Here is a 42,167-nt window from a genome sequence, read left to right as displayed (position 1 = left end):
CACCGTGCTGCGCACCGAGACCCACCAGGGTGAGGGCTTCAATGAGCTGCGCTTTGAAGACCAGGCTGGCAAGGAAGAGATCTACATCCACGGTCAGAAAGACCTGAACGTACTCATCGAGAATGATGCCGCCTGGCACATCAAGCACGACCAGCATACCGATATCGACAATGAGCGGGTGACCCGCATCAAGGCCAATGACCACCTGACGGTGGAGGGCGAGAAGCGTGACCAGATAAAAGCCGACTACTCGCTGACGGTGGATGCCAGCCTGCATCAGAAGCTGGGGCAGTCTTTGCTGGTGGAGGCGGGGAGCGAGGTGCATCACAAGGCGGGCATGAAGATAGTGATGGAGGCAGGGGCCGAGCTCACCCTCAAGGTCGGCGGCAGCTTTGTGAAGCTCGATGCCGGCGGCGTTACCCTCAGTGGCGGCTCCATCAAGATGAATTCAGGCGGCAGTCCGGGTTCAGGTTCCGGCTGGGGTGGCCAGATGCCGATCCAACCGGAGGCGGTTGAGGTGGTGGCACCACCACCTCCCATGGACCCCGCACGTCAGATCGCGACGCTGAAATCGGCAGAGCCGGTCTGTGAGATTTGTGAACAGCTGGCCAAGGGGGAGAGCCAGTAATGGTTTTGCCCGAGTTTGATTTGGCCAAAGGAGAGCACCTTTATCTTCTGCTCGATGGCGGGCAGATCCCCGAGCTTGAACGGCAGTTGTTTGAGGTAACCGATAGCCCTGCCTATCAACCTATATATCTCTATGCACCTTGGGATGCCCTGCGAGAAGCCTCTCCCTGCTTGGTTGAGGCGTCACCAGCCCTGCTCGATTGGTATGCCCACGGAGAAGAGGGGTGGGGATATCTCCTTTCCTCTCGGCTTCCGTTATTACCACTCGCGGAGCGGCTACGCCAATTGATCGAGGTTGAAAGCCCTTACGGTAGTTGCATGTTGCTCAAGATGGCCCAGCCCGATGGCATGTACCGCCTGCTGCAAGATGATGAGCCTTGGCTTTGGCAGGCTATTGGGCAGGTATGGATCCCTGTGCACAGGTTGCTGCGCCCAAACTCCCCTGCCGAATGGTGGAACAAAAAGGTTTCCACGTCGGAACTGCCAGTTGGCAAGTTGCTACGTCTGAGTGATGTCCAGTGGACACGTCTTGGAGAGGTAACCTGGTTGAACACCCTAAATGATATCTGGCGCCATATGGGGAAATGGTTCCCAGAACGTCTGGGTGAACAGCTTGATGCTCGTCAGTGGGTAGCAGAGTGGGCTGAATGGGGTTATGGCAAAGGGTTCGAAAGCCCAAGGGACCTGTTGTTTTTCTTCAATGTACTGGGTTACCTCGGCACTGCCTGGAAGGAGAGTGACGCTTATCCCGCCATCACAGCACTGCTCATGTGTACTTCTTCACTCACCCCCTCACAGAGAATTGAGCAAGCCGCCGAGCTCGCCGCGACACAACATAGAATGGGAACTGAGATATGAGTGCTAATCAAGACGCTGCAGCAGCAAGCAGTGCCAATGCTCAGGGGAGCACTAAAGCTTGCCCATTGAAGAAGAACAAGATTCAACTATTACCGGTTCGTTATGCGTTGGTTGAACAGAAAACGGTCCATCCAGCCATAGCCAGCAACCATGCTGCCAACATCAAGTACCGCCCCGTCGGGATCCGATTGATTGACGAGACGAGCTATCTCTATCTGATCCACAGCAAGCGCCCCGATATCATCCATGCCTATCAATTGGCGGAGAACGGGGGCGTTGCCAAGCTGGAGCAGAAAGGGCTGGCATCCGCCTCAGGCAAGGAGGCGTTTGTTTATCAGGAATCGGACTCTACCATAGTGGTCAGTCGTTCCGGTTCTGTGCAGGTGCTTTACAGTCGCACCAAGATCTCGCCCAAGCTGCAAGGCCAGCTGCTGCGCTCCCCCAAGCTGCGTCAAAAGATGATGCAAACCTGCCGGTTGGGCGGTTTTGATTGTCAAAATGGGTCTCGACATCTGCTGCCACCTGAGCAGCTTGAGAAGCATCTGGCAGAGACGCACCCGCAGCAAAGCACTCATGCCAAAACCGATCAGTGGTGTTGGTTGACCCAAATGCCAAAAACGCAAAGTGCTAGCGTATTGACCAGCAAAATACTGCCTGCTTACCAGGGGGAGGCTGCCATCCTGCTGTTGGAGGATCCGATTGGTCTGATGACAGAGTTGGCCAGCGCCTATCAGGCGATGGTGGAGCAAGAAGAGCAGTGGATGGCCGAAGGCTATAACCGGGCTGATTACTTTGCTGCCGCTCAGTTGCTCCAACTGATTGAGATGAGCGATGACCTCTTGTTGATGCAGTCGACGAACAATCAAAAGTTGGCCGAGTATAGCAAGGCTCATCCCAATGCGTTGGAGAACCGCTATCGCGACTATTGGAAGGCAAAGCAGGACTATGAAGCCGCATTGGAGAAGATGAATCGCCCCAGTGCCTCGCCGTTTGGCGATAAAAAGACGTTCGAAACCTATCGTTCCGAGTTGGCCAAGAATGACGTGATGGCAAAGGAAGCAGGCGTCTCCAGCCAAGAGTTAAAGGCGATGTTTGACCGCGCCGGTGAGCAGAAGAAAGACCTGCTCTACGGCGAAAGCTGGATGGGCATGCGGATAGCACGGGGGATCCTGGAGCGTATCGATGAGGAGGCCATGCGCGCCTGGTACGGGCCGGCTCAGGCCAAGATCACCCATTGGCGGGAAACCTGCTTCCAGCTCGAAACCGACAGGGTTGCCATGTTGCCAGCGGCCTACACGGCCATTCCCGTCTATGACAAAGAGGTGCAGGAGCAGTTCAAACGTCGGCTGGATCTGGAGTATCACTGGTTGCTGGGCTTGGGGGACGATCCGGAACACAGGCAGAAAGTCAGTGCATTTTTCGCCACCTTGGGTGAGCAGAACACCCATCTCTGGGTATCCAACGCCGACAATATCACCACTGTTGAAGACTATGACGGGCTTGCAGGGGACATCAATAACGCGCTGGGGGTCAAGGACAGTACCAGTGCGCTGATCGATGGCCTAGCTGGCCTCAAGGAGTTTCAGGCGCAGATGGCAGGGGTGCATCTCAAGCTCATCGACAGCCTCCCTACACAGTTGCAAGGCTCCATGAGCAGGCTGGCGTCGGAACTTGGCCGTTTGGCTATCCCCGAGCTGCAAATAATGGCTGAACGGATACATGCGGCCCAAGGTCAGGCAGATAGCCTGCTGCGCCATGCCAGACCCGGCACCATTGCCATGCTGTTGGGTCAGGCGAAGAATGCGGCCGTCACCCTGGATATTGGCACTCAGAGTGATGCTGGTTACACGCAGTGGCAGCAAAAAACCTTGGGCACGTTGGAGACGCTGCGCAAACGGGCTGAGTTTGCCACCAGCGAATACAACAAGGCGCGCAAGAGTACTTCCACCGACAGCAAGATTAGGGCTCGCGCCAATGCCGAATGGGCCGCGGTGCAGCGTGAAAGTGCGGCGCTGCGTGAGCAGGTGTTTGCACACAGCCAGCCGGTGGCTCGCCCCGGCGAGCCTCACCCCGTATCCCATATCGTGATCAAGGCCAGCGGCGCGACCCTGACGGAGATAGAAGAGCACTTGCGTTTGAGTCGCGCCGCCTTGCGTAATCAGGTGCTGTTTGGCAATGCAGCCAGACCCGCCTTGGGCGGGGCAACCCTCAGCGGCAGCCTGGGTCTGGTGGTGCTGGTGGCCAACTGGTTCAACTTCGCCAAGACGGTGGGGGATCTGGCCCATAAGAGTGAAAACACAGGAGCACAGAACTTTGACTTATGGTCTGCCACGTTGGGGTTGATGGGGGCTGCATTGGCGCTTGGTGTCGAGGTGGTGCGCACTTCCGCCTATTGCCGCTGGCTCAAGGAGGGGGCTGAGAGCAGCCTAAAGGCGACCGGCCGGGTGGTGACGCTAGGGACCACTCTGGTCGCTGTTTTGGGTACAGGGTCAGCATTGTTTGATGGTTATAAGCAAGCCTCTCAGATAGGTCGTCATTGGCGCCGGGGGGAGTGGGAGCCCATGGTTGCTTCGGCCATCACCTTGAGTGGTGATGGCCTGCAAGCCTATGCCAGCGGAAAAGTAATGTTGGCTGGGACCCGGCTCGGCATGGCTGCCATCGCCGGGGAGATCAGTTGGCAGCGGGCCGCCGCCGTTACGCTGCGCTTCGCGGTTCGATTGAACCCTTATATGTGGCTGGCCAGCGCCCTGATCTTCGGTGGCGAGTTGGCCTATAACTTCCTTACCTCGACCCCGCTGATGCGCTGGGTCAGCGAGTCTCGCTGGGGCAAGCGCGGCATGCTGCCATTTCTGCACGCCAATCAGGAGTGGGAGTACGATATGCAACTGCGCAAGTGGCAGGAGGTGATGCAGACCCCGCGCCTGAGGATTAAGTACAACACCGAGACCAAGACGCAGCAGAGGCTGATGGTGGGCACCATCGTCGATGTGCCGGTACAGCAACGGGTGTTGACCCAGCTGCGCATTCTGCTGCCCATGACAGCCCCCGAGCAGGTTAAACTCGCCGTCCTGGTAAAGAGCGAGGGCAAGCTGGTCGATTTCACCGACCACTTTCGCCAGACCGCACCTGTGGCACAGGAGGGGTTGTATACCCGCCTCGACTTCGACTGGCCCCAGGATGAAGTCAGTAGACGGCGCATGGCGTGGCTGCATCTGGTGATCTCGGTCACCACGGCGGAAGGTAACCAGTTGTTTGAGGAGCAGGGGGGGCTGCGCTTTTCCCTTAATCTGCAGCAGTTGCAGGGGCAGGAAGAGGCCAAGCTGGCCGGTGATGAGCCGGGTTGGAGCCAGGTGGAGGCACTCGACGAGGATGACAACTTCCCCCTGACCCGTGGCAAGATAGTGGCCCAGTTGCAACCCCTGCTGAACCGATAACGAGGACCTATGAAACATTCCCCATTGCCGTTTTTTGCCGGCCAGCACAGGCAGGAGCGCCTCGGCGCCCGTACCGTATTCAGCCCCTTGCCGGTGATGACCAATGTGCCGCCAGTGCGCCGCGCCGATTGGTTGACCCAAAAGCATCCCCACTATATCGAGCTGGGAGGGGCGGGTGGTTCCCTCTTTCAAACTCAAATACTCTATTCGGTCTGGGTGCTTGGCCTACTCATCTTTGCTGGAATGTTTTGGGGGCCTCCTGGAAATGGGATGAGCAACGGGCAAGGCTGGGCTGGTGTCTGGACTGGATTGTATGAGGAGGTCTGGATCGGGGCGAACCAATGGGCGATGGAGTTTAGCTGGGAGAATCTGCTTGGCACCATTTTATTACTTGGAACGATGCCTGGTTTAGCTTTGTTTTTGACAGTCAAGATACTGAGAGAGCACCAACAGCAACTTCGCCGAGTATTGCCATTTCGCTTTCACCGCCAGCGTCGCGAGGTGATGCTGTCGCGCTGGGACAAGCGCACCAAGCGCACCGAAGTCCGGATATTCCCTTGGGAAGAGATGTGCGCCATGGTGGGAGAGGGCTCTGCGGTCTCTGTCAGCGGTGTGATGACCATGGCAAGCCTGTTTTTCGGTATCAACTCGGACGAGCGACCCGGCCACTTCTGGTCCGGCATGAACGTCGGTACCCTCAGCAAGGAGGTGGGTGCCAGCGAGTGGGAGATGATCCGCCGCTATATGGAAGAGGGGCCCGAGGCCATCGATGAGCCGGCCCCGGTCACCTTTGACGGCATGATCGAGGAGTTCTGTCGGGAACGCAAGATACCCCGCAGCGCCTTCTCGCCCCTGCGTCGCCTATGGTGGGAACTGAACGGTACCCGCTTTGGTATATTGCGCATCAATATTCAGAGCTGCTTGCAGCAGCGCTTTGCTGAGCGCTACTTCGCTGCCCATCCCGAGCTGGCAGCCTGGAGTGAGCCATTGCCACCCGAGCAGTGGGCCAAACCGAGCGAGCGGTTGACCCGTTGCAACCAGCTGCTGGTGGAGCAATATGCCCAGGGCCGGAACATCTTCACCGTGGGTGACGTGCGTGAGTTGCTGGGGGAGGAGATAACCCCGCAGGCCGCTCAGGCGTTGACACCCTAATGGATACCATCGTTGGTGGGATGTGACTGCCACCCACCTGACAGCATCGATATAGAGCACGGATGAAACACTCAACATTGCCATTTTTTGCCGGCCAGCACAGGCAGGAGCGCCTTGGCGCCCGTACCGTATTCAGCCCCTTGCCGGTGATGACCAATGTGCCGCCGGTGCGCCGCGCCGATTGGTTGACCAAAAAGCACTCCCACTATATCGAGCTGGGAGGGGCTGGCGGTTCACTCTTTCAAACTCAGTTGATGTATTCGGTCTGGGTGGTGGGGCTAATTATTTTTGCTATGGCTTTTTGGGGTCCCCCTGGAACTGGTTTGAGCGATAGTCAGGGCTGGGCGGGGGTCTGGGCTGGATTATATAAGGAAGTCTGGGTGGGGCCAGACCAATGGGTGGTGGAGTTTCGCTGGGTAAACTTACTGATGGCGATTGGCGGATTGGGTTTTGGGCCCGGTTTTGCCTTGCTTTTTACAGGAAAGTTGATATGGGAGCATCAGCATCAGCAGCAGCTGCGCCGAGTGTTGCCATTTCGCTTTCACCGCCAGCGTCGCGAGGTGATGCTGTCGCGCTGGGACAAGCGCACCAAGCGCACCGAAGTACGGATTTTCCCTTGGGAAGAGATGTGCGCCATGGTGGGAGAGGGCTCAGCGGTGTCGGTCAGCGGTGTCATGACCATGGCGAGCCTGTTTTTCGGTATCAACTCGGACGAGCGGCCCGGCCACTTCTGGTCCGGCATGAACGTCGGCACCCTGAGCAAAGAGGTGGGGGCCGGCGAGTGGGAGATGATCCGCCGTTATATGGAAGAGGGGCCCGAAGCCATCGACGAGCCGGCCCCGGTCACCTTTGACGGCATGATTGAGGAGTTTTGCCGGGAGCAGAAGATACCCCGCAGCGCCTTCTCCCCCCTGCGCAGGCTTTGGTGGGAACTGAACGGCACCCGTTTTGGTATACTGCGCATCAATATCCAGAGCCGCTTGCAGCAGCGCTTTGCCGAACGCTACTTCGCCTCCCATCCCGAGCTGGCGGTCTGGAGTGAGCCATTGCCGCCCGAGCAGTGGGCCAAACCGAGCGAGCGGTTGACCCGTTGCAACCAGCTGCTGGCGGAACAATATGCCCAGGGCCGGAACATCTTCACCGTGGGTGACGTGCGTGAGTTGCTGGGGGAGGAGATAACCCCACAGGCCATTCAGGCGTTGACCCCTTCAACCCATGAGGCGGTTTGCTCTGCCTAAGTAGGCTCTATCTGCTTCGCAAGGCGAGATGGAAAGATGCCCAAAGTTGCAATTATCACTACCAGCTCGCTTGTTCTAGTAGAGAACGACTCAAGGTTATAGACCGGGCCATGACCAGCATAGATGGTGCAGTAGATCCTGAAGCAGATTAGTTATGGGATGAGGATAACTTGGCAGGATATTTGATATCCCATGATGTTTCAGTTTTTACTATTTAGACTCTTAGAGTTGCAATATATATTGTTATCAATTTAAGGATTTTATTTTCTCTTACTCCAAGCATCACATCAAGGAGATGTCATTGTTAAGCTATTTTATACCCATCTTAATAAGCATTATCAAGGCCATGACATTGCTTTGTTGGTGGTCAGATAACTCTTTGCGTCAGAAGGAAAGGGATGACGCAATTGCTCGATTGAGGGTGAGGAGTAAAACTGCTGATGAGTTATCTGATGTGGATCTGGTTTGGCTGAGAAAGATATACAAACGACGATTTACCGATAGAACTATTTATCAACATGAAGGTCTTTATAACGTGCGTCAATTGGCGCCAGGATGGCGGCAACGTTGGCAGGATACCTGTGTAGGTGACGTGAGAGTGGAGTCTATTTATTGGCCGCCAGCCACTTACAGCGAGGATTCATCCCGTAGTGTTATTATCCGGGGTCTTATCTATAAAGATGCGCTCTACGCCGTCAGTGTAGATGGTGCTTTCCTTGTTTCTGAAGTTCGTAAGTCAGAGGAACTGTCCAAACAGTGGGCGCCCAGAGAATGTGATGTTGTCTATCTTGAAGCCTTACATATCATCATTCCTATATTTTCAATATTTACTTTTATTTTCTCTTTCGAAAATAGCATCCCCACTTTGTTGATATTAACCATCCTAATACTCGGTATATTGGGCAGTTATTCATGGATAGTCTTAACATTGCACCGTTTGTTTGTGCTTGATGGACAGTGCTTGCTCCTGCCAGCTAATAGTGTGTTTGGCGAAATGAAAGTCATCAATGGATACATGGTCAGTGATCCCGCAAAGAAGTTGCAGCCAGGGGAGTGTTATAGACTCCATTGCCAGCGCACTCACCGTGAATTATTTTTCTCCCCAGAGCGAATAAATAATAAAGAATATGTAGATGGTACCCAATCCCTCCTTTTTGGCTCTCGTCAATTTAACTGTGCTCTGGCATTGTTTTTTTTGATTTTGCATATTGTTTTACTTCATAACCTATACCAGTCACCTGCTTACCAAATCCATACTGGAATTACAGAATATAATAGGGAAATAGCAGTCGATAGAAATAACTTTTCCACATTATACGATTTGTCATCACAAGACTTTATTCATGTAAGTGGTGTTTTAGCCATTGCAAATGGGACCGATGATACAGTTTGTCTTCGTGATAAGAGTTCGATCGACATCGAAGGTATAAAAAATTCTGCTCAGCATATCATAGGTATGGATTACAGTGCCGAGTCTGATGTTGAGGGAGCTTTATCAGAGCGTTATCCTGAACTTTATAAATACCTTGTAAATATGAAACTCGATAAGCAGGTGAATTGTCCGATCACCGTTCGCGTAACCGGGAAAATTAACTATTATTTTGACACATCTCCAGCATTCATTCTTGAATACATTTCAAAATATGTGGTTGATGATCCTGAGACTTTAGGGAGAAGGATTTATGAGAATTTTTATGGTCCAGCAGAGTTGGTTGCGTCACCATCTGCTAAAAGACAAGAAGTAAAAAGAATAATCAGTCCGATAATCAATCATGATGTCATTGTTAGTGGTATTTTACACTATGTTTATGGCGATGAAATTTCAGAAAGATATTCGCTTTCTGGTTTGGTTGTGAGTATAGAAAAAAATCCAGATGGAAGTGTTATTGTTTTTTTGAATGATGATTTCAATCCAACTCAGATAGAGGAAGTTGAGAGTGTTTACTATAAGATATTGATCAATATCATCTTGATTTTCACCTATTTCATAACGTTTCTGGGGTTCCTGATTGGATGGTTCAGGGCGTCGGGAGAATCTCCAAGCATGCCGGCTTCCAGCTCCACATAATTGCTGATTAGCCAAATTGAGCCGGCAAAATATAGCATTATGAGTGCCAAGTCCAAGCTGATAGAGATGTGGTGTCGCTATGAAATCGACAGCCCCTGTCTCTAAAGTTCCCCTCTTTATCATCAAGTTCAGCATGACGTTGATTCAAGGTTGGCGCGGGATCAGCCCAATCAGATGCTGCAGGCTTTTTTGACGGGGATGGCGGCGGGTGGCGAGGCTGATGCGGGTGGTGAGCGGCTCGGCGGCGATGGGGTGATAGCTGACGCCGTGGGGGTGCAGCTCACTGACCGAGCGCGGGATGATGGCGACCCCGAAACCGGCCTGCACCATGCCGACGGTGGAGATCACCTGCGGGCTCTGGCTGCCTAGGCGGGGGCTGAAGCCGGCCCGCTGGCAGCGCTGGGTGATGGCGTCGTGCAGTCCGGGCCCGATCTCGCGCGGGAACAGGATGAAGGGGTCCTGCACCAGCGCCTCGATGGGGATGGCGCCACTGCCGGCCAGCGGATGGTGCGGGGGGAGGGCGATCAGCATCTCCTCCTCGTCGATCAGGTGGTGGGCCAGCGCCGAGCTGCTGCTGCAGGGCAGGCGCAGGATGGCGGCATCCAGCTCCTCGCTCACCAGATCACGCACCAGATTGGGCATGCTGTTCTCGATGGGGTGCAGGCTGACCTCCGGCCAGGCCTGGCGAAAGTCGTGGATGAGTTGCAGCACGCTCGGGTGCAGCACGGTGGAGCCGGCAAAGCCGAGGCGCAGCGAACCCAGCTGGCCGCGAGCGATGCGCCTGGCCTTCTGCATGGCTTGCTCGGTCTGCGCCAGTATCCCCTTGGCATCCTGATAGAGGCTCAGCCCCGCCTCGGTCAGCTCCACACTGCGGGTCAGCCGGTGAAACAGCGGCGTGCCCACCTCCTGTTCGAATTTGCGGATCTGCTGGCTGAGCGGCGGCTGGGCCATGCCCAGCGCCTCGGCGGCGCGGGTAAAGCTCTGTTTGTCTGCCACGGCCACCAGGTAGCGCAGGTAACGGAATTCCATATCTGGTACGTCTCGAAGCTGATGGGTTTGGATATTGGTATCAAACTGTGATCTTGGTCACTATTGAATCCTGATTTGCCAACCTAACAGGATTGGAGGTGAAATCCAAATGGAAACCAATTCATCATGTGACTGCGCCATCGAGATCAGCCAGCAGTTTGCTCGCTGGCAGGCTCGCCAGGGGGGCGGCGAGGTCTACCAGAGCTCCCTGATGAGCGCCCTGCTGGCGGGAGTTTACGAGGGGGAGACCACCATGGCCGACCTGCTGCGCCACGGTGACTTCGGTCTCGGGACCTTCAACCGGCTCGACGGCGAGCTGATTGCCTTCGAGCGCCAGATCCACCAGCTCAAGGCTGACGGCTCGGCCCGCCCGGCCCGCGCCGAGCAGAAGACCCCGTTTGCGGTGATGACCCACTTTCGCCCCTGCCTGCAGCGCCGCTTCGATCATCCCCTGAGTCGCGAGGAGATCCACCTGTGGGTGGATCGGTTGGTGGGTACCGACAACGTCTTCGTCGCCTTTCGGCTCGACGGCCTGTTCGAGCAGGCGCAGGTGCGCACCGTTCCCTGCCAGCATCCCCCCTACAAGCCCATGCTGGAGGCCATCGAGGCTCAGCCGCTGTTCTCGTTCAGCCAGCGGCGCGGCACCCTGGTGGGCTTTCGTTGCCCGCCCTTCGTGCAGGGGATCAATGTGGCCGGCTATCACGAGCACTTCATCACCGTGGATCGCCGGGGCGGCGGCCACATCCTCGACTACGCCATGGGCCACGGCCAGCTGCAGCTGTCGGTGGTGCAACACCTCAACATCGAGCTGCCTCGCAATCCGGCCTTTCAACAGGCCGACCTCAATCCCGCCGATCTGGACCGCGCCATCCGCGCCGCCGAAGGCTGAGCCCTTCGCTTAACAAGGAGTGACATCATGGAAAATCAACACTGGGCCTGTGGGGCCGAACTGGTGGTGCGCCATCTGGAGGCGCAGGGGGTCAAGCAGGTATTCGGCATTCCCGGGGCCAAGATCGACAGGGTATTCGATGCGCTGGAGGACTCCCCCATCGAGACCATAGTGGTGCGTCACGAAGCGAATGCCGCCTTCATGGCCGCCGCGGTCGGCCGGCTGACCGGTAAGGCGGGGGTGGCGCTGGTGACCTCGGGGCCGGGTTGCGCCAACCTCATCACGGGGCTTGCCACCGCCACCTCGGAAGGGGATGCCATGGTGGCGCTGGGCGGTGCCGTGCGGCGGGCCGACGGCCTCAAGCTGACCCACCAGAGCCTGGATACCGTCAGCCTGTGCCGGCCGGTCACCAAGTTCAGCGCTCAGGTGGGCACCGGCTCCGCCCTCTCCGAAGTGATGGCCAACGCCTTTCGCAGCGCCGAGCTGGGGCGGCCCGGAGCGGCCTTCGTCAGCCTGCCGATGGACATCATCAACGAGCCGACCGACGGCGCCATCCTGGTGCCGAGCGCCATCCCTGAGCCGGGAGCAGCCGACGAGAGCGGCATCGATCGGGCGCTGAGTCTGCTGGCGCGGGCTCGCAAGCCGGTGGTATTGCTCGGCCTGCTGGCCAGCCGGCCGGAGAACTCCCTCGCGGTGCGCGCCTTCCTCGACAAGAGCCGGTTGCCGGTGACCGGCACCTATCAGGCGGCCGGGGTGGTGGATACCCACCATTTCGATGACTTCGCCGGACGGGTGGGGCTGTTCAACAACCAGCCGGGGGACAAGCTGCTGCAGGATGCGGATCTGGTGATCTGCATCGGCTACAGCCCCATCGAATACGATCCCGTGTTGTGGAACGGCACCGGTGAGCGCCAGCTGCTGCACATCGATGCGCTGCCGGCGGAGATCGACAGCAGCTACTGCCCGGCGGTGGAGCTGGTGGGCTCCATCAGCGCCAACCTGGCGCGGCTGACCCGGATGCTGCACCAGCCGCTGGCGCGGGATCCGGCCATTACTGCCCTGCTCGGCGAGATCCGCGCCCAGCGCCATCAGCTCGCCGAACATGCCGGCCGGCTGGGGGGGACCCCCATCCATCCGCTGCGCATCGTCAAGGAGCTGCAGGACATCATCGGGCAGGACATGACCCTGTGCGTGGACATGGGCAGCTTCCACATCTGGATTGCCCGCTACCTCTACAGCTTCCGGGCCCGCCAGGTGCTCATCTCCAACGGTCAGCAGACCATGGGGGTGGCGCTGCCCTGGGCCATCGGGGCAGCCATGGTGCGCCCGGGAGAGAAGATCATCTCGGTGTCTGGCGACGGCAGCTTCATGCAGTCGAGCATGGAGCTGGAGACCGCGGTGCGGCTCAAGTCCAACATAGTGCACATCATCTGGGTCGATAACGGCTACAACATGGTGGCGATGCAGGAGGAGAAAAAGTACAGCCGCAGCTCAGGGGTGAGTTTCGGCCCCATCAACTTCAAGGCCTATGCCGAGTCGTTCGGGGCGGCCGGCTTTGCCGTCACCTGCGCCGAGGATCTGCGGGCGACCCTGCGCGCCGCCATGGCGGTGAGCGGGCCGGCGGTGGTGGCCATCCCGGTGGATTACAGCGACAACCACCTGCTGATGGAGCAGCTCAGGCCCGAAATGCTCAGTTGAGCCGGAGCTTAACCGGCAGACTGCTTGCAGTTCGCCTCAAAGCAGAGCGCCCCTTGCCAATTGGCAAGGGGCGCTCTGTCATTGCGAGAGGGCTATTTACTCAGGGCATGGGTGAGGAGGGGGGCAGCACCATGGGGCCGGCCACCGCACCGGCAGCCTCGTCACCGCGCAGCACCCGCACCAGCTCGAGGGCGAACTCGATGGCGGTGCCCGGCCCCTGGCTGGTGATGAGGTGATGAGCCTCATCGGTCACCACCCGCGCGTGACTGAGCTGCGCCGCGGGCAGGCGGGCCTGAAAGCCGGGATGGCAGGTGGCGCGGGCTTCCCCCAGCAGATCGTGGTGCAGCAGCACCACGGCGGGGGCGGCGCAGATGGCTGCCCGCCAGCGCTGCGCTGCTGCCTGCGCCTTGAGCAGGGTGATGGCGCGCGGCGTATCGCGGATAACCTCGCTGCCGGGTAGGCCACCCGGCACCACTATGGCCTCGAACTCCTGATCCGCCAGCTCGTCGAGGTGGCAATCCGCCACCAGCTGTACCCCGCGGGAGGCCCTGATCTGGCGCTGCCCGGCGGGGCAGCAGGAGGCCAGCACCACCTCGATGGCCCCGCGCACCAGGGTATCGACGATGGCGACCGTCTCGATCTCTTCCGACCCGGGGGCCACCAGTACCAGTACGCTCATCCGTTGCTCCTTGCGTTGGCGAGCCCGATGGGCTCACTGCTTCTCTTTGATGGCCTGATAGAGACCCTGATTGACCGGCACCGCGATGCCGTGGCAGGCGGCCCGGGCCAGCAGGAAGCCGGTGATGGCCTCAATCTCGGTCTCGCGCCCCTGCTCCATGTCCTGATACATGGAAGAGTAATTGTCGGCGGTGAGCTCCACCACCGTCATGACCCGGCGCAGCAGCTCGTCGCTGCCGGTGGGCTGGCCTTCGGCCTGCATCACGTCCGCCACTTCCACGCAGATCTGCTGCAGGGCATCGGCAAAGCGCGGGCCGGCCAGCTCGCCATTCTTGAGTTTGTAGAGCGCGGTGAGCGGGTTGATGGCGCAGTTGACCGCCAGCTTCTGCCACTGGCGCGCCTGGATCTGCTCATCCCAGCCGGCCTGGCCGAGGGCGGCCGCCAGCTCGTCCGCGAGAGCGGCATGGGCTCTGGCCGCCTCGTTGACCGGGCCTAGCCAGGTTTCGCCCTTGCCGGTGTGGCGGAACACGAAGTGGCCGCTCTGCATGGCGCCGTGGCTGGTGACGCCGGCGATGACCGGATTGTGGGGGAACAGCGCGACCACCTGTTCGGCGATCCCCATGCCGTTGTGCAGCAGCACGATGGGCACGTCGGTTGCCAGCTGGCCCACCAGCGGGGTCAGCGCCTCGATGACCTGGCCGGCCTTGGTCATCACCAGCAACCGCTGGATCTGACCCGGCTGGTCGACGAAGCCGCGCTCGATGTTGATGAGCTGGGTGTTGCCCTCCAGCGAGGTGAAGTCGATGCCGGGGTGCAGGGTGGCGCGGTGGCGCTCGCGCAGCAAGACGCGGGTGGACTGGCCGCTTTGAGTCAACAGGGAGGCAAACACACCGCCCAGGGCGCCGCAGCCCAGCAGGGTCCATTGGGGGGAGGGGGTGTGTCGACTGTGTGTCAGGTTGTAATCGCGTGATCCGCTTGGCATGGAGAGACTCAATCAAGGTAGGGGCTGCATTCCAGTCAACCACCTGCCGGGGATAAGTGAAGATGTCGCCTGGCGGACACCTGGAACGGGTTCATGATCTTGCTGCTAGGTCGTGATCAAGGCTTATACGAGGCTTGCGCATGTGAAGCCGGAAGCCCATGTATTCAGATACAAGCGGGCTCCTGCGCAGCGATTTACCTTGCGGACGACCTCTCGCGACAGATACTGAACAGGTTCTAACGGGTCTCGCCATTCCTGTGCGCAGGGGATTCTAGCAGAGCAGTCCCATCGAAATCAGCAAATTTGCCGTAATTCTGGTAGATTTGCCCCCTTATAGCGCAACATGAGGAGCCCACTATGCCGTCATTCGATATTGTCTCTGAAGTCAAAATGAACGAGGTGTTGAACGCCGTCGACAACGCCAATCGTGAACTGGCGACCCGTTTCGATTTTCGTGGTGTTGAAGCCAGCTTCGAGTTGAACAAGGAAGAGGTCAAACTGGAGGCCGATGCCGATTTCCAGCTCAAGCAGATGGTCGAGATCCTGCGCGGTGCCCTGCTCAAGCGCAACATCGAGAACAGCTCCATGGACGTGGGTGACAGCGTTCACTCCGGCAAGCGCTTCCACCTGACCGTGAAGTTCAAGCAGGGGATCGACAAGGAAGTTGCCAAGAAGCTGGTGAAGCTGATCAAGGATTCCAAGATCAAGGTGCAGGCCGCCATTCAGGGCGACGAGGTGCGGGTCACCGGCAAGAAACGCGATGACCTGCAGGAGACCATGGCCCTGGTGCGTGGCGCCGAGCTGGGCCAGCCGATGCAGTTCCAGAATTTCCGCGACTGATGGATGGCCGGGGAGGGCGCGGCTCTCCCTTATTAGCCGCCATCGAGCCATAAAAAAACCGGAGCAGCTGCTCCGGTTTTTTGTATCCCTGATACCCGTTCGATTAGAACTTGTAGGTAACGGAGAAGTAGTGGCCGAAACCTGTGGATTTGAAACCATCAGAGTTTTGAACACCGTAGACATCGTTGAAATATTTCAGACCGTAGCCGACGGCGTAGCGATCAGAGTGCCAGTACAGGCCGTGGAAAGTAGCTGTTCCATCAGTGGAACGGCCCGCCACGTCATAGGTATCCATACCAAATGCATAGTCCAGGTAACCCTGATAGGAAACGAAGCTGCCGTTGCTGAAGGTGTAGAAAGGCTTGAACCAGTTCATGGAGAACTGATAACCATTCCATTTACCTTCTTCTTCTAGGAAGAACTTACTCTCGGTTGCGTGACGAGCATAAAGGTTCATACCCACCTTGCCAAACCAAGGAACCATGACATCAGCACCCAGACCGATCTGGTTTTCCATCATGTTGTCGTCGATGTTGTTCAGAGAGGCGATGTAAACCTCTTGCACCGGACCGAAGGAGAGATCTTTACCAGTCAGCGCATCCAGAGACATACGCGGCGCAAACTTCATGAATATGTTCTGACCGCGGTGTTTGTCGCTATGGCGGTTGTCGAAGATATCGAAGACGTCGACGTAACCGTACAGGTCAAACAGGCCAGAACGACCACCGAACTCCATCTCAAAGTAGGTATCGTTGTAGTCGTGATCTCCATGCGGAAGTTGACCGATGGTGTGCATGACGTTGAACTGCATCCACTTGTAGTCGTTCTTGTGGATGTCACCGCTGTAGTCAGCAGCGAAAGCCGGGGTAGCGGCGGCAGCCAGCAGACCGGCACCGATCAGAGTCTTGGTAAATTTGGCCATTTTATTGGTCTCTTGTGCGTTAGTTGAGGTTTTCCGTAGCCTGCCCACAAGGAGCGGAAGGGATTCTAGCCAAATAAATTCACCGGATAAACCAGCACCAGGGAACTTTATTCGGAAGTGTGAATCTAATCACCCCCAACTTTACGCAAACGCTTGCTATTTGTCCGATTGCGGTAACAAGGCACATCCTCGTTTGGCAACCAACACGATCAGGATCAGCACCGGAATGCCGAGCAGGCTGGTACTGATGAAGAAGCTGCTGTAGCCGAACTGCTCGACGAAGCGGCCGGAAAAGCCCGCCAGCAGCTTGGGCAGCAGCAGCATCACCGAGCTGAACAGGGCGTACTGGGTGGCGGAGAAGGCCACGTTGGTCAGGCTCGACAGATAGGTGACGAAGGCGGCCGTGGCGATGCCTGCGCTGAGGTTGTCCAGCGAGATGATCAGGGTCAGCAGCTCGAGGTTGTGGCCCACTTCATTGAGCAGGGCAAACAGCAGGTTGGTGCTGGCGGTGAGCAGGGCGCCGAGGAACAGGATGCGCAGGGTGCCAAAACGCATCACCAGCACGCCGCCGAGGGCAGCCCCCACCAGCGTCATGATAACCCCATACACCTTGGTGATGGTGGCCACCTCGGTCTTGCTGAACTGCATGTCCACATAGAAGCTGTTGGACATCACCCCCATCACCACGTCCGAGATGCGATAGCAGGCGATGAGCCCGAGGATCAGCAGGGCGGAGCCGCCGTAACGGCGAAAGAAATCGGCGAACGGACACCAGATGGCCTCGTAGCTCCAGGCACCGAGACCGGCCAACCCAGCCGGCCAGCCGCGGGCGAGCAGCAGGGTCTTGCGGGCCGCCTGTTGTTCATTCTGGGCGGCAAGATCAATGACGGGTTCGTGGCAGAACAGGGTGGTGATGACGCCGAGGGACATCAGCCCCGCCATCAGCAGGTAGGTGAGCTGCCAGCCGCGATAGTCGTAGCCGTCGTTGCTGCCGAGCCAGGCGGCCAGTGCCAGTGCGCCGGCACCGGCCATGATCATCGCCAACCGGTAACCAGTCATGTAGGAGGCCGCCATGGCCGCCTGCAGCCGCTCGGGGGCCGACTCGATGCGATAGGCATCGATGACGATGTCCTGGGTGGCGGAGGCGAAGGCCACCAACAGGGCAAACAGGGCCAGCTGGGCGAGCTGGGTCTTGGGATCGCAGAAGGCCATGCCCACCAGCGAGGCGGCGATCAGCAACTGGGAGAAGAGCATCCAGCTGCGGCGCCGGCCCAGCCAGCGGGAGAGCAGCGGCAGCGGCAGCCGATCCACCAGCGGTGACCACAGCCACTTGAAACCATAGGCCAGCGCCACCCAGCTCATGTAGCCGATGTCGGTCAGGCTGACATCCGCTTCGCGCAGCCAGAACGAGAGGGTGCCGAACACCAGCAGCAGCGGCAAGCCGGAAGAGAACCCCATGGCAAACAGGATGAGAACCCGAGTCTCAAGGTAGACGGCGAGCGACGCGCGCCAGCTCGGTGTACTGACAGTGTTCAAATACCTGACTCCTCTGGGAAAATTGCGCCATTTTGTCAGGTTCGGGTTGGATAGCCAAGGCAAGCCGGGCAGGGGAGGTCACTATATTCAGGGGCGCAGGCCGATGCAGTGGCGCGGCAGCGGCCCGTCCGTGGTCAGGAAATTGGCGCACTCCATCAGCTGCAGGCGCAACCAGACGTCGGCGATGATCTGCTGTTCATCCCATTGATGCAGGCTGTGCAGCAGGTGCCAGAATACCCCCTCCTGCTCGGAGGCCGGGGTCTTGTCGGCGGGGACATGGGGCAGATCCTGCCAGTGGGACAACAGCTGCCAGCTCAGATCTTCCAGCTGCTGATAAGGGATTTCTCGTGCCAGAAAGTGACGAACCGTCTGGGCCAGGGGGATGGCGTGCTGGGCGATGTAGTCGTTGCAAGTCACCGGAACCTCCTTCTCCTCTCGTGGGCCTGGCCCCGCATATCGGGGCAAGGCCAGAGTATAGAAAGGGGCGCCGGCGACCCGGACCGCGGGGATGACGGATTGTGATCCGCTCCGCGTTATTTGTCCGCCAGCAGGACCACCTTCTTCAGGATGATGGGGCTGGTGGGCACGTCGTTGGCACGCAGGATGGGGCTGTAACCGGTCTGCACCTGGGCCAGCTTGTCCAGTACCTCCATGCCCTGCACCACCTGGCCGAACACGGTGTAACCGGCGCCGGCATTGGCGTTGAGGTTGTTGTTGTCGACCAGGTTGAAGTAGAACTGGCGGGTGGCGCTGTCGACCGCCTGGGTGCGGGCCATGGCGATGCTGCCGCGCTTGTTGGGCAGGCCGCCCTTGGACTCGTTGACCACAGGGTCAAAGGTGGGCAGTTGCTGGAACTGCTGATTGTAGCCGCCCCCCTGCACCACGAAGTCCTGGATCACCCGGTGGAAGATGCTGCCGTCATAGCTGCCATCGGCCACGTAGCGCAGGAAGTTCTTCACCGTCTGCGGCGCCTGCTTGGAGGCCAGCTCCACCACTATGTTGCCGTGGTTGGTCTCCATCCTGACCTTGGGGCCGGCGAACGCCAGCGGGGCGATCAGCATGGCCAGTAACCAGAGTTTTTTCATCTATTCGCTCCTTGTTCAGCTCGGCTGACCCTTGAGATAACCGCGCAGGGCTGTGTCAGCCATGATCTGCTGCAGTACGCTGCCTAGCTGCTGGTTCAGGGTGGACTCCAGTTCGGCCATGCTCGGCTCGCCCGGGCCTTCCTTGCTGGAGGACATGTTGAACTGCTTGGTCAGCTTGCTGCCCTGGAAGTCGGCGATCACCTGCAGGCTGACGCGGGACTTGGTGACATAGGTGAAGGTCTTCTCTTCTACCGTGACCGCGGCAGTGGAGATGGCCAGAGTCAGGTTGGTGGTGCCGCTGTTGCCTACTTCCAGGCCCTGGCTGCGCAGCCCTTCGGCGAGCTTCTCCGCCAGCAGGCTGTTGAGGGGCTGGCTGCTGTTGACCAGTACCGCAGCCTTCTCTTTTTTCTTGATGGAGAAGACGTAGGCGGCTTCACGCTTGTCCACCCCTTCCAGGGTGATGCGGTTGCCCGAGTAGTACTGCTGGTTGGAAGGGATCACCTGTGGATTGAGCAGGGCGCTCTCCGGCCAGTGAGTCGCACAACCACCCAGCATCAGGGCGGCCAGCAGCAAGAGTGACTTTTTCATCATGGGTTTCCTTTCGCGTTTGATGGCGTTTAACGTTTGATGGCTTTCAAAATAACGAATTTGCTGTTCGACGCAACGACTTGTGCGTTGGCGAACAGGCGCTTGAGCTTGTTGTGATAGTCCAGATGGCGGTTGCCCACTATCCAGAGTTCCCCCCCTTTGGGCAACACCCGGTGGGCGTCGCTGAACATCTGCCAGGCGATGTGGTCTGTGATGGCCTGCAACTGGTGGAACGGCGGGTTGCAGAGGATCCGATCCGCCGAACCGGCAGGCACGCCGTCGAGACAGTTGTTGACCATAAAGTGGGCGCGGGGCAGGGCCGCCGGCAGATTGTGCTCGACGTTGAGCCGGGCCGAGGCGACCGCCATGCGGGACTCGTCGACGAAGGTGACCTCCACCTCGCTGTCACGCGCCAGCAGGGAGAGCCCCAGCACGCCGTTGCCGCAGCCCAGATCGATCACCTTGCGGGCGCTGTGGATGGGCAGATTGTCCAGCATGAAGCGGGCGCCGATATCCAGGCTGGTGCGCGAGAACACGTTGGCATGGTTGTGGATGAGCATGTCGGTGCCCTCCAGTGGCCAGACCGTGGGGAAGGGGTTGGCCAGCGCGGGACGCTCGGCGGGCGCAGCGGCCGGAGTGCAGTGAATGAGGCGCGCCTTCTTCCAGGCGAGTGACGTGCGGGTCGGCCCTAGGTATTTCTCAAACAGCGCCAGGGTGGAAGTGTGGATGTCCTTGGCCTTGCCGGCGGCGATGACGCGGGTGGCAGGGGTAACGACCCCGCGCAGGGCCAGCAGTTGCTGCTCCAGCAACGCCTGATACTTGGAGACCTTGATCACCACCAGTGCGGGGGCATCGGGCAGGGGAGCCAGCGCATCCTGCAGGCGGATGGCCGCGGGATCCAGGCCGTTTTCTGCCAGGTTGGCCAGGGTAGCCCGCTCGCTGATGTGGGAGTCGGTGACGCAGACAGGGGCATGAGGGTGCAGACAGGCGGCCAGCGCGCCGAAGCCGTCGTTCATGATGATGACGGGGCCATCCTGCTCGAGGGGCTCCTCGGCCAGGGTGTTGATCAGATACTCGTCGGCGGCATCCCAGGCCTGCAAGGGATCCTGCTGCTGACGTGGATAGCGATACAGGGTCAGGCGACAGTGGGCCGTGTCGAGAAGGGTTTGCATAGGCGAATTGTCCAGCTGAGTCATGTAACGGGCCCCGGTGGGGCGCAAAGTGGCGCTATTCTAGCGGGGGCGGAGAATTTCACCAGCCCGGTAGGGCTGCAAGCGGGATTTTCCCGCACCGCCCGATTTCGTCATCCGGCCAACCCTGGCTACAATGGCCGGACATCCATTTTGGGAGTTTTGCTCGTGACCATGCAACAACAGATCGAGGCCAAGCTGGCCGCCGCCTTGTCCCCCAGCCACCTGGAAGTGATCAACGAGAGCTACATGCACAGGGTGGCGCCGGGCTCGGAGAGCCACTTCAAGGTGGTGGTGGTGAGCCAGGCGTTTGAAGGACAGCGCCTGCTGGGGCGCCATCGTCAGGTCAATGCGGTGCTGGCCGACGAGCTGGCGGGGGCCATTCATGCATTGGCGCTGCATACCTATACCGAGCAGGAGTGGCAACGACGGGAGCAGGCACCGAGCACCCCCAGCTGCGTCAGCAAAAACGGACTCTCTTAAGACTATTGACGAATTGATTACTCAATCTTCGACCAGTTAACAATTTCAAAACCTGTTTCGGCGACGTTTCGTACTCATGAGGGGAACGTCGCCCTCCCACCGCGCCATCAAGATTTCTAATCCTTTTTCGAACATAAAAATTATTACCCATTTTGGGGTAATGGTGGCTAACTCGAGGCCGCGCCTGAGGTTTCACGAGAAAAAGCGACGCGATTAAATTGCGATGATTTTGTGATAGAGCGGGGATTTTCCCCATTTTGCATGGCAGGAAACTTGCCATAGGTGGTAAACTCAGGCGCTTTTGAATGACTCTGTATGTTGCTGATTTGTTTATTTCTTCGACATCTTGCCGCAACATCAACGGGCTCATTCAACAACTCGTCGTGATGTATTTCTCGGCGCTAACCAACCTGTCTTCCCTTAACGGTAGTGCAAGTGAGTATGATTACAATTAAAAGAGGACTGGACATCCCCGTGCTGGGTGCTCCGGAGCAAGTAATCTACGATGGCCCGGCCATCACCCGTGTTGCTACACTCGGCGAAGAGTTCGTGGGGATGCGTCCTACTATGTTTGTCAAAGTAGGTGATCGCGTCATTAAAGGTCAGGAGCTCTTCGAAGATAAGAAGAATCCCGGCGTTAAATTCACGGCCCCCGCCACCGGTGTGGTTTCAGAGATCAACCGTGGTGCCAAGCGCATTCTGCAATCCGTTGTCATCGATATCGATGGGTCCGACGAGCAGGTGACCTTCGAGCACTTTGCGTCTGCCGAGCTGCCTAAGCTCGAACGCAGCAAGGTGCAAGAGATCCTGGTCGCGTCCGGCCAATGGACTGCGTTGCGTACCCGCCCGTTCAGCAAGGTGCCAGCCGTGGGTTCCACCCCGCGTGCCATCTTCGTCACCGCCATGGACACCAACCCGCTGGCCGCCGACGCGGAGCTGATCATCAAGGAACAGTCCCAGGCGTTCCTCGACGGTCTGGCCGTGCTGACCCGCCTGACCGATGGTTCCGTCTATGTCTGCAAGGGCGAAGGCAGCCTGCCGCACGCTTCCCTGGCGCAAGTCAAGGAAGAGGTGTTCGTCGGTCCGCACCCTGCCGGCCTGCCCGGTACCCACATCCACTTCCTGGACCCTGTCGGTGCCAAGAAAGTGCAGTGGCACATCAACTATCAGGACGTGATCGCCTACGGCAAGCTGTTCACCACCGGTCAGATCCATACTGACAAGGTGATCGCCCTGGCCGGCCCGAACGTGATCAAGCCGCGTCTGCTGCGTACTCGCATGGGAGCCTGCATCAGCCAGCTCACCAACAACGAGCTGCGTGCGGACGAGAATCGTGTCATCTCCGGTTCCCTGCTGAGCGGTGCCAAGGCTGAAGGGGTCCATGACTACCTGGGTCGCTACCACAATCAGGTCAGCGTACTGGGTGAAGGTCGCGAGAAAGAGTTCCTGGGTTGGGTCAATCCCAGCGCCAGCAAGTTCTCCATCACCCGTACCACCCTCTCTCACCTGGTGAAGGGCAAGCTCATCAACTTCACTACCACCACCAACGGTAGTGACCGCTCCATGGTGCCTATCGGCAACTATGAGCGCGTGATGCCGCTCGACATCCTGCCGACCCTGCTGCTGCGGGATCTGGTCTCCGGCGATACCGACAATGCGCAAGCGCTCGGCTGCCTGGAGCTGGATGAGGAAGATCTGGCGCTCTGTACCTTCGTCTGCCCCGGCAAGACCGAGTACGGCCCGATCTTGCGTGAGTGCCTGACCAAGATTGAACTGGAAGGTTAAGCGATGAGTTTCAAGCAACTTCTTGAAAATATGGAACATCACTTCGAGCCGGGTGGTAAGTACGCCAAGTACTATGCCCTGTTCGAAGCGGCGTACACCCTGTTTTATACCCCGGGTTCCGTGACCCGCAATGCCGCCCACGTCCGTGATGCGATCGATCTGAAGCGGATGATGATCATGGTGTGGCTGGCCGTGTTCCCGGCCATGTTCTGGGGCATGTACAACGTCGGCAACCAGTCTATCGCCGCCATCGCCCATCTGGGCACGGCCGCCGGTGCCGGCAGCTGGCAATATGCCCTGGCTACCCTGCTGGGTGCCTCCCTGGATCCGGCGGTGGCCGGCGTCGGCAGCAAGATGCTGATCGGTGCGGCCCACTTCTTCCCGATCTACATCACCGTCTTCATCGTCGGTGGTTTCTGGGAAGTGCTGTTCGCCATGGTGCGCAAGCACGAGATCAACGAAGGCTTCTTCGTGACCTCCATCCTGTTCGCGCTGATCGTGCCGCCCGAGCTGCCCCTGTGGCAAGCTGCCCTGGGTATCACCTTCGGTGTGGTGCTGGCCAAGGAAGTGTTCGGTGGTACCGGCAAGAACTTCCTGAACCCGGCGCTGGCGGGTCGTGCCTTCCTGTTCTTCGCCTACCCGGGTCAAATCTCCGGTGATGCGGTCTGGGTTGCCGTCGACGGCTACTCGGGCGCAACCGCGCTGAGCCAGTGGGCCCAGGGCGGCCAGATGGCGCTGATCAACGGAGCCACCGGCCAGAGCATCAGCTGGATGGACGCTTTCCTTGGCAACCTGCCCGGTTCCATCGGTGAAGTTTCCACCCTGATGATCCTGCTGGGTGCGGCCATGATCGTCTACATGCGCATCGCCTCCTGGCGCATCATCGCCGGCGTGATGATCGGCATGGTAGCGACCTCCCTGCTGTTCAACGTCATCGGTTCCGACACCAACCCCATGTTCAACATGCCGTGGCACTGGCACCTGGTGCTGGGGGGTTTCGCCTTCGGTATGGCCTTCATGGCGACCGACCCCGTCTCTGCTGCCTTCACCAACAAGGGCAAGTGGTGGTACGGCGCCCTGATCGGCGTGATGGTGGTGCTGATCCGGGTCGTGAACCCCGCCTTCCCGGAAGGCATGATGCTGGCCATTCTGTTTGCCAACCTGTTTGCCCCCTTGTTTGACCATTTCGTGGCACAGGCGAACATCAAGCGGAGGATCGCTCGTGGCGTTTAATAAAGACTCTACTACCGGCACTCTCGCCGTAGTGACCGGTCTGTGTCTGGTCTGCTCCATCGTGGTCTCCGTGGCCGCTGTGGGTCTGCGTCCGGCCCAGCTGGAAAACAAGGCGCTGGACAAGCAAAGCAACATCCTGTCCGTCGCCGGCGTCGACATCAGCGCCGTGGCCAAGCGTGACCTGGCCAAGCTGTATGGCGACAAGATTGAAGCGCGTCTGGTGGATCTGGCCACCGGTGAATTCGTTGACGGCGATGCCGACAACTTCGACACCAAGGTCGCCGCCAAGGATCCTGCCCAGAACATTCGCCTGGCTCCGGCCGACGACAAGGCCGGTCTGCGTCAGATCTCCAAGCTGGTCCCGGTGTTCTTCGCCAAAGATGCTGAAGGCAAGGTCGACAACATCATCCTGCCGATCTACGGCCAGGGTCTGTGGTCTACCATGTATGCGTTTGTAGCGGTTGCGGCCGATGGCCAGACCATCAAGGGCATCACCTACTACGACCACGGTGAAACCCCGGGTCTGGGTGGCGAAGTCGAGAACCCGGCCTGGCGCGAGCTGTTCGTCGGCAAGAAGCTGTTCGACCAGAACGGTCAGCCTGCACTGCGGGTGATCAAGGGTCATGCTCCGGCTGGTTCCGAGCATGAGATCGACGGCCTGTCCGGCGCGACCCTGACCGGTAACGGCGTACAGCATACCTTCGACTTCTGGATGGGTCCCAAGGGCTTCGGTCCTTTCCTGGCCAAGGTTCGTGCAGGAGAAATCAACAATGGCTGACAAGAGCGAAATGAAAAAGTTGCTGTTGACGCCTGTGCTCGGCAACAACCCCATCGCACTGCAGGTGCTGGGTGTCTGTTCCGCGCTGGCCGTTACCAGCCAGATGAAGACTGCGTTCGTGATGACGCTGGCCGTTACCGCGGTCACCGCCTTCTCCAACCTGTTCATCTCCCTGATCCGCAACCAGATCCCGAACAGCGTGCGGATCATCGCCCAGATGGCGGTGATTGCCTCGCTGGTTATCGTGGTTGACCAGGTGCTCAAGGCGTATGCCTACGACATCTCCAAGCAGCTGTCGGTGTTCGTCGGCCTCATCATCACCAACTGTATCGTGATGGGCCGTGCCGAAGCCTACGCCATGAAGAGTGCCCCGCTGCCCTCCTTCCTGGACGGTATCGGCAACGGTCTGGGTTATGGCGCCGTGCTGCTGACCGTGGCCACCGTGCGTGAAATCCTGGGCTCCGGCACCTGGTTCGGTATCGAACTGCTGCCGCTGGTGAACAATGGTGGCTGGTATGTGCCGAACGGCCTGCTGCTGCTGCCGCCGAGTGCGTTCTTCATCATTGGTCTGATCATCTGGGGCGTACGCACCAAGGATCCCAAGCAGGTGGAGGCGAAGGATTAAGGTATGGAACACTATATCAGTCTGTTGATTCGCTCGATCTTCATCGAGAACCTGGCGCTCTCCTTCTTCCTGGGGATGTGTACCTTCCTGGCGGTGTCCAAGAAGGTCAAGACCGCCATGGGCCTGGGTGTCGCCGTTATCGTGGTTCAGACCGTGGCCGTGCCGGCCAACAACCTGATCTACAACTACGTGCTCAAAGACGGTGCCCTGGTCTCCGGTCTGGATCTGAGCTTCCTGAGCTTCATCACCTTCATCGGGGTGATTGCGGCCCTGGTACAGATCCTGGAGATGGCGCTGGACAAGTATTTCCCGGCCCTCTACAACGCCCTCGGTATCTTCCTGCCGCTCATCACAGTGAACTGCGCCATCTTCGGTGGCGTCTCCTTCATGGTGCAGCGTGACTACAACTTCGTGGAGTCCGTGGTCTATGGCGTGGGTTCTGGAGCCGGCTGGATGCTTGCCATCGTGGCGATGGCGGGGATCCGCGAGAAGATGAAGTACTCCGATGTTCCGGAAGGCCTGCGTGGTCTCGGCATCACCTTCATCACCGCGGGTCTGATGGCGCTGGGCTTCATGTCCTTCTCTGGTATTTCCCTGTAATCGGAAAGGAAATATAGATGGAAATTATTCTGGGTGTGGTCATGTTCACCGTGATCCTGCTGGCCTTGGTTGCAGTCATTCTGTTCGCCAAGTCCAAGCTGGTGACCGCCGGTGACGTGACAATCAGCATCAACGGCGACCCGGCCAAGGCTGTGACCAGCCCGGCGGGTGGCAAGCTGCTCGGCGTGCTGGCCGGCAGCGGTATCTTCGTCTCCTCTGCCTGCGGCGGCGGTGGCTCCTGTGGTCAGTGCAAGGTACGGGTGAAATCCGGCGGCGGCGACATCCTGCCGACCGAGCTCGATCACATCAGCAAGGGCGAAGCCCGTCATGGCGAGCGTCTGGCCTGTCAGGTCACCGTCCGTTCCGACATGGACATCGAGCTGCCGGAAGAGATCTTCGGCGTGAAGAAGTGGGAATGTACCGTCATCTCCAATGACAACAAGGCCACCTTCATCAAGGAGCTCAAGCTGCAGATCCCCGATGGCGAGAGCGTGCCGTTCCGCGCCGGTGGTTATATCCAGATCGAAGCGCCTGCCCACCACGTGCAGTACAAGAACTTCGATATTCCTACCGAATATCGCGGTGACTGGGATCGCTTCAAGATCTTCGAGCTGGAGTCCAAGGTCAACGAGCCGATCATTCGTGCCTACTCCATGGCCAACTATCCGGAAGAGTTCGGCATCATCATGCTGAACGTGCGGATCGCGACCCCGCCGCCCAGCAACTGGACTGCCCCTCCCGGCCAGATGTCCTCCTACATCTTCAGCCTGAAGGCGGGCGACAAGGTGACCATCTCCGGTCCGTTCGGCGAGTTCTTCGCCAAGGACACCGACGCGGAAATGGTGTTCATCGGTGGTGGTGCCGGTATGGCGCCGATGCGTTCCCACATCTTCGATCAGCTGCGCCGCCTGAAGACCAAGCGCAAGATGAGCTTCTGGTACGGTGCCCGTTCCAAGCGCGAGATGTTCTATGTCGAAGACTTCGACATGCTGCAGGCCGAGAACGACAACTTCCAGTGGCACGTCGCCCTGTCCGATCCGCAACCGGAAGACAACTGGGACGGCTACACCGGCTTCATCCACAACGTGCTGTTCGAGAACTATCTCAAGAACCACGAGGCGCCGGAAGATTGCGAGTTCTACATGTGCGGTCCTCCCGTGATGAACGCTGCCGTCATCAACATGCTGAAAAACCTCGGCGTTGAAGACGAGAACATCCTGCTGGATGACTTTGGTGGTTAATCAATGCACAGTGTTGTAAAGACCTGGCTAGCCTTCGGGCTAGCCTTTTTCTTGACTGGGTGCGGTCAGGAACAAACGGTCCAATCGAAGCCGGAGATCCACATCACCGGCAGCACCATGGGTACCTACTACTCCATCAAGGTGGCGGACAACGTTATCACCGATCCCGCCAAGTTCCAGGCCGAAGTCGATGTGCTGCTGGAGCGGGTGAACGATCAGATGTCGACCTACCGGCCGGACTCCGAGCTGTCGCGCTTCAACCAGCACCGCAGCTCGACGCCCGTGGTGGTCTCCCGCGATACCGCGCGGGTGGTGACCGAGGCCATTCACATTGGCCGTGAGAGCCGCGGGGCGCTGGACGTCACCGTCGGCCCCTTGGTCAATCTGTGGGGCTTCGGGCCCGACGCGCGCCCGACCAAGACGCCGTCTGACGAGCTGATCACCCAGACCCGCCAGAAGACCGGGCTCGGCAATCTGCACGTGATCACCTCCGTCGATGCCGATACCCTGCAAAAGGACATCCCGGATCTCTACGTGGATCTCTCCGCCATTGCCAAGGGCTTTGGCGTCGACAAGGTGGCCGAGTATCTGGAGTCCCTGGGTTCGCGCAACTATCTGGTTGAGATCGGCGGCGAATTGCGGATCAATGGCGTCAACGGCAAGGGTCACCCCTGGCGCGTCGCCATCGAGAAACCGACGGCCAACGCCGGCTCGGTGCAGGAGGTGATAGTGGCGGGCGACAACGGGGTGGCGACCTCGGGCGAGTACCGCAACTATTACGAGCTGGACGGCAAGCGCTTCTCCCACACCATCGATCCCATGACCGGCAAGCCTATCCAGCACCGGATGGTGTCGGTGACCGTGATCCACCCCTCCTGCATGACTGCAGACGGGCTGGCGACCGTGTTCATGGTGCTCGGACCCGAGAAGAGCCTGGCCTACGCCAAGGAGCGGGGGCTGGCCATTTTCGTGATCACCAAGACGGATGAGGGTTTCGAGGAGTCTTACTCCGATGCCTTCAAACAGTATCTGGTTAGAAAATAAGGGGCGGTAACATGCAGATTTTTTTGATCACCTTCGGGGTGTTTCTGGTGGTAGTGGTGGCCATGGCCATCGGCTACATCTTCCAGAAGAAGACCATCTCCGGCTCCTGTGGCGGACTTGGCAGCATAGGTATCGAAAAAGAGTGTGATTGCCCGGAACCCTGCGACAACCGCAAGAAGAAGATGGCCAAGGAAGAGGCCCGTCGCAAGATGCTGGCCGAGAACCGGATCATCTGAGCGGGCAGGGGCACTCGCACCCATGTCGAAAGCAAAACGGGCTGACCCTTGGGTCAGCCCGTTTTTTATGGCGAGCGCTCAGTAGTCGTAGCGCTGGCACTCCTTCTTGTTGAATTCGGCCCGCCAGCGTGCCAGCTCCTCCCGCGTACCCAGCTCGTCCCCCTGTTTGATGGCCTTTTCCAGCGCCTCGATGCGCTCGTGCAACCAGCTACACTCGGCGGTCGGATTGTCCTTGCCAGTGCTCTGCTGCGGCAGCAGCAGGCAGAGCCCCAGGGTCAACCCCGGCCAGACTCCCTTCATCTCATTCTCCTTGTGCGATGGATTATAAATGGTGCCTTAAGAGTCTATGTCGGCCCGTCATATCATGCCGATGGCAGAAATGGCAGGGCTGGGTTAGCATAGGCAGGTTACCTGTTTATTCGTACAGTGGTATGCGCAAGATCATTCATATCGACATGGACTGCTTCTATGCCGCGGTAGAGATGCGGGACAACCCGGCCCTGCGCGAGGTACCGCTGGCCATCGGCGGCTCGGCGGACAGGCGCGGTGTCATCTCGACCTGCAACTATGTGGCGCGTCGCTTCGGGGTGCGTTCCGCCATGCCGAGCGCCCTGGCCAGCAAGCTCTGCCCGCCGCTAGTGCTCATTCCCGGCCGGATGGAGGTCTACAAGGAGGTCTCCCGTCAGCTGCGGGCCATCTTCCTGCGCTACACCGAGCAGGTGGAGCCGCTCTCCCTCGATGAGGCCTATCTCGACGTGACGATGAGCCCCTGCTGTGGCGGCAGTGCCACCCTGATGGCCCGCGAGATCCGTGCCGCGATCAATGCCGAACTGGGGCTGACCGCCTCGGCCGGGGTGGCGCCGAACAAGTTTCTGGCCAAGCTCGCCTCCGAGCAGCGCAAGCCGGACGGCCTGTTCGTGATCCGCCCGCAGGAGGTGGATGAGTTCGTGCGCCAGCTGCCCCTCGGCAAGCTGCCCGGCATCGGTCGCAAGACCGCGGATCGGCTGGAGTCGCTCGGCCTTTACTCCTGCGAAGATGCACGTCAGCTCGGCAACGAGGAGCTGATCGCCCGGTTCGGCAAGCTCGGGGAGATGCTGGCCGGGCGGATCTGGGGCCACGACGAGCAGCCGGTGCAGGCCCAGCGGGTGCGCAAGACCATAGGGGTGGAGACCACCCTGGCCAGCGACGTGCTGGATGAGGCTGCCTGTTGGCAGGTGCTGAGCAGGCTCATTCCCGAGCTGGAGCAACGATTCTCGGCCAGCCACGGCAAGGAACAGCTGATGGGGCAGGGGATCAAGCTCAAGTTTGCCGATTTCCAGCAGACCACCGTCTACCGGCGCGGGGGTTACCAGCCGGAGCGGTTTCACGATCTGTTGCACGAAGGTTTGCTGCGGGCACAGGGCAAACCCATTCGGCTACTGGGATTGGTCGTCGGCCTGCCGGCGGCCGGCGAAGTGAACCAACTTGCCCTGGATTTAGCGTGATAAGGTTAAGTTTTTGTTTCTAAAACCGATACACTGATCACATCAGTATGAAGCTAGGAAATGGTGGCATGAGTTCTCTTTCTGTTCAGGGGCGGATCACCCTGATCGCCGGTTGTTGTTTGTTGGCCAGTGCCGGTGCCCTGGTGGCCTCTTCTCTCTTCAGTGCTGCCAACATGCAGGATCAGGTGCTGACTTCTACCACGGCGGAAGCCCAGAGTGCGGCCGAAAACTGGATGAAGGCGATGGGCTCGGAGCAGGCGGCCAAGGTGACCAGTTATCTGGACGAGGCCTACTTCCGGGCGACCCTGCTGGGCCAGGGGATCCTGTTCCAGCGCAAGAATGCGGCCGACAATTTCGGCTCCTCCGAATCACTGCGTACCGCCGTCAACCAGCAACTGCATGACGCGGCAGCCTCCTCCGATCACCTGCTCGGCGTCTATACGGTGTTCGAGCCGGACCAGCTCGACGGCGAAGATAGCAACTACCACGGCTCCAGCGCGCTGGGCTCCAACGATCAGGGGCGTTTCTCCACCTACTGGGCTCGGGTCGACGGCAAGATTGAACCCGAGGTGCAGGACGAATCCGTGCTGGCGGACGAGAGCCCGACCGCGGCCGGCGGGGTGGAGAACGAGTGGTATCGCTGCAGCATTCGCAGCAAGGCCCTCTGTCTGCTGGAGCCTTATCTGGACGATGTGGGGTCGCAAAAGGTATTGATGACCTCGGTGACCGTGCCTCTGCTGGAGCAAGACAAGCTGCTCGGCATGGTCGGGGTCGATATCTCGCTGACCGCGCTGCAGAGTCTGGTCAAGGAGATGGATCAGGAGCTCTATGAGGGGCAGGGCAAGGTGCTGCTGGTGAGCAGTCAGGGCCGTGTCGCCGGGGTGGACGGCTTCGACGTCACCCTGGGCAGTCCGCTCGGTCAGCAGTATCAGACCCTGACGGCCGCCTTGCAGGGCTGGCTGGGCCAGGGGCAGGTGGCCAGTCGCTGGAGCCCGGACGGCAACTTGCTGCAAACCTTCGTGCCGGTCAAGATGCGCGGTACCGAACAGAAATGGGGCATCTACATCGAGCTGCCGCGTAGCGTGGTGCTCGCCTCAGCCCTCCAGCTGCAGGACGATCTCTCCGGCCAGGCCAGCCGCAGCGTGATGACCCAGCTGCTCATCGGCGGCCTCATCTCGGCGGTGGCGCTGCTCTGTATCTGGCTGATGGCCCACCAGATAGTGGCCCCCATCCGCGCCGTGGTGGCCCGCCTCAAGGACATTGCCAGCGGCGAGGGGGATCTCACCCAGCGCATCGAGCTACGCCGTGACGACGAGATAGGCGAGCTGGCCAAGTGGTTCAACAGCTTCTTGAACAAGCTGCAGAGTACCATCAGCCAGGTCATAGATACCGTTGCCGGCACTCGTGCCAGCGCCGAACAGGCGGCCAGTGTCGCCGAACGCACCAGTGCCGGCATGCAGGCCCAGTATCAGGAGGTAGACCTGGTGGCGACCGCGTTCGAGGAGCTGAGCGCCACCGCCCTGCAGGTGGCCAGCAACGCCAACTCGGCGGTGGCCGCTGCCAACGAGGCCGACACGGCGGCGCAGGAGGGCAAGTATGTGGTGGCCGACACCCAGGAGGCGATGCGCAAGCTGATGGCTGTGATCAGCGATGCCAAGCCGGTGGTGGAGCGGTTGTCGGCCAACAGCGAGAACATCAACGACATCCTGGTGGTGATCCAGGGGATTGCCGAGCAGACCAACCTGCTGGCGCTCAACGCCGCCATCGAGGCGGCTCGGGCCGGCGAGCAGGGCCGTGGTTTTGCGGTGGTGGCGGACGAGGTGCGCAATCTGGCGGGCCGCACCCAGAACGCCATCGTCGAGATCCAGACCCTCATCGGCCAGCTGCAATCCGGCACCGAGGCGGTGGTGAAGGCGATCATGACCGGCCACGGTCAGGCGGATCTGACGCTGACCAAGGTGGACCTGTCGGTCAGCGTGCTGGAGCAGATCATCCACGCGGTCGGCACCATTCATCAGATGAACGAGCAGATCGCGAGGGCGGCGCAGGAGCAGAGCGGGGTGGCGGACGAGATCAATCGCAACGTCAGCAACATTCGCGATGTGAGCCACACCATCCGAGCCGAGGCAGCCAGCTCCGCCGAAAATGGTCGCGAGCTGTCGGCGCTGGCCGACAAGCAGCAGCAACTGGTGGGGCAGTTCAAGGTATAGGGATAAGAAAAAAGGCGCCTTCCAACCGGAGGCGCCAAACACATTCAGATGACAGACTGGGTTAAATCGGTCCGATTTAAGCCCCTCTTCCCGCAGAGGAAGAAACACAACACCACAATCGCACTCCAGAGACTCACAAAAATCACATGTAAACCAACATGGAAGAGAAAAAGTGAGCCATATGGCAACGGATTGCGAAGCGAATTATGTTTATTCACTGGTCGACCCGCAACCGACAAATTATAATGCGGCCCATTAGAAAAACTCATCGTCGGCTGCTCTCATGTCTCGTCGTTTACCCCCGCTCAACGCACTGAAAGCGTTTGAAGCCGCGGCTCGTCATTTAAGCTTCACCCGCGCTGCGGAGGAGCTGTTCGTGACCCAGGCCGCCATCAGTCACCAGATCAAGGCGCTGGAAGAGTACCTCGGTATCAAGCTGTTTCGCCGCAAGAACCGCTCTCTGTTGCTGACCGAGGAGGGGCAGGGCTACTTCCTCGATATCAAGGACATCTTCACCTCCATCTCGGAGGCAACCGACAAGTTGCTGGCCCGCAGCGCCAAGGGCGCGCTCACCGTTTCTCTGCAGCCGAGCTTCGCCATCCAGTGGCTGGTGCCGCGGCTGGTCAAGTTCAGCGAACGTCATCCCGACATCGACGTGCGGATCAAGGCGGTGGACATGGATGAGGGCTCGCTCACCGACGACGTGGACGTTGCCATCTACTACGGACGCGGCAACTGGCCCGGCCTGCGGGCCGACAAGCTGCACACCGAGTATCTGATCCCGGTCTGTTCACCGCTGCTGCTGACTGGTCCCAAGCCGCTGCGCACCCCGGACGATCTGACCCGCCACACCCTGCTGCACGACACCTCGCGTCGCGACTGGAAGGCCTGGTTTCGCCAGCTCGACATCGATGCCCCCAACGTCAATCAGGGGCCCATCTTCAGCCACTCTACCATGGTGATCCAGGCCGCCATTCACGGCCAGGGGGTGGCCCTTGGTCACAGCGTGCTGGCCCAGCCAGAGATAGAGGCGGGTCGCCTCATCTGCCCGTTCGAGCAGGTGCTGGTGAGCAAGAACGCCTTCTATCTGGTGTGCCAGGAGCAGCAGTCCGATCAGGGCAAGATAGTCGCCTTCCGCGACTGGATGCTGGAACTGGTGGAGCAGGAGGAGGCCCGTCGCCGGGCCCGACTGGCAGATGCATGAGGTGATCCGGGAGGGGGCTGTTGATGCCCCCGTTCGCATTCTGCTGGCCCACGGTGCCGGGGCCGGTATGGAGCACGCCTTTCTCGCCGAGCTGTCACGGCTGCTGGCCGGGCCCGAGATCGAGGTGGTGCGTTTCAACTTTCCCTACATGAGCAAGCGTGCCCTGGATGGCAAGCGTCGTCCGCCGGACCGGCAGCCTGTCCTGCTCGACCACTGGCGCCAGATGATCAAGGCGTTTGCCCATCCCAGACTGTTTCTGGCGGGCAAATCCATGGGGGGGCGGATGGCGGCCGAACTCTATCAGGAGAGTGAGGACGAGATGAATGCTGCAGGATTGCTCATTCTCGGGTATCCTTTCCACCCCCCGGCCAACCCCGACCGCTGGCGGGGCGAGGTGCTCAAGCAGATCAAGACGCCAACCCTGCTGTTGCAAGGGGAGCGCGATACCTTCGGCACCCGTGCCGAACTGGCTGATTTCCCCTTCTCATCCGCCGTATCGGTCCATTGGCTGACCGATGGTGATCATGGCTTCAAACCGCGCAAGAGCAGCGGTGCGAGCGAGCAGGGCAACCTGCGCCTGGCGGCCGAACGGATCAAGGATTTCATTGCGACCATCCCGGCGCGGGGTTGAGGCTGGCGCGGGACAACAAGGAGGCAAGGGATGCAATTTCATCGACATTGGCTGGTGCTGGCGGGCTTTTTCGGCCTGACGGCGACCATGCTGGGCGCCTATGGTGCCCACGGTCTGGCGGCCACCGGCATCGACCCTTCGCGTCTGGCGGCCTTCAATACCGCCGTGCAGTATCAGTTTTTTCACGCCCTGGCCCTGCTGGTGCTGGGGTGGTGCGGTGTGCGCAGCAAGGTGATCAACCTGGCTGGCACCGCCTTTGTGCTGGGGATCCTGGGATTCTCCGGCAGTATTTACGCCATGGTGCTGCTTGGCAGCAAGGGCTTGGGGCTCATCACCCCGGCCGGTGGCCTCTGTTTTATGTTGGGATGGGCGGCCCTGATGTGGGCCGGCTGTCGTCTTGGAGGAAAGAATGAATAATCTGCTGCTTTATTGCCGTCCCGGTTTTGAGAAAGAGGCGGCGGCAGAGATCACCGAACGAGCCACTAACATGCAGTGTTATGGCTTTGCCCGGGTCAAGGACGACAGCGGCTACATCATCTTCGAATGCTACGGCGAGGAAGAGGCCGACCTGCTGGCGCGCAAGCTGCCGTTCAAGGAGCTCATCTTCATCCGCCAGATGCTGGTGGTGACCTGCGAGCTCAAGGAGCTGGATCTGGCGGATCGGATCACCCCGATCATCGAGGCGACCCGCGACTACGCCATCTGCGGCGATCTGCGGGTGGAGACGGCCGACACCAACGAGGCGAAGGAGCTCTCCGCCTTCTGCCGCAAATTCACCGTGCCGCTGCGCCAGGCGCTGCGCAGCAACGAGATCCTGACCAAGAAGGAGACCCCGAACCGTCCGGTGTTCCACGCCTTCTTCCTGGCCAACGACCACGTGTTGCTGGGTTACTCCTACTCCTTCAACAATTCCGCCTTCCACATGGGGATCCCGCGTCTGCGCTTCCCGGCCGATGCGCCGAGCCGCTCCAGCCTCAAGCTGGAAGAGGCCTTCTACGTGTTCGTACCGCGGGAAGAGTGGGACGTGCGGCTGCGCTCAGGCATGAAGGCGGTGGATCTCGGTGCCTGCCCGGGCGGCTGGACCTATCAGCTGGTGCGTCGCGACATGATGGTGACCGCGGTGGACAACGGCATGATGGCGCAGTCCCTGATGGATACCGGCCAGGTCAAGCACATCCGCGATGACGGCTTTGTCTGGCGTCCCAGCAAGAAGAACATCTACTGGCTGGTGTGTGACATGGTCGACAAGCCGGCACGGGTGACCCACATGATCGCCGACTGGTTCCGCGAGGGCGATTGCCAAGAAGCCATGTTCAACCTCAAGCTGCCGATGAAGAAGCGCTACGCCGAGGCGGTGCACAACATCCAGGTGCTGCGTGAACTGCTGGCGGAGATCGACGGCGGCTTCATCATTCAGGCCAAGCAGCTCTACCACGATCGCGAAGAGATCACGGTGCACGTTTTCAACAAGTACTGGGTCTCCAAGCTCTCCCCCCAGGAGTGAGGACTGGCTGACATAGGCTGACAAAAAGGCCGACAACCTCGAGGTTGTCGGCCTTTTTATTCGGCTTGCGTTCAGAAGCGATAGTCAAAACGCAGCGAGGATTCGCCATCGGTAAGCTTGAGCTCGATGTCGAGCGGTATGGTGCGATCGGTCGGGCTGAACTCCAGCTTGACGCCGTTGCTGCGCAGCTTGAGAGAGGTGTTCATGCCGGCGGTCTTGAACTTGATCCTGGGCTTGTGCTGCTCGAAGGAGAGGCTGACGCTCTTCTCGGCGGTCAGGTTGAGCTTCTGATAGGGAGTGACCTGACTGTTGCCATTGCTGTCGGTGACGACATCCATCCCGAAGGAGAGGGGTTTGGGAGCCTTGAGCAGGTCATTGGTATCCAGGGTGGATTGCCAGACCTGGCTGGCCGGCTGGGTGGATGGCGGCAGCTGGGGCCAGGCATTCTCAACCGGTCTGTCTATTGCCATGGCATTGCTGCTGATGAGCAACAGGGTAACGATAGCGCGCATAATGGATCTCCTTATCCCTTATCTATTGAACATAGTAGCCAATCGACAAAGGGGGGAGCGCGCGGTGAGATAAAACAAAGGGAGCCGAAGCTCCCTTTTTAAATCAACAAGTTGGCACCAATTACAAACGATCTATGATGGATTGGGTGAACTCGCTGGTGGAGGCGTTGCCCCCCAGATCCCGGGTCACCCGGTCGCCGGATTCGATGGTGGCGCGCACCGCTTCGCGAATGCGCTCGGCCTTGTCCTGCATGCCCAGATACTCCAGCATCTGGATGGAGGCGAGGATCACCGAGGTGGGGTTGGCGATGTTCTTGCCGGCGATGTCCGGGGCAGAGCCGTGCACCGCTTCGAAGATGGCGGCGCCATCACCGATGTTGGCGCCCGGCGCCATGCCGAGGCCGCCAACCAGACCGGCACACAGATCCGAGAGGATGTCGCCGAACAGGTTGGTGGTGACCATGACGTCGAAGCGCTCCGGGTACATCACCAGGTTCATGCAGGCGGCATCGACGATCATCTCTTCGCTCTGGATGTCCGGGTAGCGGCTGGCCACCTCACGGGCCACTTCCAGGAACAGACCGGAGGTGGACTTGAGGATGTTGGCCTTGTGGATGATGGTGACCTTTCTGCGTCCTTCCTGACGGGCCAGCTCGAAGGCGAACTTGACGATGCGCTCGGCCCCTTCGCGGGTGATGATGCTCATCGCCTCCGCGCTCTGGTTGTCATCGCTGCGCTTCTGACCGGCACCCGAGTACATCCCTTCGGTGTTTTCACGCACCGTGATGATGTCGATGTTGTCGTAACGGCTCTTGGTGCCCTTGAAGGAGAGCACGGGACGCACGTTGGCGTAGAGGTTGAACTTCTTGCGCAGGGAGACGTTGATGGAGGTGAAACCGCCGCCGACCGGGGTGGTGAGGGGGCCTTTCAGGGTGACCTTGTTCTTCTCAATCAGGTCGAGTGTGGCCTGGGGCAGCAGCTCGCCGTGTTTCTCCAGCGCCACCAGACCGGCGTCCGCGTATTCGTATTCGAAGTCACAACCGGCGTGGGTCAGGATCTGGATGGCGGATTCGATGATGCTGGGGCCGATGCCGTCGCCCGGGATGACGGTAATTTTTCTTTTTGACATGAGACGTATCCACTTCTAGGGAACAGAGGGGGAGGATTCGGCGGTTTTATACCATTTCTCCACCTAACCCTCCATGTTTCTTTACATTCTATCTGTTTTTGTCAACAGCGAGAGTGAGTCCGGTCATGCTTGGCGAGATAGCGTCATCAGGCATCCGGGGCGGGCGGATAACGGATCTCCCGCAGGTTGAAGCCAAGGGGGATGTCCCGCTGCAGCCGTACCAGTCGCTGGGCCAGAAGGGCCTCATCCTGGTGCTGGCGCAGCTTGAGCAAAGGCTTGGCGGCGTCCTCCTGCTGGCAGGCGGTCAGCATGGCAGCGAGATCGCCGTATTGTTGCAGCAGCTGGGTGGCGGTCTTGGGGCCGATGCCGGGCACCCCCTTGATGTTGGAGCCACCGATGCCGGTCAGGGCCCAGAAGTCCACCAGCTGGGTCGGGGCTACACCGTATTGCTGCTCGACGAAGGCGGCATCCAGCCAGCGCTTGTTGAAGTAGTCGCGGATCCGGATCTGCGGGCAGATGAGCTGGCAGAAGCCCTTGTCGGTGGAGATGATGGTGGCGCTGGCACCGTGCTGGGCAATGCCGCTGGCCAGGGTGGCGATGAGATCGTCCGCCTCGTCGGTCTGGGAGAGCAGGGCATCGACGCCGCACTCCCAGAAGGCATCCTGCAGCTCGTTCAAGCCTTCGCGCAGCTCGGCCGGCATGGGGGTTCGTCCCTCCTTGTAGGCGGGATAGACCTCCTTGCGCCAGCTGTGCACCTCGCCATCGAACACCGCAATGACGTGGGTCGGCTCGCTGCTGGCCAGCAGCTTGCGGCAGGTATTGATGAGGTTGGCACGGGTGGCGATCAACGCCTGGGCCGGAGTCAGCGCCTGCTGAGCCTGCACCGCGTGCAGCCGGCGGATGAGGTTGAGGGCATCGATGATGAGCAGGTGTGGCCTTGGGTTTGACATGGGGCACTCTTGGCAGTCGGAACGCCCCATTGTAACAAACCAGCGGGCTCAATGGGGGATTGATGGCCGAAGGGCAGGCCGCAACAAAAAAGGGGCGCCATGCGCCCCTCGTTTCATCTGTGCTGCCCGTCAGCGCACGATTTCGTAGCAGGGTACATACTGGCTGCCCGGCAGCTTCATGCGCTGCTGTTTGACGAAGCTCTCCAGCAGCTTGTCCATCAGGTGCATCAGCTCCTTGTCACCATGGATCTTGAACGGCCCCTTCTTCTCGATGGCGCGGATGCCCCCTTCCTTGACGTTGCCGGCGACGATGCCGGAGAAGGCACGGCGCAGGTTGGCCGCCAGCAGCTGGGGCGGCTGGTTGCGGTGCAGATCCAGGCTGGCCATGTTGGCGTGATCCGGCTCGAACGGCAGCTGGAACTCCGGCTCGATCTTGAGGGACCAGTTGAAGGAGTAGGCATCCCCTACCGATTTGCGGTATTCACGGATCTTCGGCATCGCCTCCTTCATCACCCGGGCCACCTCGGGGGCATCGCCGATGATGATGCGGTAGAGGCTGGTGGCCGCTTCCCCCAGGGTCGCCTTGACGAAGTCATCGATGGCGCGGAAGTAGTCGGCACTCTCTTTCGGTCCGGTCAGCACGATGGGCATGGGTTGCCGCTCGTTGGCCGGGTGCATCATGATGCCGAGCAGGTAGAGCAGCTCCTCGGCGGTGCCGACCCCGCCCGGGAAGATGATGATGCCGTGGCCGAGACGCACGAAGGCCTCCAGCCGCTTCTCGATGTCCGGCAGGATCACCAGCTCGTTGACGATGGGGTTGGGCGGCTCGGCGGCGATGATGGAAGGCTCGGTGAGGCCGATGTAACGGCCATTGCGCACCCGCTGCTTGGCGTGGCCGACGGCGGCCCCCTTCATCGGGCCCTCCATGGCACCCGGGCCACAGCCGGTACAGATGTTGAGCTCGCGCAGCCCCAGCTCGCTGCCCACCGCACGGGTGTACTGGTACTCGATCTCGTTGATGGAGTGGCCGCCCCAGCAGACCACCAGATTGGGGTCGGCGCCGGGCAGGATCGCCTTGGCGTTGCGCAGGATGGCGAACACCACGTTGGAGATGTGGGTGGAGCTGGTGAGGTTGACCAGCCGGTTCGACTCCAGCTGGGTCGACACATAGAGGATGTCGCGCAGCACGGAGAAGAGGTGTTCCTGAATGCCGCGGATGATCTCGCCATCGACGAAGGCGTGCTCGGGGGCGTTGAACAGCTCGAGCTTGACCCCGCGCTCACGCCGGATCACGTGAATATCAAAGGACTTGAAGCGCTCCAGTATCTCTTTGGAGCTGTCGGTATGGCTGCCGGAGTTGAGTACCGCCAGCGAGCAGTTGCGAAACAGTTGATAGATATCGCTGGAGGCGGTTTGCTTGAGGCGGTCCACCTCGAGCTGGGACAGCAAGTCCATGCTGCCGACTGGATTGATGTGCGTAATCATATGTTCCCCTTTCACTCGCTTGTTATCGTTGTGCTTTTCCCTGGGGAGAAAACGGGATGCCCTGTGGCATCCCTTGAATTTGATAGTAGTTGCAAGCGGTGGGGCAGGGGAATAGGGGGAAAGTGCGTTTGCTGCTTTTTTAGGCGCTCGTCAGGCCAGATTCACCTGATCCCGACCCGAGTGCTTGGAGCTGTAAAGCGCCTTGTCGGCCCGCTCGAACGCATCCGTGGTGTGGTCCCCCTCCCTGAACAGGGTGGCGCCGATGGAGATGGTGATCTCGACCCTGGCATCCCGAAAGCGGAACGGAATGCTCTTGATGGTCTGGCGCAAGGTTTCCAGCGGTTTCTGATACTTGTCCGGGTTGATGTTGGGCAGCAACACCACGAACTCCTCGCCGCCGAAGCGGGCGATGAAGTCGGTATCGCGCAGGGCCCCTTGCAGCGCCTTGGCCACTACCTTCAACGCCTTGTCGCCGGCCATGTGGCCGTAGTTGTCGTTGATGTTCTTGAAGTGGTCGATGTCGATGATGGCCAGGCACAGCGGGGTGCCGTAGCGCAGCCAGCGCTTGTATTCGAGCTCGAGCCGCTCATCGAGGGCCGCCCGGTTGTGCACCTGGGTCAGGCTGTCGAGGAACAGCTTGTGTTTCTGGATGGTGAGCCGCTTCTTGTACTCGGCGGTCTCCTCCTTCATCAGTCGCAGCTTGGCCTCCATGGTGGAGAGCCGGGTCAGCAGGTGGCGTTCGCGGGCGGCCATGGCTTCCCTGTCCTGCAGCAGCAGGCTGATGGCGCCCATGTGGCCGGAGATGGCCTCCTTGAGGTCGCCCAGGGTGTCATGGCTGGCCAGGGTATGGTCGATGGCTTTGAGCTCCTGGTCGATGGCCTTGCGGGTATCCAAGGTGGCACTTTGCAGGGCCCGCCCCTCGTCGAGGGATTCGGTGAAGCTGAAGTGGACGGCCGAGAGGCTCTCGTTGAGGGTGCTGAGAAACGCCTGGGAGGCTTTGCGTTCCTCGCGGGTGCCCTCGATGATGAGCTCGATCACCTGCAGGCAGATCTCGGCCAGCAGGGGAGGGGTGATGCCATTGAGCAACTGGCGGCGAATGTCCGCCAGGCTCTCGCCCACCGCACCGGCAAAGTCGAGCTCGGTGATGAGCCGCTGCAGCTCGTCGGCGATGTGGGCGTGGATCTTGACGTCAAAGGGGGCATCCGGCTCGGGGGCGGCAAGATCGGTGACCGCCTCAGGCTGACTGCTCTGGGCCAGCAGGGGCTGGCTGGGCAACAGCTGGATCTTGATGGCCTGCTGGTAGAACTCCAGCAGCCGGATCACCTTCTTCTGGTGATCGCCGATGCCATAGCCATCCGGGCTCGCCAGAAACTCCTTGAGGGATTTGCGGGTATCTTCCGGGAAGCCCTTGATCGCCTTGAGTTGCTTGGAGCCGAGTTCGATGGCGGACTTGGTCAGGGAGATGGACTCTTCCAGCGCGTTGCCGTGCTGCTGCAGCAGCTTCTCGATGACCGCGAGATCGGCGTCGAGGGAGGAGAGCGGCGGGTTGCCGTCGAGTTTCTGCTTGAGCTTGGCGAGCTTGTTGTCCAGCTCCCGGTCGTGACCGCGGCAGGCCTGCATCAGCTTGGCGATGAACTGGATGCTGCGGGCGCGCTCGGTATCGGAGAAGGAGACAATGCCGTCCAGCTCCAGCTGTTTTTGCTGAAGGGATTCCCTGAGTCTGGCCAGTTGTCCGGCTACGGCAGCGATATCATTCATTATTCAGGTCGCCCTGTTGTCATTATCGTTGTTGTGTTGGATAGCAACAGCGGTCGAACCCAGTTCCAGACCCAGTTGAATATCTATTCGTCACTGATCAACCGGCACTCTCTTCCGTGAAAGTTGAAGCCAATTAACCCATTGCTTTTCATGAGAAGAATTTACTTTTACCAGTCCCTTGTCAATTGCCATCAAGCAGCATTGCCACACATCCCCATTAAAAAATGCGGCCTGCTGGCAATCGATGGCAGCCAGCTCCAACCAGACGCTTTGCTGGGATTTTTCACTGAGCTGAATGGCTCCTGCCAGCGCCAGATAGCAGAGGTCGAACAGCCCGTGATGATCGAGGGCGGTGGCCGCCTTGGGCAGGAAGGGGTGGCTGACAATGCCGAGGCTGATGTGGCGATCGAGCGGATGCTGGCAAGGAAACTCGGCCAGTGCGGCGAGCAGCTCGCGGGCCA

39 protein-coding genes and 1 pseudogene (1 of these 40 running past the window's edge) are annotated in these 42,167 nt (G+C 59.7%); 24 read left to right on the top strand and 16 right to left on the bottom strand.

Translation table 11 applies throughout. The features are described 5' to 3' along the window. The 6 genes and pseudogenes from ACB033_RS07345 to ACB033_RS07320 form a co-directional block, all read left to right on the top strand. Nucleotides 1-628, top strand: a pseudogene (locus ACB033_RS07345) (type VI secretion system tip protein VgrG); the annotation flags it as partial. Then, nucleotides 628-1,485 (top strand): DUF4123 domain-containing protein, encoded by an 858-nt coding sequence (locus tag ACB033_RS07340; protein WP_139431451.1) that lies wholly within the window; start codon nucleotides 628-630, stop codon nucleotides 1,483-1,485. The pseudogene ACB033_RS07345 and the gene ACB033_RS07340, both read left to right, overlap by 1 nt. Beyond that, nucleotides 1,482-4,919 carry a toxin VasX gene (locus tag ACB033_RS07335; RefSeq protein ID WP_240041758.1) on the top strand — a complete coding sequence of 1,146 codons (3,438 nt, stop codon included), beginning with the start codon at nucleotides 1,482-1,484 and terminating at the stop codon, nucleotides 4,917-4,919. Before ACB033_RS07340 ends, ACB033_RS07335 begins: the two co-directional genes overlap by 4 nt. A gap of 468 nt (nucleotides 4,920-5,387) precedes the next feature. Continuing rightward, the gene (locus ACB033_RS07330) at nucleotides 5,388-6,071 is read left to right on the top strand and encodes a hypothetical protein (protein ID WP_240041759.1); all 684 of its coding nucleotides are present in this window, start codon (nucleotides 5,388-5,390) and stop codon (nucleotides 6,069-6,071) included. Nucleotides 6,072-6,595: 524 nt separating this feature from the next. Continuing rightward, nucleotides 6,596-7,309 (top strand): hypothetical protein, encoded by a 714-nt coding sequence (locus ACB033_RS07325; protein ID WP_240041760.1) that lies wholly within the window; start codon nucleotides 6,596-6,598, stop codon nucleotides 7,307-7,309. Nucleotides 7,310-7,610: 301 nt separating this feature from the next. Next, nucleotides 7,611-9,377 carry a hypothetical protein gene (locus ACB033_RS07320; RefSeq protein ID WP_139725369.1) on the top strand — a complete coding sequence of 589 codons (1,767 nt, stop codon included), beginning with the start codon at nucleotides 7,611-7,613 and terminating at the stop codon, nucleotides 9,375-9,377. Nucleotides 9,378-9,521: 144 nt separating this feature from the next. Here ACB033_RS07320 and ACB033_RS07315 read toward each other — a convergent pair whose 3' ends face one another. Then, a complete protein-coding gene (locus ACB033_RS07315) occupies nucleotides 9,522-10,406 on the bottom strand; it encodes a LysR family transcriptional regulator (protein WP_139431447.1) in 885 nt (294 codons plus the stop codon). Between the two features lie 109 nt (nucleotides 10,407-10,515). On the opposite strand from ACB033_RS07315, the gene budA reads away from it, so the two are divergent. Further along, the gene (gene budA, locus ACB033_RS07310) at nucleotides 10,516-11,295 is read left to right on the top strand and encodes an acetolactate decarboxylase (protein ID WP_139431446.1); all 780 of its coding nucleotides are present in this window, start codon (nucleotides 10,516-10,518) and stop codon (nucleotides 11,293-11,295) included. Nucleotides 11,296-11,322: 27 nt separating this feature from the next. Beyond that, the gene (gene alsS / locus ACB033_RS07305; RefSeq protein WP_017764087.1) at nucleotides 11,323-12,993 is read left to right on the top strand and encodes an acetolactate synthase AlsS; all 1,671 of its coding nucleotides are present in this window, start codon (nucleotides 11,323-11,325) and stop codon (nucleotides 12,991-12,993) included. Between the two features lie 100 nt (nucleotides 12,994-13,093). Here the strand turns inward: alsS and ACB033_RS07300 are convergent, their stop codons facing one another. Further along, nucleotides 13,094-13,672, bottom strand: a complete 579-nt coding sequence (locus tag ACB033_RS07300; RefSeq protein WP_042049914.1) for a DJ-1 family glyoxalase III — start codon at nucleotides 13,670-13,672, stop codon at nucleotides 13,094-13,096. A 33-nt stretch (nucleotides 13,673-13,705) separates the two neighbouring features. After that, nucleotides 13,706-14,653, bottom strand: a complete 948-nt coding sequence (locus tag ACB033_RS07295) for a ketopantoate reductase family protein (protein ID WP_042009230.1) — start codon at nucleotides 14,651-14,653, stop codon at nucleotides 13,706-13,708. Nucleotides 14,654-15,010: 357 nt separating this feature from the next. On the opposite strand from ACB033_RS07295, the gene ACB033_RS07290 reads away from it, so the two are divergent. Continuing rightward, nucleotides 15,011-15,493, top strand: coding sequence for a YajQ family cyclic di-GMP-binding protein (locus tag ACB033_RS07290; RefSeq protein ID WP_005303589.1), 483 nt, complete (start codon nucleotides 15,011-15,013; stop codon nucleotides 15,491-15,493). A 103-nt stretch (nucleotides 15,494-15,596) separates the two neighbouring features. Here the strand turns inward: ACB033_RS07290 and ACB033_RS07285 are convergent, their stop codons facing one another. The 6 genes from ACB033_RS07285 to ACB033_RS07260 form a co-directional block, all read right to left on the bottom strand. Further along, entirely contained in the window at nucleotides 15,597-16,415 is an 819-nt protein-coding gene (locus ACB033_RS07285; protein WP_139431444.1) for an outer membrane protein OmpK, read from the bottom strand. 156 nt (nucleotides 16,416-16,571) lie between these two features. After that, the gene (locus tag ACB033_RS07280; protein ID WP_139725370.1) at nucleotides 16,572-17,951 is read right to left on the bottom strand and encodes an MFS transporter; all 1,380 of its coding nucleotides are present in this window, start codon (nucleotides 17,949-17,951) and stop codon (nucleotides 16,572-16,574) included. 87 nt (nucleotides 17,952-18,038) lie between these two features. Next, nucleotides 18,039-18,368, bottom strand: a complete 330-nt coding sequence (locus tag ACB033_RS07275; RefSeq protein ID WP_017764090.1) for a hypothetical protein — start codon at nucleotides 18,366-18,368, stop codon at nucleotides 18,039-18,041. 116 nt (nucleotides 18,369-18,484) lie between these two features. Beyond that, a complete protein-coding gene (locus tag ACB033_RS07270; RefSeq protein WP_005303575.1) occupies nucleotides 18,485-19,036 on the bottom strand; it encodes a peptidylprolyl isomerase in 552 nt (183 codons plus the stop codon). Between the two features lie 15 nt (nucleotides 19,037-19,051). Further along, nucleotides 19,052-19,624 (bottom strand): YajG family lipoprotein, encoded by a 573-nt coding sequence (locus tag ACB033_RS07265; protein WP_010634807.1) that lies wholly within the window; start codon nucleotides 19,622-19,624, stop codon nucleotides 19,052-19,054. Between the two features lie 29 nt (nucleotides 19,625-19,653). Further along, nucleotides 19,654-20,796: a methyltransferase gene (locus tag ACB033_RS07260; protein WP_095593229.1), complete on the bottom strand. Its 1,143-nt coding sequence runs from the start codon at nucleotides 20,794-20,796 to the stop codon at nucleotides 19,654-19,656. Between the two features lie 192 nt (nucleotides 20,797-20,988). Here ACB033_RS07260 and ACB033_RS07255 point away from each other — a divergent pair, with 192 nt between their 5' ends. The 9 genes from ACB033_RS07255 (at nucleotide 20,989) to nqrM (ending at nucleotide 28,839) form a co-directional block, all read left to right on the top strand. Next, entirely contained in the window at nucleotides 20,989-21,297 is a 309-nt protein-coding gene (locus tag ACB033_RS07255; protein ID WP_139725423.1) for a BolA family transcriptional regulator, read from the top strand. A 441-nt stretch (nucleotides 21,298-21,738) separates the two neighbouring features. Next, nucleotides 21,739-23,082 (top strand): Na(+)-translocating NADH-quinone reductase subunit A, encoded by a 1,344-nt coding sequence (locus ACB033_RS07250; protein ID WP_094696344.1) that lies wholly within the window; start codon nucleotides 21,739-21,741, stop codon nucleotides 23,080-23,082. A gap of 3 nt (nucleotides 23,083-23,085) precedes the next feature. Then, nucleotides 23,086-24,315: an NADH:ubiquinone reductase (Na(+)-transporting) subunit B gene (locus ACB033_RS07245; protein WP_005303550.1), complete on the top strand. Its 1,230-nt coding sequence runs from the start codon at nucleotides 23,086-23,088 to the stop codon at nucleotides 24,313-24,315. Next, nucleotides 24,305-25,093, top strand: a complete 789-nt coding sequence (locus ACB033_RS07240) for a Na(+)-translocating NADH-quinone reductase subunit C (protein WP_005303548.1) — start codon at nucleotides 24,305-24,307, stop codon at nucleotides 25,091-25,093. The genes ACB033_RS07245 and ACB033_RS07240 overlap by 11 nt, the downstream gene beginning before the upstream one ends. After that, on the top strand, nucleotides 25,086-25,718 hold the full coding sequence (locus ACB033_RS07235; protein WP_005303545.1) for an NADH:ubiquinone reductase (Na(+)-transporting) subunit D: 633 nt from the start codon (nucleotides 25,086-25,088) through the stop codon (nucleotides 25,716-25,718). Before ACB033_RS07240 ends, ACB033_RS07235 begins: the two co-directional genes overlap by 8 nt. Before the next feature lie 3 nt (nucleotides 25,719-25,721). Beyond that, a complete protein-coding gene (gene nqrE / locus ACB033_RS07230) occupies nucleotides 25,722-26,318 on the top strand; it encodes an NADH:ubiquinone reductase (Na(+)-transporting) subunit E (protein WP_017764094.1) in 597 nt (198 codons plus the stop codon). Nucleotides 26,319-26,335: 17 nt separating this feature from the next. After that, the gene (gene nqrF / locus ACB033_RS07225; RefSeq protein WP_005303535.1) at nucleotides 26,336-27,559 is read left to right on the top strand and encodes an NADH:ubiquinone reductase (Na(+)-transporting) subunit F; all 1,224 of its coding nucleotides are present in this window, start codon (nucleotides 26,336-26,338) and stop codon (nucleotides 27,557-27,559) included. 3 nt (nucleotides 27,560-27,562) lie between these two features. Further along, the gene (locus ACB033_RS07220; protein ID WP_005303533.1) at nucleotides 27,563-28,603 is read left to right on the top strand and encodes an FAD:protein FMN transferase ApbE; all 1,041 of its coding nucleotides are present in this window, start codon (nucleotides 27,563-27,565) and stop codon (nucleotides 28,601-28,603) included. 11 nt (nucleotides 28,604-28,614) lie between these two features. Continuing rightward, nucleotides 28,615-28,839, top strand: a complete 225-nt coding sequence (nqrM, locus tag ACB033_RS07215; protein WP_005303529.1) for a (Na+)-NQR maturation NqrM — start codon at nucleotides 28,615-28,617, stop codon at nucleotides 28,837-28,839. A gap of 78 nt (nucleotides 28,840-28,917) precedes the next feature. Here the strand turns inward: nqrM and ACB033_RS07210 are convergent, their stop codons facing one another. Beyond that, complete coding sequence (locus ACB033_RS07210) at nucleotides 28,918-29,139, bottom strand: hypothetical protein (protein ID WP_139725371.1); 222 nt, start codon at nucleotides 29,137-29,139, stop codon at nucleotides 28,918-28,920. A gap of 131 nt (nucleotides 29,140-29,270) precedes the next feature. Here ACB033_RS07210 and dinB point away from each other — a divergent pair, with 131 nt between their 5' ends. From dinB to rlmM, 6 genes are all read left to right on the top strand, one after another. Continuing rightward, on the top strand, nucleotides 29,271-30,323 hold the full coding sequence (gene dinB, locus ACB033_RS07205) for a DNA polymerase IV (protein ID WP_139725372.1): 1,053 nt from the start codon (nucleotides 29,271-29,273) through the stop codon (nucleotides 30,321-30,323). Nucleotides 30,324-30,391: 68 nt separating this feature from the next. Then, on the top strand, nucleotides 30,392-32,533 hold the full coding sequence (locus ACB033_RS07200; RefSeq protein ID WP_371140422.1) for a methyl-accepting chemotaxis protein: 2,142 nt from the start codon (nucleotides 30,392-30,394) through the stop codon (nucleotides 32,531-32,533). Nucleotides 32,534-32,816: 283 nt separating this feature from the next. Further along, the gene (locus ACB033_RS07195; RefSeq protein ID WP_005303519.1) at nucleotides 32,817-33,737 is read left to right on the top strand and encodes a transcriptional regulator GcvA; all 921 of its coding nucleotides are present in this window, start codon (nucleotides 32,817-32,819) and stop codon (nucleotides 33,735-33,737) included. Continuing rightward, on the top strand, nucleotides 33,730-34,368 hold the full coding sequence (locus tag ACB033_RS07190) for an alpha/beta fold hydrolase (RefSeq protein ID WP_139431439.1): 639 nt from the start codon (nucleotides 33,730-33,732) through the stop codon (nucleotides 34,366-34,368). Before ACB033_RS07195 ends, ACB033_RS07190 begins: the two co-directional genes overlap by 8 nt. A gap of 30 nt (nucleotides 34,369-34,398) precedes the next feature. After that, entirely contained in the window at nucleotides 34,399-34,785 is a 387-nt protein-coding gene (locus ACB033_RS07185) for a DUF423 domain-containing protein (RefSeq protein ID WP_010634798.1), read from the top strand. Next, entirely contained in the window at nucleotides 34,778-35,872 is a 1,095-nt protein-coding gene (gene rlmM, locus ACB033_RS07180) for a 23S rRNA (cytidine(2498)-2'-O)-methyltransferase RlmM (RefSeq protein ID WP_005303513.1), read from the top strand. The genes ACB033_RS07185 and rlmM overlap by 8 nt, the downstream gene beginning before the upstream one ends. A gap of 71 nt (nucleotides 35,873-35,943) precedes the next feature. Here rlmM and ACB033_RS07175 read toward each other — a convergent pair whose 3' ends face one another. The 6 genes from ACB033_RS07175 to ACB033_RS07150 all read right to left on the bottom strand — a co-directional run. Then, nucleotides 35,944-36,384 carry a hypothetical protein gene (locus ACB033_RS07175; protein ID WP_017764099.1) on the bottom strand — a complete coding sequence of 147 codons (441 nt, stop codon included), beginning with the start codon at nucleotides 36,382-36,384 and terminating at the stop codon, nucleotides 35,944-35,946. A 121-nt stretch (nucleotides 36,385-36,505) separates the two neighbouring features. Beyond that, complete coding sequence (locus ACB033_RS07170) at nucleotides 36,506-37,513, bottom strand: isocitrate dehydrogenase (protein WP_139725373.1); 1,008 nt, start codon at nucleotides 37,511-37,513, stop codon at nucleotides 36,506-36,508. A 146-nt stretch (nucleotides 37,514-37,659) separates the two neighbouring features. Further along, entirely contained in the window at nucleotides 37,660-38,463 is an 804-nt protein-coding gene (xni, locus tag ACB033_RS07165) for a flap endonuclease Xni (protein ID WP_139725374.1), read from the bottom strand. Nucleotides 38,464-38,592: 129 nt separating this feature from the next. Continuing rightward, the gene (gene ppnN, locus ACB033_RS07160; protein ID WP_005303505.1) at nucleotides 38,593-39,948 is read right to left on the bottom strand and encodes a nucleotide 5'-monophosphate nucleosidase PpnN; all 1,356 of its coding nucleotides are present in this window, start codon (nucleotides 39,946-39,948) and stop codon (nucleotides 38,593-38,595) included. Nucleotides 39,949-40,098: 150 nt separating this feature from the next. Beyond that, nucleotides 40,099-41,706, bottom strand: a complete 1,608-nt coding sequence (locus ACB033_RS07155) for a diguanylate cyclase (protein ID WP_139725375.1) — start codon at nucleotides 41,704-41,706, stop codon at nucleotides 40,099-40,101. 90 nt (nucleotides 41,707-41,796) lie between these two features. Further along, nucleotides 41,797-42,167, bottom strand: the 3' portion of a protein-coding gene (locus ACB033_RS07150) for a hypothetical protein (RefSeq protein ID WP_017781874.1). It continues 1,900 nt past the right edge of the window; the window shows 371 of its 2,271 coding nt (coding positions 1,901-2,271); its start codon lies beyond the right edge, outside the window — the gene reads right to left on this strand; the stop codon is at nucleotides 41,797-41,799.

It is taken from the genome of Aeromonas sp. S15(2024), from assembly GCF_041402265.1.
Taxonomy (GTDB): domain Bacteria; phylum Pseudomonadota; class Gammaproteobacteria; order Enterobacterales; family Aeromonadaceae; genus Aeromonas; species Aeromonas dhakensis.
The sequence above is the reverse complement of the archived record's forward strand: the minus strand, read 5'-3'. Positions and strand labels throughout refer to the sequence as shown.

Bases quoted from the DNA above. Each gene is read 5' to 3' on its own strand.
- ACB033_RS07340 (WP_139431451.1), top strand. From the start codon at position 628: ATGGTTTTGCCCGAGTTTGATTTGGCCAAAGGAGAGCACCTTTATCTT.
- ACB033_RS07335 (WP_240041758.1), top strand. From the start codon at position 1,482: ATGAGTGCTAATCAAGACGCTGCAGCAGCAAGCAGTGCCAATGCTCAG.
- ACB033_RS07315 (WP_139431447.1), bottom strand. From the start codon at position 10,406: ATGGAATTCCGTTACCTGCGCTACCTGGTGGCCGTGGCAGACAAACAG.
- budA (WP_139431446.1), top strand. From the start codon at position 10,516: ATGGAAACCAATTCATCATGTGACTGCGCCATCGAGATCAGCCAGCAG.
- alsS (WP_017764087.1), top strand. From the start codon at position 11,323: ATGGAAAATCAACACTGGGCCTGTGGGGCCGAACTGGTGGTGCGCCAT.
- ACB033_RS07300 (WP_042049914.1), bottom strand. From the start codon at position 13,672: ATGAGCGTACTGGTACTGGTGGCCCCCGGGTCGGAAGAGATCGAGACG.
- ACB033_RS07295 (WP_042009230.1), bottom strand. From the start codon at position 14,653: ATGCCAAGCGGATCACGCGATTACAACCTGACACACAGTCGACACACC.
- ACB033_RS07290 (WP_005303589.1), top strand. From the start codon at position 15,011: ATGCCGTCATTCGATATTGTCTCTGAAGTCAAAATGAACGAGGTGTTG.
- ACB033_RS07285 (WP_139431444.1), bottom strand. From the start codon at position 16,415: ATGGCCAAATTTACCAAGACTCTGATCGGTGCCGGTCTGCTGGCTGCC.
- ACB033_RS07270 (WP_005303575.1), bottom strand. From the start codon at position 19,036: ATGAAAAAACTCTGGTTACTGGCCATGCTGATCGCCCCGCTGGCGTTC.
- ACB033_RS07265 (WP_010634807.1), bottom strand. From the start codon at position 19,624: ATGAAAAAGTCACTCTTGCTGCTGGCCGCCCTGATGCTGGGTGGTTGT.
- ACB033_RS07260 (WP_095593229.1), bottom strand. From the start codon at position 20,796: ATGCAAACCCTTCTCGACACGGCCCACTGTCGCCTGACCCTGTATCGC.
- ACB033_RS07255 (WP_139725423.1), top strand. From the start codon at position 20,989: ATGCAACAACAGATCGAGGCCAAGCTGGCCGCCGCCTTGTCCCCCAGC.
- ACB033_RS07250 (WP_094696344.1), top strand. From the start codon at position 21,739: ATGATTACAATTAAAAGAGGACTGGACATCCCCGTGCTGGGTGCTCCG.
- ACB033_RS07245 (WP_005303550.1), top strand. From the start codon at position 23,086: ATGAGTTTCAAGCAACTTCTTGAAAATATGGAACATCACTTCGAGCCG.
- ACB033_RS07235 (WP_005303545.1), top strand. From the start codon at position 25,086: ATGGCTGACAAGAGCGAAATGAAAAAGTTGCTGTTGACGCCTGTGCTC.
- nqrE (WP_017764094.1), top strand. From the start codon at position 25,722: ATGGAACACTATATCAGTCTGTTGATTCGCTCGATCTTCATCGAGAAC.
- nqrF (WP_005303535.1), top strand. From the start codon at position 26,336: ATGGAAATTATTCTGGGTGTGGTCATGTTCACCGTGATCCTGCTGGCC.
- ACB033_RS07220 (WP_005303533.1), top strand. From the start codon at position 27,563: ATGCACAGTGTTGTAAAGACCTGGCTAGCCTTCGGGCTAGCCTTTTTC.
- nqrM (WP_005303529.1), top strand. From the start codon at position 28,615: ATGCAGATTTTTTTGATCACCTTCGGGGTGTTTCTGGTGGTAGTGGTG.
- ACB033_RS07210 (WP_139725371.1), bottom strand. From the start codon at position 29,139: ATGAAGGGAGTCTGGCCGGGGTTGACCCTGGGGCTCTGCCTGCTGCTG.
- dinB (WP_139725372.1), top strand. From the start codon at position 29,271: ATGCGCAAGATCATTCATATCGACATGGACTGCTTCTATGCCGCGGTA.
- ACB033_RS07200 (WP_371140422.1), top strand. From the start codon at position 30,392: ATGAGTTCTCTTTCTGTTCAGGGGCGGATCACCCTGATCGCCGGTTGT.
- ACB033_RS07195 (WP_005303519.1), top strand. From the start codon at position 32,817: ATGTCTCGTCGTTTACCCCCGCTCAACGCACTGAAAGCGTTTGAAGCC.
- ACB033_RS07190 (WP_139431439.1), top strand. From the start codon at position 33,730: ATGCATGAGGTGATCCGGGAGGGGGCTGTTGATGCCCCCGTTCGCATT.
- ACB033_RS07185 (WP_010634798.1), top strand. From the start codon at position 34,399: ATGCAATTTCATCGACATTGGCTGGTGCTGGCGGGCTTTTTCGGCCTG.
- rlmM (WP_005303513.1), top strand. From the start codon at position 34,778: ATGAATAATCTGCTGCTTTATTGCCGTCCCGGTTTTGAGAAAGAGGCG.
- ACB033_RS07175 (WP_017764099.1), bottom strand. From the start codon at position 36,384: ATGCGCGCTATCGTTACCCTGTTGCTCATCAGCAGCAATGCCATGGCA.
- ACB033_RS07170 (WP_139725373.1), bottom strand. From the start codon at position 37,513: ATGTCAAAAAGAAAAATTACCGTCATCCCGGGCGACGGCATCGGCCCC.
- xni (WP_139725374.1), bottom strand. From the start codon at position 38,463: ATGTCAAACCCAAGGCCACACCTGCTCATCATCGATGCCCTCAACCTC.
- ppnN (WP_005303505.1), bottom strand. From the start codon at position 39,948: ATGATTACGCACATCAATCCAGTCGGCAGCATGGACTTGCTGTCCCAG.
- ACB033_RS07155 (WP_139725375.1), bottom strand. From the start codon at position 41,706: ATGAATGATATCGCTGCCGTAGCCGGACAACTGGCCAGACTCAGGGAA.